54 protein-coding genes (2 of these 54 cut by a window edge) are annotated in these 57,086 nt (G+C 72.3%); 24 read left to right on the forward strand and 30 right to left on the reverse strand.

Translation table 11 applies throughout. The features are described from left to right. Together FHX45_RS04655 and FHX45_RS04660 are read left to right on the forward strand one after the other, a co-directional pair. Positions 1–98: the final stretch of a 3-hydroxybutyryl-CoA dehydrogenase gene (locus FHX45_RS04655; RefSeq protein WP_167096962.1), read on the forward strand. It extends 769 nt beyond the left edge of the window; 98 of the gene's 867 nt are visible here — the last part of the coding sequence; its start codon lies beyond the left edge, outside the window; its stop codon occupies positions 96–98. Then, the gene (locus FHX45_RS04660; protein WP_167096963.1) at positions 98–1,240 is read left to right on the forward strand and encodes an acyl-CoA dehydrogenase family protein; all 1,143 of its coding nucleotides are present in this window, start codon (positions 98–100) and stop codon (positions 1,238–1,240) included. The genes FHX45_RS04655 and FHX45_RS04660 overlap by 1 nt, the downstream gene beginning before the upstream one ends. 71 nt (positions 1,241–1,311) lie before the next feature. On the opposite strand, the gene FHX45_RS04665 is transcribed toward FHX45_RS04660, so the two are convergent. The 4 genes from FHX45_RS04665 to FHX45_RS04680 all read right to left on the reverse strand — a co-directional run bounded on the left by FHX45_RS04665 (position 1,312) and on the right by FHX45_RS04680 (position 3,999). Then, complete coding sequence (locus FHX45_RS04665) at positions 1,312–2,262, reverse strand: nucleoside hydrolase (RefSeq protein WP_167096964.1); 951 nt, start codon at positions 2,260–2,262, stop codon at positions 1,312–1,314. Between the two features lie 316 nt (positions 2,263–2,578). Next, positions 2,579–2,716, reverse strand: a complete 138-nt coding sequence (locus FHX45_RS27930) for an SRPBCC family protein (RefSeq protein WP_243868922.1) — start codon at positions 2,714–2,716, stop codon at positions 2,579–2,581. Between the two features lie 31 nt (positions 2,717–2,747). After that, positions 2,748–3,374 (reverse strand): TIGR03085 family metal-binding protein, encoded by a 627-nt coding sequence (locus tag FHX45_RS04675; protein ID WP_167096965.1) that lies wholly within the window; start codon positions 3,372–3,374, stop codon positions 2,748–2,750. Between the two features lie 28 nt (positions 3,375–3,402). Further along, a complete protein-coding gene (locus FHX45_RS04680; protein WP_167096966.1) occupies positions 3,403–3,999 on the reverse strand; it encodes a ClpP family protease in 597 nt (198 codons plus the stop codon). Positions 4,000–4,126: 127 nt separating this feature from the next. Here FHX45_RS04680 and FHX45_RS04685 point away from each other — a divergent pair, with 127 nt between their 5' ends. The 4 genes from FHX45_RS04685 (at position 4,127) to FHX45_RS27940 (ending at position 6,598) form a co-directional block, all read left to right on the forward strand. Continuing rightward, positions 4,127–4,636 carry a DinB family protein gene (locus FHX45_RS04685; protein WP_167096967.1) on the forward strand — a complete coding sequence of 170 codons (510 nt, stop codon included), beginning with the start codon at positions 4,127–4,129 and terminating at the stop codon, positions 4,634–4,636. A 38-nt stretch (positions 4,637–4,674) separates the two neighbouring features. Further along, positions 4,675–5,661, forward strand: coding sequence for a PHP domain-containing protein (locus FHX45_RS04690; protein ID WP_167096968.1), 987 nt, complete (start codon positions 4,675–4,677; stop codon positions 5,659–5,661). 68 nt (positions 5,662–5,729) lie between these two features. Continuing rightward, complete coding sequence (locus FHX45_RS27935) at positions 5,730–6,263, forward strand: DMT family transporter (RefSeq protein ID WP_243868923.1); 534 nt, start codon at positions 5,730–5,732, stop codon at positions 6,261–6,263. Then, complete coding sequence (locus FHX45_RS27940; RefSeq protein ID WP_243868924.1) at positions 6,239–6,598, forward strand: DMT family protein; 360 nt, start codon at positions 6,239–6,241, stop codon at positions 6,596–6,598. The genes FHX45_RS27935 and FHX45_RS27940 overlap by 25 nt, the downstream gene beginning before the upstream one ends. Position 6,599: 1 nt before the next feature. Here FHX45_RS27940 and FHX45_RS04700 read toward each other — a convergent pair whose 3' ends face one another. After that, entirely contained in the window at positions 6,600–7,046 is a 447-nt protein-coding gene (locus FHX45_RS04700; protein WP_167096970.1) for a DoxX family protein, read from the reverse strand. Between the two features lie 168 nt (positions 7,047–7,214). Between FHX45_RS04700 and FHX45_RS04705 the strand changes: the two genes are divergently transcribed. The 9 genes from FHX45_RS04705 to FHX45_RS04745 all read left to right on the forward strand — a co-directional run bounded on the left by FHX45_RS04705 (position 7,215) and on the right by FHX45_RS04745 (position 16,000). Then, positions 7,215–7,400 (forward strand): hypothetical protein, encoded by a 186-nt coding sequence (locus FHX45_RS04705; RefSeq protein ID WP_167096972.1) that lies wholly within the window; start codon positions 7,215–7,217, stop codon positions 7,398–7,400. Between the two features lie 460 nt (positions 7,401–7,860). After that, the gene (locus tag FHX45_RS04710) at positions 7,861–9,156 is read left to right on the forward strand and encodes a glycosyltransferase 87 family protein (RefSeq protein ID WP_167096974.1); all 1,296 of its coding nucleotides are present in this window, start codon (positions 7,861–7,863) and stop codon (positions 9,154–9,156) included. Between the two features lie 52 nt (positions 9,157–9,208). Continuing rightward, on the forward strand, positions 9,209–9,943 hold the full coding sequence (locus tag FHX45_RS04715) for a DUF899 family protein (RefSeq protein WP_167096976.1): 735 nt from the start codon (positions 9,209–9,211) through the stop codon (positions 9,941–9,943). Positions 9,944–10,174: 231 nt separating this feature from the next. Beyond that, the gene (fabG, locus tag FHX45_RS04720) at positions 10,175–10,936 is read left to right on the forward strand and encodes a 3-oxoacyl-ACP reductase FabG (RefSeq protein WP_167096978.1); all 762 of its coding nucleotides are present in this window, start codon (positions 10,175–10,177) and stop codon (positions 10,934–10,936) included. Positions 10,937–10,940: 4 nt separating this feature from the next. Further along, on the forward strand, positions 10,941–11,393 hold the full coding sequence (locus FHX45_RS04725; protein ID WP_167096980.1) for a MaoC family dehydratase: 453 nt from the start codon (positions 10,941–10,943) through the stop codon (positions 11,391–11,393). Between the two features lie 83 nt (positions 11,394–11,476). Continuing rightward, entirely contained in the window at positions 11,477–12,496 is a 1,020-nt protein-coding gene (locus FHX45_RS04730) for a phosphotransferase (RefSeq protein ID WP_167096982.1), read from the forward strand. A 2-nt stretch (positions 12,497–12,498) separates the two neighbouring features. Beyond that, positions 12,499–13,719 (forward strand): acyl-CoA dehydrogenase family protein, encoded by a 1,221-nt coding sequence (locus tag FHX45_RS04735; protein WP_167096984.1) that lies wholly within the window; start codon positions 12,499–12,501, stop codon positions 13,717–13,719. After that, on the forward strand, positions 13,716–14,903 hold the full coding sequence (locus FHX45_RS04740; RefSeq protein WP_167096986.1) for an acyl-CoA dehydrogenase family protein: 1,188 nt from the start codon (positions 13,716–13,718) through the stop codon (positions 14,901–14,903). The genes FHX45_RS04735 and FHX45_RS04740 overlap by 4 nt, the downstream gene beginning before the upstream one ends. Continuing rightward, the gene (locus tag FHX45_RS04745; RefSeq protein WP_167096988.1) at positions 14,900–16,000 is read left to right on the forward strand and encodes an acyl-CoA dehydrogenase family protein; all 1,101 of its coding nucleotides are present in this window, start codon (positions 14,900–14,902) and stop codon (positions 15,998–16,000) included. Before FHX45_RS04740 ends, FHX45_RS04745 begins: the two co-directional genes overlap by 4 nt. Positions 16,001–16,054: 54 nt before the next feature. On the opposite strand, the gene FHX45_RS04750 is transcribed toward FHX45_RS04745, so the two are convergent. The 3 genes from FHX45_RS04750 to FHX45_RS04760 all read right to left on the reverse strand — a co-directional run bounded on the left by FHX45_RS04750 (position 16,055) and on the right by FHX45_RS04760 (position 18,290). Continuing rightward, positions 16,055–16,630 (reverse strand): TetR/AcrR family transcriptional regulator, encoded by a 576-nt coding sequence (locus FHX45_RS04750; RefSeq protein ID WP_167096990.1) that lies wholly within the window; start codon positions 16,628–16,630, stop codon positions 16,055–16,057. A gap of 122 nt (positions 16,631–16,752) precedes the next feature. Continuing rightward, a complete protein-coding gene (locus FHX45_RS04755) occupies positions 16,753–17,538 on the reverse strand; it encodes an SDR family NAD(P)-dependent oxidoreductase (protein WP_167096992.1) in 786 nt (261 codons plus the stop codon). Next, the gene (locus FHX45_RS04760; RefSeq protein WP_167096993.1) at positions 17,535–18,290 is read right to left on the reverse strand and encodes an SDR family oxidoreductase; all 756 of its coding nucleotides are present in this window, start codon (positions 18,288–18,290) and stop codon (positions 17,535–17,537) included. The genes FHX45_RS04755 and FHX45_RS04760 overlap by 4 nt, the downstream gene beginning before the upstream one ends. 110 nt (positions 18,291–18,400) lie before the next feature. Here FHX45_RS04760 and FHX45_RS04765 point away from each other — a divergent pair, with 110 nt between their 5' ends. Both FHX45_RS04765 and FHX45_RS04770 read left to right on the forward strand, forming a co-directional pair. Then, complete coding sequence (locus tag FHX45_RS04765) at positions 18,401–19,012, forward strand: TetR/AcrR family transcriptional regulator (RefSeq protein ID WP_167096995.1); 612 nt, start codon at positions 18,401–18,403, stop codon at positions 19,010–19,012. A 135-nt stretch (positions 19,013–19,147) separates the two neighbouring features. Then, positions 19,148–19,606: a nucleoside deaminase gene (locus tag FHX45_RS04770; RefSeq protein ID WP_167096997.1), complete on the forward strand. Its 459-nt coding sequence runs from the start codon at positions 19,148–19,150 to the stop codon at positions 19,604–19,606. A 207-nt stretch (positions 19,607–19,813) separates the two neighbouring features. Here FHX45_RS04770 and FHX45_RS04775 read toward each other — a convergent pair whose 3' ends face one another. The 8 genes from FHX45_RS04775 to FHX45_RS04810 form a co-directional block, all read right to left on the reverse strand. Continuing rightward, the gene (locus tag FHX45_RS04775; protein ID WP_341771352.1) at positions 19,814–20,077 is read right to left on the reverse strand and encodes a hypothetical protein; all 264 of its coding nucleotides are present in this window, start codon (positions 20,075–20,077) and stop codon (positions 19,814–19,816) included. A gap of 91 nt (positions 20,078–20,168) precedes the next feature. Next, positions 20,169–20,795, reverse strand: a complete 627-nt coding sequence (locus FHX45_RS04780; protein ID WP_167096998.1) for a TetR family transcriptional regulator — start codon at positions 20,793–20,795, stop codon at positions 20,169–20,171. Positions 20,796–20,809: 14 nt separating this feature from the next. Beyond that, the gene (locus tag FHX45_RS04785) at positions 20,810–21,967 is read right to left on the reverse strand and encodes an acyl-CoA dehydrogenase family protein (protein WP_167097001.1); all 1,158 of its coding nucleotides are present in this window, start codon (positions 21,965–21,967) and stop codon (positions 20,810–20,812) included. Continuing rightward, positions 21,964–23,910, reverse strand: coding sequence for an ATP-binding protein (locus FHX45_RS04790; protein WP_167097003.1), 1,947 nt, complete (start codon positions 23,908–23,910; stop codon positions 21,964–21,966). Before FHX45_RS04790 ends, FHX45_RS04785 begins: the two co-directional genes overlap by 4 nt. Before the next feature lie 5 nt (positions 23,911–23,915). Continuing rightward, positions 23,916–25,514 carry an acyl-CoA carboxylase subunit beta gene (locus FHX45_RS04795; protein ID WP_208405805.1) on the reverse strand — a complete coding sequence of 533 codons (1,599 nt, stop codon included), beginning with the start codon at positions 25,512–25,514 and terminating at the stop codon, positions 23,916–23,918. Further along, positions 25,511–26,659 (reverse strand): acyl-CoA dehydrogenase family protein, encoded by a 1,149-nt coding sequence (locus FHX45_RS04800; protein ID WP_167097005.1) that lies wholly within the window; start codon positions 26,657–26,659, stop codon positions 25,511–25,513. The genes FHX45_RS04795 and FHX45_RS04800 overlap by 4 nt, the downstream gene beginning before the upstream one ends. Then, positions 26,656–28,350, reverse strand: coding sequence for an acyclic terpene utilization AtuA family protein (locus tag FHX45_RS04805; RefSeq protein ID WP_167097007.1), 1,695 nt, complete (start codon positions 28,348–28,350; stop codon positions 26,656–26,658). Before FHX45_RS04805 ends, FHX45_RS04800 begins: the two co-directional genes overlap by 4 nt. Beyond that, positions 28,347–29,129: a TIGR03084 family metal-binding protein gene (locus FHX45_RS04810; RefSeq protein ID WP_167097009.1), complete on the reverse strand. Its 783-nt coding sequence runs from the start codon at positions 29,127–29,129 to the stop codon at positions 28,347–28,349. Before FHX45_RS04810 ends, FHX45_RS04805 begins: the two co-directional genes overlap by 4 nt. A 278-nt stretch (positions 29,130–29,407) precedes the next feature. Here FHX45_RS04810 and FHX45_RS04815 point away from each other — a divergent pair, with 278 nt between their 5' ends. From FHX45_RS04815 to FHX45_RS04825, 3 genes are all read left to right on the forward strand, one after another. After that, entirely contained in the window at positions 29,408–32,206 is a 2,799-nt protein-coding gene (locus tag FHX45_RS04815; protein WP_167097011.1) for a ribonucleoside-diphosphate reductase subunit alpha, read from the forward strand. Beyond that, entirely contained in the window at positions 32,203–33,273 is a 1,071-nt protein-coding gene (locus FHX45_RS04820) for a ribonucleotide-diphosphate reductase subunit beta (protein WP_167097013.1), read from the forward strand. Before FHX45_RS04815 ends, FHX45_RS04820 begins: the two co-directional genes overlap by 4 nt. Before the next feature lie 83 nt (positions 33,274–33,356). After that, entirely contained in the window at positions 33,357–34,796 is a 1,440-nt protein-coding gene (locus tag FHX45_RS04825; RefSeq protein WP_424923789.1) for a cytochrome P450, read from the forward strand. On the opposite strand, the gene FHX45_RS04830 is transcribed toward FHX45_RS04825, so the two are convergent. From FHX45_RS04830 to FHX45_RS04840, 3 genes are all read right to left on the reverse strand, one after another. After that, positions 34,788–35,255, reverse strand: coding sequence for a peroxiredoxin (locus FHX45_RS04830; protein WP_167097015.1), 468 nt, complete (start codon positions 35,253–35,255; stop codon positions 34,788–34,790). The genes FHX45_RS04825 and FHX45_RS04830 overlap by 9 nt on opposite strands. Further along, entirely contained in the window at positions 35,252–37,078 is a 1,827-nt protein-coding gene (locus tag FHX45_RS04835; protein WP_167108412.1) for a diguanylate cyclase domain-containing protein, read from the reverse strand. The genes FHX45_RS04830 and FHX45_RS04835 overlap by 4 nt, the downstream gene beginning before the upstream one ends. Positions 37,079–37,390: 312 nt before the next feature. Further along, positions 37,391–38,287, reverse strand: coding sequence for a LysR family transcriptional regulator (locus FHX45_RS04840; RefSeq protein WP_243868925.1), 897 nt, complete (start codon positions 38,285–38,287; stop codon positions 37,391–37,393). Between the two features lie 71 nt (positions 38,288–38,358). On the opposite strand from FHX45_RS04840, the gene FHX45_RS04845 reads away from it, so the two are divergent. Beyond that, positions 38,359–40,146, forward strand: coding sequence for a gamma-glutamyltransferase (locus FHX45_RS04845; protein WP_167097019.1), 1,788 nt, complete (start codon positions 38,359–38,361; stop codon positions 40,144–40,146). Positions 40,147–40,172: 26 nt separating this feature from the next. On the opposite strand, the gene FHX45_RS04850 is transcribed toward FHX45_RS04845, so the two are convergent. From FHX45_RS04850 to FHX45_RS04865, 4 genes are all read right to left on the reverse strand, one after another. Further along, positions 40,173–41,348, reverse strand: a complete 1,176-nt coding sequence (locus FHX45_RS04850) for an ROK family protein (RefSeq protein WP_167097021.1) — start codon at positions 41,346–41,348, stop codon at positions 40,173–40,175. Between the two features lie 45 nt (positions 41,349–41,393). Continuing rightward, positions 41,394–42,824, reverse strand: coding sequence for a sugar ABC transporter permease (locus FHX45_RS04855; protein WP_167097023.1), 1,431 nt, complete (start codon positions 42,822–42,824; stop codon positions 41,394–41,396). 15 nt (positions 42,825–42,839) lie between these two features. After that, complete coding sequence (locus tag FHX45_RS04860; RefSeq protein WP_167097025.1) at positions 42,840–43,613, reverse strand: ATP-binding cassette domain-containing protein; 774 nt, start codon at positions 43,611–43,613, stop codon at positions 42,840–42,842. A gap of 94 nt (positions 43,614–43,707) precedes the next feature. Then, complete coding sequence (locus FHX45_RS04865) at positions 43,708–44,826, reverse strand: sugar ABC transporter substrate-binding protein (protein WP_167097027.1); 1,119 nt, start codon at positions 44,824–44,826, stop codon at positions 43,708–43,710. Positions 44,827–45,145: 319 nt separating this feature from the next. On the opposite strand from FHX45_RS04865, the gene FHX45_RS28325 reads away from it, so the two are divergent. Further along, a complete protein-coding gene (locus tag FHX45_RS28325) occupies positions 45,146–45,271 on the forward strand; it encodes a cupin domain-containing protein (protein WP_279588844.1) in 126 nt (41 codons plus the stop codon). A gap of 6 nt (positions 45,272–45,277) precedes the next feature. Here FHX45_RS28325 and FHX45_RS04875 read toward each other — a convergent pair whose 3' ends face one another. The 5 genes from FHX45_RS04875 to cmk form a co-directional block, all read right to left on the reverse strand. Next, positions 45,278–46,528: a M1 family aminopeptidase gene (locus tag FHX45_RS04875; RefSeq protein WP_167097029.1), complete on the reverse strand. Its 1,251-nt coding sequence runs from the start codon at positions 46,526–46,528 to the stop codon at positions 45,278–45,280. Then, positions 46,516–50,388 carry a Pls/PosA family non-ribosomal peptide synthetase gene (locus FHX45_RS04880; RefSeq protein WP_208406494.1) on the reverse strand — a complete coding sequence of 1,291 codons (3,873 nt, stop codon included), beginning with the start codon at positions 50,386–50,388 and terminating at the stop codon, positions 46,516–46,518. The genes FHX45_RS04875 and FHX45_RS04880 overlap by 13 nt, the downstream gene beginning before the upstream one ends. Positions 50,389–50,554: 166 nt before the next feature. Further along, positions 50,555–51,994 (reverse strand): ribosome biogenesis GTPase Der, encoded by a 1,440-nt coding sequence (gene der, locus FHX45_RS04885; protein ID WP_167097033.1) that lies wholly within the window; start codon positions 51,992–51,994, stop codon positions 50,555–50,557. After that, entirely contained in the window at positions 51,991–52,668 is a 678-nt protein-coding gene (locus tag FHX45_RS04890) for a 1-acyl-sn-glycerol-3-phosphate acyltransferase (RefSeq protein ID WP_167097035.1), read from the reverse strand. Before FHX45_RS04890 ends, der begins: the two co-directional genes overlap by 4 nt. Beyond that, entirely contained in the window at positions 52,665–53,366 is a 702-nt protein-coding gene (cmk, locus tag FHX45_RS04895; RefSeq protein ID WP_167108415.1) for a (d)CMP kinase, read from the reverse strand. The genes FHX45_RS04890 and cmk overlap by 4 nt, the downstream gene beginning before the upstream one ends. Before the next feature lie 113 nt (positions 53,367–53,479). Here cmk and FHX45_RS04900 point away from each other — a divergent pair, with 113 nt between their 5' ends. Next, positions 53,480–53,962 carry a cation:proton antiporter regulatory subunit gene (locus tag FHX45_RS04900; protein ID WP_167097037.1) on the forward strand — a complete coding sequence of 161 codons (483 nt, stop codon included), beginning with the start codon at positions 53,480–53,482 and terminating at the stop codon, positions 53,960–53,962. A 4-nt stretch (positions 53,963–53,966) separates the two neighbouring features. Next, positions 53,967–55,166, forward strand: a complete 1,200-nt coding sequence (locus FHX45_RS04905) for a cation:proton antiporter (protein WP_167097039.1) — start codon at positions 53,967–53,969, stop codon at positions 55,164–55,166. A gap of 159 nt (positions 55,167–55,325) precedes the next feature. Here the strand turns inward: FHX45_RS04905 and FHX45_RS04910 are convergent, their stop codons facing one another. Both FHX45_RS04910 and recQ read right to left on the reverse strand, forming a co-directional pair. Then, a complete protein-coding gene (locus tag FHX45_RS04910) occupies positions 55,326–55,682 on the reverse strand; it encodes an arsenate reductase family protein (protein ID WP_167108418.1) in 357 nt (118 codons plus the stop codon). Then, positions 55,682–57,086, reverse strand: the 3' portion of a protein-coding gene (gene recQ, locus FHX45_RS04915; protein WP_167097041.1) for a DNA helicase RecQ. 428 nt of this gene lie beyond the right edge of the window; 1,405 of the gene's 1,833 nt are visible here — the last part of the coding sequence; its start codon lies off the right edge, out of view; its stop codon occupies positions 55,682–55,684. The genes FHX45_RS04910 and recQ overlap by 1 nt, the downstream gene beginning before the upstream one ends.

Genomic DNA, 57,086 nt, shown 5'->3' on the forward strand with positions numbered 1-57,086 from the left:
TCTACGCTCCCCCGCCGCTGCTGCTGCGCATGGTCGACGCGGGTCTGCTGGGCCGCAAGTCCGGCCGCGGCTTCTACGACTACCGGAAGGACGCCTGATGTACCAGCTGCCCGAGGAGCACGAGGAGCTGCGGCTCGCCGTCCGTGCGCTGGCGGAGAAGGAGATCGCACCGTACGCCGCCGAGGTGGACGAGAAGGAGCGGTTCCCGTACGAAGCCTTGCAAGCGCTGAATGCGTCGGGGTTCAACGCGGTGCACATTCCGGAGGAGTACGAGGGTCAGGGTGCGGACGCGGTGGCGGCGTGCATCGTGATCGAGGAGGTGGCGCGGGTTGATGCGTCGGCGTCGTTGATTCCGGCGGTGAACAAGCTGGGGACGCAGCCGATCCTGTTGTCGGCGTCGGAGGAGTTGAAGAAGCTGGTTCTGCCGGAGATCGCGGCGGGGGCCACGGCGTCTTACGGGTTGTCGGAGCGGGAGGCGGGGTCGGACACGGCGTCGATGCGGACCCGGGCGCGGTTGGACGGGGACCAGTGGGTGCTCAACGGCACGAAGGCGTGGATCACCAATGCCGGGGAGTCGGCGTGGTACACGGTGATGGCGGTGACCGATCCGGAGGCGCCGAAGAAGTCGAACGGGATTTCGGCGTTCGTGGTGCACAAGGACGATCCGGGGTTCTCGGTGGGGCCGAAGGAGCGCAAGCTGGGGATCAAGGGCTCGCCGACGCGGGAGATCCATTTCGAGAATTGCACGATTCCGGCGGAGCGGATCATCGGTGAGCCGGGTACGGGGTTGAAGACGGCGCTGCGCACGCTGGATCACACCCGCCCGACGATCGGGGCGCAGGCGCTGGGTATCGCGCAGGGCGCGCTGGACGCGGCGGTGGCGTATGTGAAGGAGCGCAAGCAGTTCGGCACGGCGATCGGACAGTTCCAGGGTGTGCAGTTCATGCTCGCCGACATGGGCATGAAGATCGAGGCGGCCCGGCACCTGGTGTACGCCTCGGCCGCGGCCACCGAGCGGGGTGATGCGCGGGCGGGGTTCATGGCCTCGGCGGCGAAGGCCTACGCCAGCGACGTGGCGATGTCGGTGACCACCGACGCGGTGCAACTGTTCGGCGGCGCCGGCTACACCCGTGACTTCCCGGTGGAACGCATGATGCGTGACGCCAAGATCACCCAGATCTACGAGGGCACCAACCAGATCCAGCGCATGGTCATGGCCCGCGCCCTGCTCAAGAGCTGACCACCCCGGCCTTCGAAGGCGCGGCGCCCAGCCCGGGCGCCGCGCCTTTCTGTCGCGGGGCACCCGGGGGTTCAGGCGAACGTGCTCAGCAGCAGGTCGACCAGCACGTCCGCCCTGGCGTCGAACGCCACCCGCGCGTTCGGCTCGCCGGTCGCGTTCGGACGGAGGTCCATCACGGTCCGGCCGACGGTGCGGCTTCCGGTCGTCTCGACCTCGACGTGCACCGGGCGGGTGGTGATCACCTCCGGGCGCAGCAGGTAGGCGATGCACACCGCGTCGTGAACTGGCGCGGCATCGTCCGCGGCGACGCCGCGTCCGGCCGAGTAGGCGTCGATGCGGCGCGTGATCAGGTCTGCGGCCGCCCGGCCGGCGGGGGTGCCGAGCCCGCTCAGCTTCACGCAATCGTCGCGGGTGACCAGCGCGCGGTGCGTGGCGTCGAGCGTGACGAGTGTCAGGCGCGAAACGCCGGCCGACAGCACCATGGCCGCGGCCTCCGGGTCGGCCCAGATGTTGAACTCGGCGGACGGCGTCACGTTGCCGTGGTCGTGCGCGCCACCCATGATGACGAGCTCGGCGACCGCGTCGCGCACCGACGGATCGGCCGCGAGCACGGTGGCGATGGTGCTGAGCGGCCCGACCGGCACCAGCGTCACCGGTTCGGTGGTGGTGCGCAGGGTGTGCAGCAGGAACTCGACCGCCGACTCCGCGCGCGCGGCGGTGCGGGGTGCCGGCAACGGCAGGGACGTGCCGTGCATGTCGCGGGCCGAGCCGGCTTCGAAGTGCCGCGGCCCGGGGAACCCGCGCCGCGCGATCGGGTGGGCCAGCCCCGGGTGCACCGGGATGTCCGGGCGGCCGATCGCGTCCAGCACGCGCAGCGTGTTGTCGGTGGTGGCGGCCAGCGGCACGTTGCCGCTGACGGTGGTCACCGCGGCCAGGTCGAGGTCCGGGTGCAGGGCGGCCAGCATGATCGCGACCGCGTCGTCGGTACCGGTGTCGACGTCGAGGATCACCTTGCGTGTCACCCCCGCAGCCTCCCACACCGCGCCGCGATGATCACCTGCTTTCGGCAGTGCACCGGGGCCTGTCGGCCTCCATGGTGACGAACCGGCGGATCCGCGGTCCGAACAGGACGGCGGATCAGCGGGGCGAGCGGGCCGCGCTGCACGACGCTGCACGACACCGATCGTCGCGGTCACGGTGCCGGCGCCATCCGGTGCCAGCCGACCGTGGTGAGTCCGCGAGAGCCGGCCTGCCAGGTGACGCTCCGCCGGCCGGTGAGCTCGGTGACCCGCCACCGAGCGCGGGCGGGCCCGGTTGCTTCACCGTCGCCTCGCTCCCCTACCGCAACGGCCCCGGCTCACGCGACCGCACCGAGGTCGTCGACGCGGTCCAGGACGGCCAGTTCTCGACCTCGGTCAGCACGGCCCGCACGGTCTCCTGCCCGGAGCGGATCCGCCGGGCGACCTGGTACTTCAACCCGGACCGTAGCGAGTGGCCCGGGCGCGGGCTAGATCCCGCGTCCCGCGGACTTGAGGCGGCCGACCGCTGCCGGGCCGCCCTCGAAGGAAACGTGCACGGCGTCGCGCCCGAACACGAACAGCAGCAGTTCGACCGGGTCGCCGGTGACGGTGACCTGCGCGGCACCGCCACGCACCACGGCCACGTCGCCGCCCGGGGTACGCAGGGTGACCCCGACCGGGACCCGGCGCAGGTTCAGCTTCGCGGCGGTGCGGGCCGCGCGCCACGCGGCGGCGTCGCGGGCCGGATCCGCCGGACGCGGCTGCCAGCCCGGGCGGCCGCGCCGTACGTCCTCGTGGTGCACGAGGAACTCCGCGGTGTTGGCCAGCTCGTCGAGTTTCCCGATCGCGGTGGGCCAGTACCAGGCCGGGCCGCGACGCACCCGCTCGACCAGCCGGAGCCACGGCTGGGCGGCGATCGCGTCCTGCACGCGCCGGGTGTGCCCGGCCAGCGGTGGCAGGACGATGCCCAGCGCGGCGTCCGGCCGGCTTTCCCGCACCACCAGGTGCGCGGCGAGGTCCCGGGTGAGCCACCCCCGGCACAGGGTGGGCTCCTCCGGCCCGGCCTCGGTCAGCAGCTGGCTCAGCGCACGGCGTTCGTCGGCGGCGACACCCATGACCGCAGCCTACCCGCCGGTAGGCCCGCTACGCGGTCGCCGCCTGCTCGTCGACGCCGACGACGTGATCGACGAACCCGTAGGCGAGGGCCTCCTCGGCGTCGAACCAGCGGTCGCGGTCCGCGTCGGCCGTGATGCGGTCCACCGGCTGGCCCGTCTGCCGGGCGGTGATCTCCGCGATGCGGCGCTTCATGCGGCCGAAGACCTCCGCCTGGATGGCGATGTCGCTGGCCGCTCCGCTGATGCCGGCGGAGGGCTGGTGCATCAGGACGCGGGTGTTGGGCAGCAGGTAACGCTTGCCGGGGGTGCCGGAGGACAGCAGGAACTGACCCATGGACGCCACGAAACCGAGTCCCCAGGTGGACACGTCCGGCTGGATGAGGCGCATGGTGTCGTAGATCGCCATGCCCGCGGTCACCGATCCGCCGGGCGAGTTGATGTAGAAGGTGATGTCCTTGTGCGGATCCTCGGCCGCGAGCAGCAGCAGCTGTGCGGTGATCCGGTTGGCGACCGCGTCGGTCACCTCGGAACCGAGGAACACGATCCGGTCGCGCAGCAGTTGTTCGAACACCGAATCGTCCATCGAGGCCGAGGCGCTCGCGGACGGGAGAACTCGCAGGGTCATGACGGCCAACGTAGGCCTTGCAGGCCTGCGGCGGGGCCGTGTTCGCCCTGAGCGTGGCGATTACGCTACGAGCGATCATCCGCGCCCGGTGACGAGGTGCCCGGGCCGCCCGGTACGCTGCCGCACGATGCCGACCGAACGCCCCGTGGTTCCCACCGTCGCCGGTGAGCGCGAGATGCTGCGCGCCCACCTGGAGTTCCACCGCGCCACCCTCGCCTGGAAGTGCGACGGTCTGTCCGATGAGGACTTGCGCGCGCGGTCCATGCCACCCTCGGCGCTCTCGCTGCTCGGGCTGGTGCGGCACATGGCCGAGGTGGAACGGGCCTGGTTCCGGCGCACCATCGGCGGCGAGACCGACCTGCCCCTGGTGTGGTCCGCGGACAGGGACTTCCAGGTCGCCTACGACGCGCGGACCTCGACCCGGTCCGAGGCGTTCACCGCGTGGCAGGAAGAGGTCGCGCACGCGCGGCGCATCGAGCGGGCCGCCGAATCGCTCGACGTGACCGTCTTCGCACCGCGCTGGAACGCTCACACCGCACTGCGTGCGGTGATGCTGCACATGATCCACGAGTACGCCCGGCACAACGGGCACGCCGACCTCCTGCGGGAGGGCATCGACGGGGTCACCGGCGTCTGAACGTGCGTGCGCCGGCGCGGCGCGGTAGGTGTGGTGTCGTGGATCCGGCACAGGCACTGCGGCAGATCGCGTTCGAGCTGGAGCGCGCCGGCGCCCCCACCTACCGGGTGCGGGCGTTCCGGCGTGCCGCGGCCGTGGTGGCCGGGCTGCCCGCGGACGAGCTGGCCGACCGGGTGCGGCAGGGCACCCTGAAGGCGCTGCCGGGCATCGGACCGGCCACCGCACAGGTGGTCGAGCAGGCCTGTGCCGGGGAACAGCCCGCCTACCTGGCGAAACTGCTGGCGGAAGCGCCCGAGCCCGACCGGTCGGGGCTGCGCGGCGCGTTGAAGGGCGACTGCCACACGCACTCGGACTGGTCGGACGGCGGCAGCCCGCCGGAGGAGATGGCCGAGGCGGCACGAGCGCTGGGGCACGAGTGGATCGCGCTGACCGACCACTCGCCGCGGCTGACGGTGGCGCGCGGGCTGTCGTCCGAGCGTCTGCTGCGGCAGCTGGAACTGGTGGCGGAGCTGAACGAGAAGCTGGCGCCGTTCCGCATCCTGACCGGCATCGAGGTGGACATCCTCGAGGACGGCTCACTCGACCAGCGCGACGACCTGCTGGACCGGCTGGACGTGGTGGTGGCCAGCGTGCATTCCCAGCTGCGGATGCCGGCCGGCCCGATGACCGACCGGATGGTGGCCGCGGTGCGCAACCCGCTGGTCGACGTCCTCGGCCACTGCACCGGCCGGCTCATCACCGGGCGGGGACGGCCGCAGTCGGAGTTCGACGCGGAGACCGTGTTCACGGCGTGCCGGGAGAGCGGTACCGCGGTGGAGATCAACTGCCGCCCGGAACGCCGGGACCCGCCCGGCGAGCTGCTCGCGATGGCCGCGGAGATCGGCTGCGTGTTCGCCATCGACACCGACGCCCACGCCCCCGGGCAGCTGGACTGGCTCGGGAACGGGACCGTGCGCGCGGAGGCGTGCGGCATCGGCCCGGAGCGGGTGCTGAACACCCTGGGAGCCGCCGAGCTCGGCGGCTGACCGGCCGGTCCCGCTCCCGCCGTGGTCGCGCGCCTGCGCACGGCCGGCAGCCGTGTCACCGTGAAACCGTGCTGACCGTGCTCCTGGCGGTGCTCGCCGCCTTCGCGAACGCCGCGGGGTCCGTGCTGCAGCGCGCCGGGACGCGGAAACAGCCCCAGGGCGGCGACCTCGATGTCGCGGCGCTCAAGGGGCTCGTCACCACTCCGGTGTGGGTCGCGGGTGTACTCGTGATGCTGTCGGGTCTGGTGCTGCAAGCCGCGGCCCTCGCGACCGGGCCGATCGTCGGGGTGCAGCCGATCATGGTCGCGGAGCTGGCGTTCACGCTCGTGCTGTCCGCGCTGGTGTTCCACACCCGCCTGCGCACGCGCGACTGGGTCGCCGCGGTCGGGATGGCGGCGGCGGTGGGGCTGCTGCTGTTCGCGCTCGCCCCGGGCCGCGGTGATCCCGGGAAGGTCTCCGCGCTGGAGTGGCTGCTGGGCAGCGCGGTGACGGTCGCCTGCGTGGCGGTGCTCGTGACCGCGGGGCGGCGGAACGAGACGACGTACCACGCGGCCTTCCTGGGCGCCGGTGCCGGCATGTGGTTCGGTTCACCGCGGTCCTGATGGCCGGGATCACCGCGGCGCTGCGAGCCGGCGGGGTGAGCGGTCTGTTCCAGGCGTGGCAGACCTACGCGATGCTGGTCGCCGGGCCCATCGGGTTCTTCCTGCTGCAGACGGCGCTGCGGGCCGGGCGGCTCGTCGCCGCCCAGCCCGGGCTCGTGCTGACCAACCCGCTGGTCGCGCTGGGCTGGGACCTGCTGGTGTTCGGGGAGCACGTCCGCGGCAGGCCGTGGATCATCGCCGACCTGGCCGCCGCGGGAGCGCTGGCCTGCTGCACCGTGCTGCTGGCCGGGTCGCCGCTGCTGCGCGACGAGGACCTCGCCCGGCAGCCGGCCTGAGTCACGCTCCCACGGGGACGCGCTCCGCCCGCTCGGCCGCGCCCCGCCGCCGCAGGCCGGCGAGCGCGAACCGGCCCGGTCCGGTGACCGCGATCAGCAGGAACACCCAGCTGTACAGGGCCGCCGGCTCCCCCATGTTCTGCAGCGGCAACGCGGCCAGGGGCTGGTGGACGGTGAAGTAGGCATAGGCCATGACACCGGAGCAGAGCAGCGCCGCGGCCCGCGTGCCGAGGCCCACCAGCACGAGCACGCCACCCACCAGTTCGATCAGCCCGGCCCACCAGCCGGGCCACACCGCGAACGGCATGGCGCCGCCCTGACCGTCGATGCCGCCGAACGCGCCGAACCCCTGGAGCCCGTGGCAGGCGAACAACAGCCCCACCACGATGCGGACGACACCCAGGACGACCGGGGTGAGCGATGCCTGCGAGACCGGAATGCGTGTCATGATCGATCCTTCCGCCGAAGTTGCTGTCCTGATCACGTCGAAGCAGAACGAGCCGGATCGACACGGTGGGTGAACTTCTTCCGGCCCGCCGCCCCCCGTCGCCCGGGGTGGCCGCCGTTTGACCCGCGCGCCGTGGGGAATTCCCACCGCACCCGGGAAGGAGTCACCATGAACGACAAGGCGAACCACAAGCCGGAGTCGGCGCCGGGCATTCCGCAGTCCGACCCGCCGCAGGGCGGCCCGAACGCCGACGAGTCGTCCCCGAACCCGGCCGATCTGGCCCCGGGCTTCGGCGGCACCTCGGAGACCCGGCCGCCGAGCGCGGAGGAGGACGAGCCGGACAACGGCTCCTGACCGGCCCGTTCCCCCTCCGGACCTGATCGCACCCTCGCGACGTCGTCCCCCGGCCAACACGCCACCCCGCCAGGCAAACACGCCGCCCCGGCCGGCAAACACGCGCGGTTCGCCGCTCCGGTCCGCGTGTTCGCCGCTCCGGGGCACTGGGGCGCGGACGGGCCGGGGGCATCTGCTTCCGCGTCTCGCGGCGCGCTGGCCGGCCGTGCCACCATCCCGCCCCGTCACCGGAGGGCCGGCCGTCCCATACCGTGCCGAGCGATCGGGCGGGGGCCGCCGACCGTACCGCCGCATCGGGCGGCCGGCCCGCAGCCCGCCTGGCGCGTCGTCCGCACGCCCGTCGCTGATCAGGGGGCCTCCACGCCGGCACCGTGGGGGCCGCTGCCAGAATGGCGATCACTGGGGCACGCGGCCCGGGGCCGCGTCATGACTGGGGGTCGACGTGAGTGGTGCCGGTGGCATGGTCTGGACCAGCCGGATCGCGGCGTGGTGGGACGCCGTCCAGGAACAGCCGGAGACACTGCGCCGGATCCGGTTCCGTGCCGCCATGGTCCTGGTGCTGTCCGTGGCCACGTGGGTGCTGGCCGTGCCGGGGTTCATCGACCTGCACGTCTACCGCACGGGCGGCCTGGCGTGGCGGACCGGTGTCGGACTGTACTCACCGGAGTTCGCCCAGATGGTGCCGGGCGCCCGCCTGCCGTTCACGTATCCGCCGTTCGCGGCGATCCTGTTCGCCCCGGTGCAGCTGCTGCAGTGGCACCTGTCGAAGTTCGTGATCAGCTTCGTCTCGGCGGCCGCCCTCGCGGTGACCACCACGCTCGTGGCCCGGCGCCTCTTCGCGCGGCAGGCGGTGGCCGATGCCGTGGGCATGAGCGCGGCCGCGCTGTGGGTGCTGTCCGAGCCGGTCCGGCAGACCATCTGGTACGGGCAGATCAACCTGATCCTGATGGGCCTCGTCGCGGCGGACTGCCTGCTGCCGCGCACCCGATGGCCGCGTGGCCTCCTGGTCGGCGTGGCGGCGGCGATCAAACTGACCCCCGCCGTGTTCGTGCTGCTGTTCCTCGTCCGGGGCCGGTACCGGGCGGCGGCGACCGCGCTCGGCTCGTTCGCCGCGTGCGGGCTCGTCGCGTGGCTGCTCGCGCCGCACGACTCCGTCGAGTACTGGACGCAGACGCTGTTCCAGACCGACCGCATCGGCGGCGCGGTGTACGCGTACAACCAGAACATCCAGGCCGTGCTGGCGCGCCTGCTGCCCGGGAGCAATCTGCTGTGGGCCGTGCTCGCGGCCGCGGCGATGGCCCTGGCCGTCGTGGCGGCCCGCCGCGCCCGCGACGAGGTGACCGCACTGCTGGCGATCGCCGCGGGAGGGCTGCTCGCATCGCCGGTGAGCTGGTCGCACCACTGGGTGTGGGTGCTGCCCGCGGCCCTCGTGCTGGTCGTGCGCGCCCCGCGCTGGAGCCCGGTGCTGGTGGTGTTCGCCGTCGGGCCGCACGCGTTGCTGCCCCAGACCGACAACGTGGAGATGCGGTGGACGTGGTGGCAGCACGTGCTCGGCTCGTCGTATCTGCTGATCACGGTGTTCGTGCTGGTGTGGCTGGCCGTCCGGCCCGCGCCGGCTCGGCCGCCGTACGGGGGGAATTCGGGTTCGGCCCCGCTCGTTGGCAGTGGTGGCGGCCGGTATCGCCCGTCCCGATCTGGCGATACCGGCGGCCCTGAGCTCGCGCCGGAGGAGGACGTCACCGGCCCGGTACGCTGATGCGCCCACACCACTGCTTGCGCCCCGCACCTGGCGGGAGTAGGCAGGGCGGATGGCCGACACCTCGCACCACCCGCTCCCCCCGGTCACCGACCGGCGCGGCTGGCAGGCGAAGATCGATGAGCTCCGGGCCGGGGAGAAGGCCCACACACGCGCCGGCGACGCCCTCGCCGCGGCGCGCCGCCGGCTGCCGATGGTCGAGGTCGACCCGGCCACGACGCTGATCGGGTCCGACGGGCCGGTGCCGCTGATCGACGTGTTCGACGGCCGGTCCCAGCTGATCGCCTACTTCCACATGTGGCACACCGGCCGGCCCGCAGCCGGGCAGTGCGAGGGCTGCACCTTCTCCACCTCGCACATCACCGAGCTGTCCTACCTGCACTCGCGGGACGTCAGCTACGCCACCTTCTGCGAGGGCCCCTACCCGGAGAGCTCCCGCTACCGCGACTTCATGGGCTGGACGGTTCCCTGGTACGCGGTGCCGCCGGAGTCGGTGGCCGAGCTCGTCGCGGGCCGGCACTTCGGCATCCTGGCCTGCTACCTCCGCGACGGTGGCCGGGTGTTCGAGACGTACTGGACCACCGCCCGCGGCAACGAGGTGATGGCACCGTCGTACGGGCTGCTGGACCTGACGGTGCACGGCCGCCAGGAGTTCTGGGAGGACTCGCCGGACGGCTGGCCGCAGCGCTGGGGTTCCCGGGGCGGTCAGTTCAGCATCGACGGCCGCCCCATCGCCCAGTGGCCGCGGATCGCGGCCGGCCGCGACGACAGGCTCGGCGACGACTGAGCAGGTGTCCCGCCCTGGCGTCCCGGAGCGCGACCTGGCCGGTGCATTGTGGACAGTTCGCCCCGTCCGGTGGTGGCCGCCGAACAGCTCGCGCTCGCTGCACCGGCGGTCCCGTCACTACGATCGAACCACACTGGAAGTGACCTAGGTCACTTAGCCGCACCGCACCGGAGGCGAGTAGCTTTCTAAGCGCTCGCTTACCGACGCGCTCAACGACGAGGAGGAGTTCCCGTGACCGAGTCCCACTCCCGGGTCGCCATCGTGACCGGCGCCGGCCGAGGTATCGGCGCCGCGGTCGCACGCAAGCTGGCCGCGGACGGTTTCGCCGTCGCCCTGCTCGACCTCAACGAGGAGTCCGTGAAGCAGGGCGCGGAGGACATCACCTCCGCCGGTGGCAAGGCGATCGGGATCGCGCTCGACGTCAGCAACACCGAGCAGGTCGAGGCCGCGGTGGGCCGGGTCGCCGAAGAACTGGGTGCGCCGACCGTGCTGATCAACAACGCCGGCATCACCCGGGACAACCTGATCTTCAAGATGTCCGACGAGGATTGGGACGCGGTGCTGAACGTGCACCTGCGGGGCTCGTTCCTGATGACGCGCGCGACCCAGAAGTACATGACCGAGCAGCGCTGGGGCCGGATCGTGAACCTGTCCAGCACCTCCGCGCTGGGCAACCGCGGCCAGGTCAACTACTCGGCGGCCAAGGCCGGCATGCAGGGCTTCACCAAGACGCTGGCGATCGAGCTGGGCAAGTTCGGCATCACCGCGAACGCGATCGCACCGGGCTTCATCGCCACGGACATGACCGCGGCGACCGCCGAGCGGCTGGGCGTGTCGTTCGAGGACTTCAAGGCCGCCGCGGCCAAGGAGATCCCGGTGCAGCGCGTGGGCACGCCGGATGACATCGCGAACACCGTGTCGTTCCTGGTCAGCGAGGGCGCCGGGTTCGTCTCCGGCCAGGTCGTCTACGTGGCCGGCGGACCGAAGGACTGACATCATGCGCGTCTTCTCCGGACTGGACGAGCTCACCCGGGCGGTGGGCGAAACGCTCGGCACGAGCGAGTGGCACACCGTCACGCAGGAGCAGGTGAACACCTTCGCCGACGCCACCGGTGACCACCAGTGGATCCACGTGGACGTCGAGAAGGCGAAGCAGGGCCCGTTCGGCGCCCCGATCGCCCACGGCTTCCTGACGCTGTCGATGCTGTCGATGCTCGCGCAGTCCGCCTACCGGGTGGACAACCTGACGATGGGCATCAACTACGGCCTGAACAAGGTGCGCTTCCCGCAGCCGGTCAAGGTCGGGGCGAAGATCCGCGGCGTGGCCGAGCTGGTCGAGGTCACCGACGTGCCGGGCGGCAAGCAGGCCGTGACGCGGTGGACCATCGAGATCGACGGCGAGACCAAGCCGGCGTGCGTGGCCGAGTGGGTCACGCGGCACCTCGGCTGAGGGCGAGCCCGCCTCCGGGCGGGCTTCCGCTACGGTAGCCACATACCGACTGGTCGGTACAGCAATGAGGCAAGGAGGCCAGTGTGACCCAGGAAGACCTGCCCGGACTCGATCTCGCGCGGCTGCGCGGCTACCTGGACGAGCACTTCCCCGGGCTCGTGCGGGGCCCGCTGACCGGCGAGGTCGTGCAGGGCGGCCGCTCGAACCTGACCTACATCGTCGGCGACGGCACCAGCCGCTGGGTGGTGCGGCGGCCCCCGCTCGGGCACGTCCTGCCGACGGCGCACGACATGGTCCGCGAGCACCGGGTGATCAGCGCGCTCGGCGGGACCGCGGTGCCGGTGCCGCGCACGGTCGCGCTGTGCGAGGACAGCGAGGTCCTCGGCGCGTCGTTCTACGTCATGGAGTTCGTGCCGGGCACCCCCTACCGGGCGGCGAGCGAACTGGCGGCGCTCGGCCCGCAGCGCACCAGGGCGATCGCCGAATCCCTGATGGACACGCTCGTCGACCTGCACGCGGTGGATCCGGTCGCGGTCGGGCTCGCCGACTTCGGGCGGCCGGAGGGCTTCCTGGAGCGGCAGGTGCGCCGGTGGAAGAAGCAGCTGGACGCCTCGCGCAGCCGGGACCTGCCGGGCGTGGAGGACCTGCACGACCAGCTGGCACGGGCCATCCCGGTGTCCGGGCCGGCGGCGATCGTGCACGGCGACTACCGGCTGGACAACGTCCTGGTCGACTCGACCGACCGGATCACCGCGGTGCTGGACTGGGAGATGTCCACCCTCGGCGATCCGCTGACCGACCTGGCGCTGCTCATCGCCTACGCCGAGCGGGACAAGGTCGACCTGGAGATCGTGTCCAACGTCAGCACCGCACCCGGCTACCCGGGCAGCGACGAGATGATCGCGCGGTACGCGGACCGCTCCGGCCGGGACGTCTCGGCGCTGGACTGGTACGTCGCGTTCGCGTTCTTCAAGCTCGCGGTGATCCTGGAAGGCATTTACTACCGGTTCAGCCAGGGCAAGACCGTGGGCACCGGTTTCGACCAGATCGGCGCCGCGGTCGTCCCGCTCGTCAGCCTCGGACTCGACACCCTCAAGGACTGATCATGGATTTCGCCTTCGACGCACGCACCGAGGAGCTGCGGGACCGGCTCCTGGAGTTCATGGACTCGCACATCTACCCCGCCGAGCCGGTCTATGAGGAGCAGCTGGCGCAGCGGGAGAACGAGTGGACCTTCCCGCCGATCGTGGCGGACCTGCAGGCCGAGGCGCGCAAGCGCGGCCTGTGGAACTTCTTCCTGCCCGGCGAGCACGGGCCGGGGCTGACGAACCTGCAGTACGCGCCGCTGGCGGAGATCACCGGCCGCAGCCCGCACCTGGCGCCGATCGCGCTGAACTGCGCGGCACCGGACACCGGGAACATGGAAGTCCTCGCGATGTTCGGCACCGAGCAGCAGCGCAAGCAGTGGCTGCAACCGCTGCTGGACGGCGAGATCCGCTCGGCGTTCGCGATGACCGAGCCGGAGGTGGCCTCCTCCGACGCGCGCAACATCGCCACCAGCATCCGCCGCGACGGCGACTCCTACGTCGTCACCGGCCGCAAGTGGTACATCACCGGCGCGATGAACCCGAACTGCAAGATCTTCATCGTGATGGGCAAGACCGACCCGGACGCCGAGCCGCACCGCCAGCAGAGCCAGATCCTGGTGCCGCGGGACACCCCGGGCGTGCACGTCACGCGCGGCATGCACGTGTTCGGCTACACCGACGGCTCGCACGGCGGGCACGCCGAGGTGGTGTTCGACGAGGCACGGGTGCCGGCCGAGAACCTGATCGGCGAGGAGGGCGACGGGTTCGCCATCGCGCAGGCGCGGCTTGGCCCGGGCCGCATCCACCACTGCATGCGCTCGATCGGGATCGCCGAGCGCGCCATCGAGATGATGTGCCGCCGCACACTGAGCCGGTCCGCGTTCGGCAAGCCGATCGCCGAGCAGGGCGTGGTGCAGGACTGGATCGCCGAGGCCCGGGTGCAGGTCGAGCAGTTGCGGCTGCTGGTGCTCAAGACCGCGTGGCTGATGGACACCGTCGGCAACCGCGGTGCGCACACCGAGATCCAGGCGATCAAGATCGCCACCCCGAAGACCGTCGAGTGGATCCTGGACAAGGCGATCCAGGCCCACGGCGCGGGCGGGCTGTCCCAGGACTTCCCGCTGGCCCAGATGTGGGCCGGCATCCGCACGCTCCGCTTCGCCGACGGACCGGACGAGGTCCACAAGCGCTCGCTCGCCCACCGCGAGCTGAAGAAGTACCGATCGGAGGCCCGATGAGCACGCTGACCGCCGACGACCTGCGTACCCGGGTGGGCGAGCTGCTCGCCGCCCACCCACCGGCGAGCACGGACCGGCTGGACTTCCTGCGGGCGCGGTTCGACGCCGGCCTGGCCTGGGTGCACTACCCGGAGGGCCTGGGCGGGCTGGGCGCGCCGCGGGAGCTGCAGAACGTCGTCGAGGCCGAGCTGGCCAAGGCGGGCGCCCCGGACAACAACCCGCGCCGGATCGGCATCGGGCTGGGGATGGCCGCGCCCACGATCCTGCGGTTCGGCACCGACGAGCAGAAACGGCGCTACCTTCGTCCACTGTGGACCGGCGAGGAGGTGTGGTGCCAGCTGTTCAGCGAACCGGGCGCCGGCTCCGACCTTGCCGCACTGGGCACCCGCGCGGTGCGCGACGGGGACGAGTGGGTGGTCGACGGGCAGAAGGTGTGGACCTCGGTCGCACACATCGCCCGGTTCGGCATCCTGGTCACCCGCACCGACCCGGACGTGCCCAAGCACCAGGGCATGACCTACTTCATCTGCGACATGACCGATCCGGGCGTGGAGGTGCGGCCGCTGCGGCAGCTCACCGGCGAGGCCGAGTTCAACGAGGTGTTCCTGTCGGGGGTGCGGATCCCCGACGACAACCGGCTGGGCGCGGTCGGCGAGGGCTGGAAGGTCGCGCAGACGACGCTGATGAACGAACGGGTCGCGATCGGCGGCAACGCGATGCCGCGTGAGGGCGGTCTGATCGGGATGGTGGCGCGGACCTGGCGGGAACGCCCGGAACTGCGCACGCCCGAGCTGCACGACCGGTTGCTGAAGCTGTGGGTGGAGGCCGAGGCCGCGCGCCTGGCCGGGCAGCGGTTGCGCCAGCAGCTGGCGGTGGGCGCACCGGGACCGGAGGGTTCGGCGATGAAGCTGGCGTTCGCGAAGCTCCAGCAGGCGCTGACCGGTCTGGAGGTCGAACTGTCCGGGGAGGACGGTCTGCGCTACGACGACTGGACGTTGCGCCGGCCGGAGAAGGTCGACATGCTCGGCCGCGGCCCCGGGTACCGCTACCTTCGTGCCAAGGGCAACTCGATCGAGGGCGGCACCTCCGAGGTGCTGCGCAACATCATCTCCGAACGCGTGCTCGGCCTGCCGTCCGAGCCGCGGGTGGACAAGGACGTCGCGTGGAAGGACCTGCCGCGGTGAGCGATCTGCTGTACTCCGAGGTCGAGGAGGACCTGCGGGCCAGTGTCCGGGACCTGCTGACCGACCGGGCCGGGTTCACCTCCGTGCTGGCGCGGACCGAGAGCGCCGAGCCGTACGACCTGAAACTGTGGCGCACGCTGGCCGCTGATCTCGGCCTGGCCGGGCTGGCGGTGCCGGAGTCGCTGGGCGGGCAGGGTGCGTCCCACCGCGAGGTGGCGGTGGTGCTGGAGGAGCTGGGCCGGTCGGTGGCGCCGGTGCCGTTCCTCGGGAGCGCGGTGCTCGCGACGGCGGCGCTGCTGGCGGCCGGTGACCGGGAACTGGTGCCCCGCCTGGCCGGTGGCGAGCTGATCGGGGCGCTGGCGGTGCCGCTGACCTCGGCGCCGGAGTCCGGGTTCCCGGACGGGGTTTCGGCGAACACCGAGGGCGCCTTGAGCGGCGCGGTCCGCGCGGTGGCGGACGCGCCGGTGGCGGACGTGCTGATCGTGCCGGCCGCGGGACCGGACGGTCCGGGTCTGTACGCAGTGGAGAAAGCCGCGGCGACGGTGAGCGACGTGGTGTCGCTGGACCTGACGCGGCGGCTGGCCGATGTGTCGTTCGACAACGCGTCGTCCCGGTTGCTGGCGTCCGGAGCGGAGGCCCGGTCGGCGTTGCGGCAGGCGTTGCGCGCGGGCGCCGGGTTGCTGGCCTCGGAGCAGGTCGGGCTGGCGCAGCGGTGCCTGGAAGAGACGGTGGCGTACCTGAAGCAGCGTTACCAGTTCGGCCGTCCGGTGGGTTCGTTCCAGGCGCTCAAGCACCGCCTGGCGGACCTGTACCTGGAGCTCGTGTCGGCGCGCGCCACGGCCCGGCACGCCGCGGACACCCTGGCCACCGGCGATGACGATGTGCCGGTCGCGGTCGCCGTGGCGGCCGCGACGTGCTCCGCGGTGGCCCTGCACGCGGCCGAGGAGTCGGTGCAGCTGCACGGCGGCATCGGGATGACCTGGGAGCACCCCGCGCACCTGTACCTCAAGCGCGCCAAGAGCGACGAGCTCGCACTCGGCACGCCGGGACGGCATCGGGCCGCGCTGGCCGGGCTGGTGGACCTGCCGCCCGCCTGAGTGGTTCATACCCCCGGGCGGCCGGTGGTGCGCCGGCCGCGCCGGGGTGCGCGCTCAGGGCCGCAGCGAGTCGACCAGGAGATCGGCGTAGTGCTCGCCGACCTCGCGTGCGCTCAACCGGCCGTCGCTGCGGTACCAGAACGCCAGGTGGTGCACCGAACCGAAGAAGAAGTCCACGACGATGTCCGCCGGCTTGTCGGTGCGGAACACGCCGTCGCGCTGGCCTTCCTCGACCAGGGACCGGAACAGCACGTGGAAGTGGCGCCGATCGGCCCGCACGGCCTTGCGTTTGTCGGCGCCGAGCTGGTGCATGGACTGGAAGAAGATCGTGGTGTCGTCGAGGTTCTCGATGCTGCTCACCACGACGTCCACCGCCGCCGACCGCAGCCGGGCGCGCACCGGCTCACCATTGTGGACGACCTTCTCCAGCTGCTCGGTCTGCAGGCGCAGCACCCGGCCGTAGATCTCGTGCAGCAGATCGTCCTTGGAGCCGAAGTAGTGGTACATCGCGCCCTTGGTGACCCCGGCCGCGGTGACGATCTCCTGGACCGACGTGCGGTCGAACCCCCGCTCGGCGAACAACCGCGTCGCCACCGACAGCAGTCTCGCCGGCACCGGCTCCTCGGTCATCGCCCACGTCCCTCCTCGACCGGCACAGCATACCCGCGCCCGGGCGTCCACCCTGGTCACACGCGGTCCGGTGCGCCACCCGCTCCCGCCGGCGCGCCCCGAGGTGGCCGCGCCCGGGCCGCTCATCGCTCCTGCGCGGCCTCGACCTTGCGCTGCAGCTTGTTCATCCCGCCGAGCCACCGGTCCGTCTCGGTCGCGCGGGTGGCGTAGTACGCGGCCACCTCGGGGTGCGGCAGGATCAGGAACCGGTCGTCGGCGAAGGCCGCCATCACCGAATCGGCCACCTGGGACGGTTCGATCGCCGACGCACCCATGATCAGCTGACCCGCGGTGCCGGTCGCGGCGAGCATGTCCGTCTTCACGCCCTGCGGGCAGATCGCCTGGACCGTGATGCCGCGGTGGCGGTAGGTGGCGCTCAGCCACTCGGCGAACGCGAGCGCCCCGTGCTTGGTCACCGAGTACGGCGCCGAGCCGAGGCTGGTCAGCAACCCGGCCGCGGACACCGTGGCGAGGAACCGGCCGCGCCCGCGGGCCAGCCAGCCCGGCAACAGCTCGTTGGCGGCCCGGACGTGGGCCATCACGTTCACGTCCCACGCCCGTGCCCACACCTCCTCGGGAGCTTCCGGGCCGCCGTGCGGGGCGACGCCGGCGTTGGCGCAGTACAGGTCGATGCCACCCAGCTCGTCGCTCGCCCGCGAGACCAGGGCGGCGACGCCGTCCACGCTCGCCGCGTCACCGGTCACCGCGACCGCGCCGACCTCGGCGGCGACGGCCTGCACCGCCGGCGCGTCGAGGTCGGCGAGCACGATCCGGGCCCCCTCGGCGGCGAACCGCCGGGCCAGCGCCGCGCCGATGCCGCCACCGCCACCGGTGATCACCACACCGGCCCCGCGCAACGGGAAGCTCACAGACCGCCCCCCAGCGTCAGGCCGCCGTCCAGGACCACCGTCTGCCCGGTGATCCAGCCGGCCTCGTCGGAGAGCAGGAACGCGACCGCACCGGCGATGTCCTCGGGCACGCCCAGCCGCTTCATCGGGTAGGCCGCGGAGACCTCTTCCTCGCGGCCCTCGTAGAGCGCGGTGGCGAACTGCGTCTTCACCACCGCCGGGGCGACGGCGTTGACCCGGATCTTCGGGCCGAGCTCGACCGCGAGTTCCTGGGTCATCCGGACCACGGCCGCCTTGCTCACGCCGTACATGCCGATGCCCGGCGAAGCCCGCAGCCCGGCGACGGAGGCGACGTTGACGACGGCGCCGCCGTGTTCACCCAGCCACGCGTCGCGGGCCTTGCGCAGCCAGGCCAGCGGCGCGAGGACGTTGACGGTGAAGATCTTGGCCGCGACCTCGGGGTCGATGTCGAGCAACGGGCCGTAGACCGGGTTGATCCCGGTGTTGTTGACCAGGATGTCCAGCCGCCCGAAGCTCTCCAGCGTCTTCGCGATCGCCTCGTCCTGGTGGGCCGGGTCGTCGGCCTTGCCGGCCACCGCCATGGCGACGCCGGGGCCGCCCAGCTCGTTCACGGCGTCGGCCAGCGGCTCGGGCTTGCGGGCGGTGATGCACACCCGCGCGCCGCGCTGCACCAGCTCGCGGGCGATGCCGAAGCCGATACCCCGGCTCGCGCCGGTGACGATCGCGACGCGGTCCTTGAACGAGTTCACCATGAGGTCTCCTGTCTCCTGTCCACGTGACTAAGCGCTCGCTTACAATGGTGACACCCGGACCGCCGTGTCAAGTCTCCCGCCAAGCGGTTCCCGACTGGGAGGATGCCGCCATGACGATCTCGCTGTCCGCCGAACTGTGGCCGGACGTGCAGCCGGACGCGGCGCGACGGTTGATGCAGGCCGCGGTCGAGTCGTTCGCGCGCCGCGGCTACCACGCCACGACAACGCGTGACATCGCGAGCGCGGCGGGCATGAGTCCCGCCGCGCTGTACGTGCACTTCCCGTCGAAGGCGGCGCTGCTGTTCGCCATCAGCAAGAGCGGCCACCAGCAGACCCTCGACCTGGTCGAGGACGTCGCCCGGCGCGCCGACGAGCCGGCCGAGCGGATGCGCCGCATCGTCGCGGACTTCGTCGCCTGGCACGCCCGCCGGCACACGATCGCCCGGGTGGTGCAGTACGAGCTGCAGGCGCTGCCGGAGCAGGAGTACCAGGTGGTGGCCGACCTGCGGCGGCGCATCGAGCACATCGTGCGGGAGGTCATCGTCGAGGGGGTGGCCCGCGGGCAGTTCGAGGTGGCCGACGTCAAGACGGCCGCGCGGGCGGTGCTGTCGCTGGGCGTCGACGTGGCACGCTGGTACACCGAACGCACCGGCAAGACGCCGAAGGCGCTCGGCCGCGAGTACGGGGACCTGGCACTGCGCATGCTCGGCGCGCAGCCCTGACCGCGACGGTGCCACACCGCCACGGTAGTGGTCATACCAAGCGGTCGGTCAGCGGAGTCACGAGGACCGCCTCCGGGCGCCGGATCCGCCGCCCGGGCCGTCCTGGGCGTCGCCGGCTGCCTCTACAGTGGGCGCATGCTGAAACCGGATCCCGGCGAGCTGCTCGCCGTCGCCCGCGACGAGGCCCTGCTCGGCCGCTCCGAGGGCGGGGTGCCCATCGGGGCGGCGCTGTTCACCGTGGACGGCGAGCTGCTCGGCCGGGGTCACAACCGGCGGGTTCAGGACGACGATCCGGCGATGCACGCCGAGACCGCGGCCTTCCGCGCCGCGGGCCGGCGGCCGCACTACCGCGACACGGTCATGGTGACGACTCTCTCACCGTGCTGGTACTGCAGCGGTCTGGTGCGGCAGTTCGGCATCTCGCACGTGGTGATCGGCGAGACCCGCACGTTCTCCGGCGCCCACTGCTGGCTCGCCGGGCTGGGCGTGGGCATCACGATCGTGGACGACCCGGAGTGCGTGGCGCTGATGACCGGGTTCATCGAGCAGCACCCGGAGCTGTGGTTCGAAGACATCGGCGCCGGGACGTCCTGACCCGCACCACCGCTCCCGGTGCAGGACCGCTTCCGACGCAGGACCGCGCGCCGGCCGGTGCGTGGGGCCGTGCTCGCATTAGGTGCTGAGCGAGGAGCCGCGGATCGGCCGCGGCGTGATGGTCGGCATCGCCGACGATCACGGAGAACGCCGGGCACGTCCGGCGGGAACGGGACCCGCGGGAGGTGCCCGCGCGGCAGGTTCCGGTCAGGCCACGTGGCCCACGGCCGGCGCGAGCACGGCGCGGCCGGCGTCGGTCAGGACGGCGGGCACCCGGCGCTCACCGTCCTCGGTCGCCGGGCGGATGTAGCCGCCGTGAGCGAGGGCGTGCGCCGTCATCTGGTCACAGCAGGCGACCCCGTCGATGAAGAGGTCCGGCTCGCAGCTCGACGACATCACGGCGCGGCCCTGGGCCACCGCCCGCAACATCGCCCTCGCGCGATGGGACAGCTCGTCACCTGTACCGGACACCGGGATCAACCCCCTTGCGTCGTCACCTGCTGTTGTCCCAGTTATCGCACATTGGTCCATTAGTGTTAACGACCGAGGCGGCGACACGCCGTCAGCCACCCACCGAGGTGATTTCCGGGGTGACTTCCGGATCGGGCACGGCGGGTCCGAGGACCCGCACCCAGTGGCGGATGATGCGCCGGCGACGGGCGGTGTCGTCGGCGAGGAGGTTCGCCAGGCCGAGCCCGCGGGCGAGGTCGAGGGTCGTCTGGACGAGCTCGCGCACGCCCGGCCGGCTCTCGTCCACCCCCAGCAGCTCCACCGCGAGCCGGTGCGCCTCGCGCCCGACCTTGGCCTGCAGCGGGACGAGCACGGCCCGCAGCGACTCGTCGCTGGACGCGGCCACCCACAGGTGCAGGGCGGCGCGGAACATCGGCCCGGTGTAGAGGTTGAGCAGCATGTCGACCACCGGCTCGATGCGGGACCGCCCGGCGGGCAGCCCGTGGGCGTCCCGCCGCATCTCGTCGATCTGCACCTCGCCGACGTACTCGACGGCCGCGGTGACCAGGTCCTCCCGGGTCGGGAAGTGGTGCTGGGCGGCCCCGCGCGAAACGCCGGCGCGCTGCGCGATCAGCGCGACCGTGGTGCCGGCCCACCCGACCTCGCCGATGCAGTCCACGGCTGCCTCGATGAGTTTGCGGCGGGTGGTCCGGCTGCGCTCCTGGCGGGGCTCCGGCACGGGTCTTCCCTTCTTCAGTACGACTTCGGCAGGCCGAGGGAGTGCTGGGCGACGAAGTTGAGGACCATCTCGCGGCTGACCGGCGCGATCCGGCCCACCCGGACGGCCCCGAGCAGGGTGCCGAGCCCGTACTCCGACGCCATGCCGTTGCCGCCGTGGGTCTGGATGGCCTGGTCGACCGCCTTGATGGCGACCTCCGCGGCAGCGTACTTGGCCATGTTCGCGGCCTCGCCGGCACCGAGGTCGTCGCCCGAGTCGTAGCGGGCCGCGGCCTTCTGGGTCATCAGCCCGGCCAGCTCCAGTTCGATCTTGATCTGCGCCAGCGGATGGGCCAGCCCCTGGTGGGAACCGATCGGCGCACCCCACACGCTGCGCTGCTTCGCGTACGCCACACCCTTGTCCAGCGCATAGCGGGCGATGCCGAGGGAGAACGAGGCACCCATGATCCGCTCCGGGTTCAGGCCCGCGAACAGCTGCGCCAGCGCGGCGTCCTCACTGCCGACGAGCGCCTCCGCGGGCAGCCGGACGTCGTCGAGGAACAGGCCGAACTGCTTGTCCGCCGAGACCAGATCCATCTCGATCTGCCGGTACTCCAGCCCGGGCGTGTTCGTGGGCACGATGAACAGCGCGGGCTTGAGCTTGCCGGTCCTGGCGTCCGCGGTGCGGCCGACGACGAGCACCGCGTCGGCCTCGTCGACACCGGAGATGAACACCTTGCGCCCGTTGAGGATCCAGTCGGCACCGTCGCGCCGGGCCGTGGTCGTCAGCCGGTGGGCATTGGACCCGGCGTCGGGCTCGGTGATGGCGAACGACATCCGCACCTCGCCGGTGGCGAACCGGGGCAGCCACGAGCGCCGCTGCTCGTCGGTGCCGTAGCGGGCGATGACGGTGGCGCAGATCGCCGGGGACACCACCATCAGCAGCATCGGCGTGCCCGCCGCGCAGAACTCCTCGCACACCGCGGCCAGGTCACCGATGCCGCCTCCGCCGCCGCCGTACTCCGCCGGCACCGCGACCCCGAGGTAACCCAGGCGCCCGGCCTCGTTCCACAGGTCGCTGGTGTGGCCGCCGCTGCGGGCGACCTTGGTGTAGTACTCGTGACCGTAGCCGCGGGCCAGGTCGCCCACTGCCTGGCGCAGCGCGATCCGCTCGGGCGACTCGACGAAGTTCATGCTCGCTCCTTGGGGGTGACGACGGCGAGGACGGTGCCGGGTTCGACCTGACGGCCCACGGACACGGGGAGTTCGGTGACCTCGCCGTCGGCGGGTGCGGTGATCCGGTGTTCCATCTTCATGGCTTCCAGCCACAGCAGCGGGTCGCCGGCGGCGACGGTGTCCCCCACCGCGACGGCGATCCGCAGCACGGTGCCGGGCATCGGCGCGACCAGCGAGCCGGCGGCGAGCGCGGCGTCCGGGTCGGTGAACCGCGGCACCGGGACCAGGTCGACGGCACCGAGCGCGGAGTCGACGCAGACCAGCCCGGGGTACCGGCCGACGGTGAACACGCGCCGGATCCCGCCGGCGTCGAGCACCACGCGCCCCGGGCTCATCTCGACGACGTCGGCGTCGTCCACCCGCAGCCCGGCGTGGTAGGCCACTTCGACCTCGGTGTCCCCGGCGAGGTAGCGCTTGCGCGACGGCGCGGACGGCACGTTGCGCCACCCGGCAGGCAGCCGCGGCAGCGTGGTCGCCGCGGCGCGGTTCGCCGCGGCCTCGGCCAGGGCCGCCGCGGTCGCCGACAGCCGCACCGCGGTGGCGTCCGCGGCCGGCCGGGACAGCACGTCCAGCCCGTGCCGGCCGAGGAACGCGGTGTCCGTGTGCCCGGCCAGGAACTCCGGGTGCCGCAGCACGTTGACCAGCAGGTCGCGGTTGGTGCGCAGCCCGTGGATCCGCGCCCCGGACAGTGCCCGGGCGAGCCGCCGGGCCGCCTCGGCCCGGGTGGGCGCCCAGGCGATCACCTTGGCGAGCATCGGATCGTAGTGCACCCCGACCACGGAGCCGTCCGCCACGCCCGCGTCCAGCCGCAGCCCGGCCGCGCCGCCGAGGGCGAACTCGGTGTCCACGCCCGGGATGTGGAACCGGTGCAGCGTGCCGCTCTGCGGCTGCCACCCGGCGGCGGGGTCTTCGGCGTACAGCCGCACCTCGATCGCGTGCCCGCGGGCGGGCGGTGGCTCGGCGGGCAGCCGCTCCCCTTCGGCGATGCGGATCTGGAGCGCGACCAGGTCCAGGCCGGTGACGCACTCGGTGACCGGGTGCTCGACCTGCAGCCGGGTGTTCATCTCCAGGAAGTAGAACCGCCCGTCGTCCGTCGCCAGGAACTCCACGGTGCCCGCGCCGACGTAGTCGATCGCCTTCGCCGCCTTGCGCGCGGCGTCGAACAGCTCGGCCCGCATCGCGTCGCCGACCAGCGGCGAGGGTGCCTCCTCGACGACCTTCTGGTGCCGGCGCTGGATCGAGCACTCCCGCTCCCCCAGCGCCCAGACCGTGCCGTGGGTGTCGGCGAGCACCTGGACCTCGATGTGCCGCCCGGTCTCCAGGTAGCGCTCGCAGAACACCGTCGGGTCGCCGAACGCCGACGCCGCTTCCGCGCGGGCGCTGTCCACGGCCCCGGCCAGCTCGGCCAGCGACCGCACGACCCGCATCCCCCGGCCACCACCGCCGGCGGATGCCTTGACCAGCACCGGCAGGTCGGCCTCGGTGACCGCCGCGGGGTCCAGTTCGGACAGTACCGGCACCCCGGCGGCCGCCATCAGCCGTTTGGACTCCACCTTGGAGCCCATGGTCGCGATCGCGGACGGCGGCGGGCCGATCCAGGTGAGCCCGGCGTCGAGCACCGCCTGCGCGAACGCGGCGTTCTCCGACAGGAACCCGTAACCGGGGTGCACGGCGTCCGCGCCGGCCGCGCGCGCGGCCTCGACCAGCAGGTCCGCGCGCAGGTAGGTCTCGGACGGGGTGTTGCCGGGCAGCCGGACCGCCGCGTCGGCCTCGGCCACGTGCGGCGAGCCCGCGTCGGCGTCGGAGAACACGGCCGTGCGGGCGATGCCGAGCGCGGTGCAGGTGCGGAACACGCGGCGGGCGATCTCGCCGCGGTTGGCAACCAAGATGTTGTCGATCACGTCACTCACATCCGGAAGACGCCGAAGCCCTCGGCGCCCCTGATCGGTCCATTGTGGATGGCGGACAGGCACAGCCCGAGCACGGTGCGGGTGTCGCGCGGGTCGATGATGCCGTCGTCGTAGAGCATGCCGGACAGGAACATCGGCATCGACTCGGCCTCGATCCGCTGCTCGACCATGGCGCGCATCGCGGCGTCGGCGTCCTCGTCGTAGGGCTGGCCACGCCCGGCGGCCGCCTGCCGGGCGACGATCGAGAGCACGCCGGCCAGCTGCGCCGGGCCCATCACGGCGGACTTGGCGCTGGGCCAGGCGAACAGGAACCTCGGCCCGTAGGCGCGGCCGCACATGCCGTAGTGCCCGGCCCCGTAGGAGGCGCCCATCAGCACGGACAGGTGCGGCACCGTCGAGTTGGACACCGCGTTGATCATCATGGCGCCGTGCTTGATGATGCCGCCCTGCTCGTACTCCTTGCCGACCATGTACCCGGTGGTGTTGTGCAGGAACAGCAGCGGCGTGTCGGTCTGGTTGGCGAGCTGGATGAACTGGGTGGCCTTCTGCGACTCCTCGCTGAACAGCACCCCGCGGGCATTGGCGAGGATGCCGACGGGGTAGCCGTGCAGGTTCGCCCAGCCGGTGACCAGGCTGGTGCCGTAGAGCGGTTTGAACTCGTCGAAGTCGGAGCCGTCGACGATCCGGCCGATCACCTCGCGCGGGTCGAACGGGATCTTCAGGTCGGCCGGCACGATCCCGAGCAGGTCCTGTGCGTCCAGCAGCGGCTCGGGGTGGTCCGGTTTCGGCGGCGGACCCTGCTTGCGCCAGTTGAGCCGCTTGACGATACCGCGGCCGACGCGGATCGCGTCCTGCTCGTCGTGGGCGAGGTAGTCGGCCAGCCCGGAGGTGCGGGCGTGCATTTCCGCACCGCCCAGCGATTCGTCGTCGGACTCCTCCCCGGTGGCCATCTTGACCAGTGGCGGGCCGCCGAGGAACACCTTGGCGCGTTCCTTGACCATCACCACGTAGTCGGACATGCCGGGCAGGTAGGCGCCGCCGGCCGTGGAGTTGCCGAACACGAGCGCGATGGTCGGGATCCGGGCCGCCGAGGAGGTGGTCAGGTTGCGGAACGTGCGCCCGCCCGGGATGAAGATCTCCTTCTGGGTGGGCAGGTCCGCGCCACCGGACTCGACCAGGTTGATCGTCGGCAGCCGGTTCTCCGCCGCGATCTCGGCGGCCCGCAGGCCCTTCTTCAGGCTGGACGGGTTGCTCGCGCCGCCCTTCACGGTCGGGTCGTTGGCGATGATCATGCACTCGACGCCTTCCACGACCCCGATGCCGGTGACCAGGCTGCCACCGACGTGGTAGTCGGTGCCCCACGCGGCCAGCGGCGAGAGCTCCAGGAACGGCGAGTCCTCGTCGACGAGCAGCTCGATCCGCTCGCGGGCGAGGAGCTTCCCGCGTGTGCGGTGCCGCTCGACGTACTTCTCGCCGCCGCCCGCGATCGCCTTGGCGTGCTCGGCCACCAGCTCGGCGAGCTTGGCCTCCATCGCCTCCCGGTTGGCCGCGAACTCCGGGCTGTCGGTGTCCACTCCGGACCGGATCACGCTCAAGCCGTGTACCCCAATCTCTTCGCCGCGAGACCCGCCAGGATCTCGTTGGTGCCGCCACCGATGCCGAGAATGCGGACATCGCGGTAGTGCCGCTCCACTTCGGACTCCCGCAGGTACCCGAGGCCGCCGTGCAGCTGGACCGCCTCGCTCACGACCCACTCGGCCGTCTCGACCGCGGTGTTCTTCGCGAAGCACGCCTCCGCGATGACCTCCTCGCCCGCCACGAACCGCTGCGCGACGTGCCGCGTGTAGACGCGCGCCAGCTCGGTCCGCCGGGCCATCTCCACCAGCTTGTGCTGCACGAGTTGCCGTGAGATCAGCGGCCGGCCGAACGTCTCCCGCAGCCGGCACCACCGCACGGTCAGATCGAGCGCGCGCTGTGCCGTCGCGTAGCCCTGCACCGCGAGCGAGAGCCGTTCGGTGACGAAGTGGGTGGCGATCTGGAGGAAGCCGGTGTTCTCCTCGCCGACCAGGTTCGCCGCGGGCACGCGGGCGTCGGCGAAGGACAGTTCCGCGGTGTCCGAGCAGTGCCAGCCCATCTTCTCCAGCTTGCGGCTCACGGTGAACCCGGGCGTGCCGCGTTCGACGACCAGCAGCGACACCCCGTGCGCGCCCGGGCCGCCGGTGCGCACCGCGGTGGTGACGAAGTCGGCGCGGGTGCCGGAGGTGATGAAGGTCTTGGCACCGTTGACGACGTAGTGGTCGCCCTCGCGGCGGGCGGTGGTGCGGATACCGGCCACGTCCGAGCCGCCGTCCGGCTCGGTGATCGCCAGCGACCCGATGAGCCGGCCCTCGACCGTCGGCCGCACCCAGCGGTCGATCTGCCCCGGGTCACCGGCCGTGACCAGGTGCGGCAGCGCGATCCCGTTGGTGAACAGCGACGCGATAAGGCCGCCCGAGCCACCCGCGGACAGGATTTCCTCGGTCACGGTCATCGCGTCGAGGAAGTTCCCGCCACCACCGCCCACGGCCTCCGGGAAGGACACGCCGAGCAGACCGATCTCCCCGGCCTTGCGGTGCAGGTCCCGCGGCAGTTCCCCGGCGCGCTCCCACGCGTCCAGGTGCGGCAGCACCTCGGCCTGGACGAACCGGCGCACGGTCTCGCGCAGGGCGGTCCGCTCCGGTGTGGCGAACGGGTCGGTCACAGCAGCACCTCCGGGATGTCGGCGTGCCGGGAGCGCAGCCACTCGCCCAGCGCCTTGGCCTGCGGGTCGAACCGGGCCTGCGACGCGACGCCCTGCCCGAGCAGCCCCTCGACCACGAAGTTGAGCGCCCGCAGGTTCGGCAGGACGTACCGGCGGACGGGCAGGTTCGCGGTCTCCGGCAGCAACCGGCGGAACTGCGCGACGGTGAGGAAGTGCGCGAGCCACCGCCACGCCTCGTCCGACCGGACCCACACGCCGAGGTTGGCGTCGCCGCCCTTGTCCCCGCTGCGCGCGCCCGCGACCGTACCGAGCGGCACCCGGCGGACCGGCCCTGCCGGCAGCGGCTCCGGCGGCTCCGGTTCGTCCACTTCGGACAGCTCCAGGGTGCCGGCCGGCGCCGCGATGTCGACCTGGGACCCGTCGGGCAGGACGGCCACGTGCGGCACCTCGGCGGCGTCCACGTAGGCCGCCGTGTAGACGCCGTAGGGTGAGGCGTCCGAGGGCGGCGCGGTGACGTGGAAACCGGGGTAGCTCGCCAGTGCCAGCTCGATGGCCGCCCCGCTGAACGCCCGCCCGGCCACCTTCGGATCGGCGTCCTTGACCGCGCAGTGCAGCAGAGCGCTGGCCCGCTGCTCGGTGTCGGCGTCGGCGTGGTCGGTGCGGGCCAGGGTCCACCGGATCTCGGCCGGTGGCCGGTCCGCGAGCGCGCCTTCGAGCTGGGCGCGTACCAGGGCCGCCTTGGCGTCGATGTCCAGCCCCGTCAGCACGAACGTGGTCTCGTTGCGGAACCCGCCGAGGGTGTTCAGGCACACCTTGAGCGTGGGTGGTGGCGGCTCCCCGCGGGTGCCGGAGATCCGCACGCGGTCCGGGCCGTCCGCGGTGAGTGCCAGCGTGTCGAACCGGGCGGTGACATCCGGTCCGGCGTAGCGCGGGCCGGTGATCTCGTACAGCAGCTGGGCGGTGACGGTGCCGGTGGTCACCGCTCCCCCGGTGCCCGGGTGTTTGGTGATCACGCTGGAGCCGTCGGCGGCGATCTCCGCGATCGGGAACCCGGGCGTGCCGAGGTCGTGCTCGGTGAAGAACGCGTAGTTGCCGCCGGTCGCCTGGGCGCCGCACTCGATGACGTGCCCGGCGGCGACCGCGCCGGCGAGCGCGTCGTAGTCGTCGCGGGCCCACCCGAAGTGCGCCGCGGCCGGGCCGACCACCAGCGATGCGTCGGTGACCCGCCCGGTGACCACCACGTCCGCGCCGCGCTCCAGGCAGGCGGCGATGCCCCAGGCACCGAGGTAGGCGTTGGCGGTCAACGGTTTTCCCAGCCCCAGTTCGTCCGCCCGGGGCAGCAGGTCGTCGCCCGCCACGTGCGCCACGGCGACGTGCAGCCCGAGCTCGTCCGCCAGCTCACGGATCGCCTCCGCCAGCCCGGCCGGGTTCAGCCCGCCCGCGTTGGTGACGATCTTGACGTCATTCTCCTTGGCCAGGGCCAGGTTCTCGGCCATCTGACGCAGGAAGGTCCTGGCGTAGCCGCGGGAGGCGTCCTTGAGCCGGTCGCGGCCGAGGATCAGCATGGTCAGCTCGGCGAGGTAGTCGCCGGTCAGCACGTCCAGCGGACCGCCGGTGAGCATCTCGCGCACCGCGGAGAACCGGTCGCCGTAGAAGCCGGAGGCGTTGCCGATGCGCAGGACGCCGCTCATGCGAACTGTCCCGCCCTGCGGCCGGAACCGGGCGGGCCGGCGAAGGCCTGCGCGATCTCCAGCCACTTGCGGGCGTCCGCGCCGACGGCCACCACGTCGGTGTCGGCCGGGTGCCGCCGCTGGGTGACGATCAGGCAGAAGCCGAGTGCGGAACCGGTGACCCGCTGGGCGGCGTCCGGTGGTCCGAACGTCCACTTCGCACCGTCCGTTCCGGACAGTTCGACGCGGAACTCCGCGGCGGGCGCGGCGAGTCCGTGCACCGAGAACGCGAAGTCGCGGGTGCGGACACCGAACCGCGCGATGTGCCACAGCCGGCGGGTCGGCTCGTGCCGCAGCCCGAGCGCGTCGTGGACGTCCTGCGCGTGAGCCCAGGTCTCCATCAGCCGGGCGGTCGCCATCGACGCCGCGCTCATCGGCGGCCCGTACCACGGAAGCTTCTGCCCCTCCGGTACCTGCGCCAGCTCCTCGGCCAGCTGCGCACGCCCTGCGCGCCACAGTGCCAGCAGCTCCTCGCGCGGCTTTTCGGCCAGCTCCCGCGCACCCTGGTCGACGAAGTCCGCACCCGCCGTCAGCGCCCGCTGCACCTCGGCCGGGAAGTCCCCGGGGCTGCGCACCGCGATCAGCGCCTTGGCGTCGGTCCACGCCAGGTGCGCGATCTGGTGCGCGATCGTCCAGCCCTCCGCCGGGGTGGGGGTCGACCACTCGGCCCCGGTCACCAGCTCGTCCAGCTCCCGGCTCTCGCCGGCCAGGTCCTCCAGGATCGGTCCGGGGTCCGCCACGCCATCCGCCTCCTTGCGCACGCTTCGCAGCGAAGCGTGACACCCCGGTACGGAAAAATCAAGCACGCTTGATTGTTTTTCCTAGCACGGTGTGTCGACACGCCCGCATCTTGGGGTGCCCGGGCAGCGGTACCCCAAGATGTAGTCTTCGATCACCGGCGGGGCCGCACGCCTGAAGAGGCGCGGGCGGGGCCCTCCGGGACGAGTCGTGCCCACCCCCAGCACGCCGGCACCCAGGCCGGTGTGCCGATGAAACGCGCCCGAAAACGGAGTGATGCATGTCTGTGGAAACCTCCCCGGCGCCGGCAGCCACGCTGCGGGTCATCCGCCGGGACGGTGCCGCGTCGCCCTTCGACGCGAACCGGATCTCCGTCGCGCTGACCAAGGCGTTCCTCGCCGTCGAAGGTGACGAGGCCGCCGGGTCGTCGCGGCTGCACCACGTGGTCGCCGAGCTGACCGAGCAGGTCGAGGCCGCGCTGCGGCGGCACGCCACCGGTGACGCCGTGCACCTCGAGCAGATCCAGGACCTGGTGGAGCTGGCGCTGATGCGCGGCGGCCACCACAAGGTCGCCCGCGCCTACGTGCTCTACCGCGAGGAACACTCCAGGGCCCGCGAGACCGCGTCCCCACCCGCGGCCATCCGCGTCCAGCACCCCGACGGTGAGCTGCGCCCGCTGGACCGCGAACGCCTCGCCCGCGTCGTGGGTGAGGCCGTCGCCGGGATCGCGGACGTCGCCGCCGGGCCGGTCCTGGCCGAGGCCGAACGCACCCTCTACGACGGCATCAGCACCGACGAGCTGGCACTGGCCCTGATCATGGCCGCCCGCACGCTGGTGGAGCGCGAGCCCAGCTATTCGGCCGTCACCGCCCGCCTGCTGCTCGACAAGTTGCGCGGCGAGGCGCTGAGCCACCTCGCCGGCGAGCCGCGCCAGGCGTCGCACGCCGAGCTGGACTACCCCGGCTACTTCCGCGACTACCTGCGCCGCGCCATCGAGCTGGAGCTGGTGGACCCCGAGCTGGCGGCCTTCGACCTGGACCGGGTGACCGCCGCGATCCGGCCCGAGCGGGACCTCGACTTCGGCTTCCTCGGCCTGCAGACCCTCTACGACCGGTACTTCCTGCACGAGCGCGGCACCCGCTTCGAGCTGCCGCAGGCGTTCTTCCTGCGGGTCGCGATGGGGCTGGCCCTGCGCGAGGACGACCGGGAATCTCGTGCTGTGGAGTTCTACGACCTGCTGTCCAGCTTCGACTTCATGGCCTCGACACCGACGCTGTTCAACTCCGGCACCACCCGGGCGCAGCTGTCGTCGTGCTTCCTGACCACGGTCGACGACAGCCTGGATGCGATCTTCCAGTCCTTCAAGAACAACGCGCTGCTGGCGAAGTACTCCGGCGGGCTGGGCAACGACTGGACCCCGGTGCGCGGGCTGGGCGCCCATATCAAGGGCACCAACGGCACGTCCCAGGGCGTGGTGCCGTTCCTGAAGATCGCCAACGACACCGCGGTCGCGGTCAACCAGGGCGGCAAGCGCAAGGGCGCGGCCTGCGCCTACCTCGAGACCTGGCACATCGACGTCGAGGAGTTCCTCGACCTGCGCAAGAACACCGGCGACGACCGCCGCCGCACGCACGACATGAACACCGCCAACTGGGTGCCCGACGAGTTCCTGCGCCGCGTCGAGGCCGACGGCCGGTGGACCCTGTTCTCCCCCGACGAGACGCCGGACCTGCACGACCTCTACGGCAATGCCTTCGCGCAGCGCTACCGCGAGTACGAGGCCGCGGCCGACCGTGGCGAGATCCGGGTGTTCCGCCGGGTCCGCGCGGTCGAACTGTGGCGGCGGATGCTGACCATGCTGTTCGAGACCGGCCACCCGTGGATCACCTTCAAGGACCCGTGCAACCTGCGCTCGCCCCAGCAGCACGCCGGCGTGGTGCACTCGTCCAACCTCTGCACCGAGATCACGCTGAACACCAGCGCCGACGAGGTCGCCGTGTGCAACCTCGGGTCGGTCAACCTGGCCCGCCACGTCACCGCCGCGGGCCTGGACACCGCCAAGCTGGAGCGCACCGTGCGCACCGCGGTGCGGATGCTGGACAACGTGGTGGACATCAACTTCTACACGATTCCCGAGGCGCGCCGGTCCAACCTGCGGCACCGCCCGGTCGGCCTGGGCCTGATGGGCTACCAGGACGCGCTGTTCACGCTCGGCCTGCCGGTGGACAGCCCGGCGGCGGTCGAGTTCGCCGACCGCAGCATGGAACACCTGAGCTACCACGCGATCGCGGCGTCGGCGGAGCTGGCGCGGGAGCGGGGCGCCTTCGAGACGTTCGACGGGTCGCTGTGGAGCCAGGGCGTGCTGCCGATCGACTCGCTGCGGCTGCTCGAGCAGGCCCGCGAGGGCGACACGCTCGACGTCGACCACTCGTCCACGCTGGACTGGGACGCGCTGCGGGACCGGGTGCGCGGCGGGATGCGCAACTCCAACGTCATGGCGATCGCGCCGACCGCGACGATCTCCAACATCTGCGGCGTGGGCCAGTCGATCGAGCCGCTGTTCCAGAACCTCTACGTGAAGTCGAACATGTCCGGTGACTTCACCGTGATCAACCCGCACCTGGTGGCCGCGCTCAAGGAACGCGGGCTGTGGGACGAGGCCATGGTGGCCGACCTGAAGTACTTCGACGGGAGCCTGGCCCACATCGACCGGGTGCCGGCCGAGCTCAAGCGGTTGTACGCGACCGCCTTCGAGATCGACAGCCGCTGGCTGGTGGACGCGGCCTCGCGCCGGCAGAAGTGGATCGACCAGGCGCAGTCGCTCAACCTGTACCTGGCCGCGCCCAGCGGCCGCAAGCTCGACGAGCTGTACCGCTACGCCTGGCACAAGGGCCTGAAGACGACCTACTACCTGCGTGCCCAGGCCGCCACGAGCGTGGAGAAGAGCACGCTGCGCGGCACCGACGGCAAGCTCAACGCCGTCCCCGCGGCGGTCCCCGCGGCCGTGCCCGCGGCGGTCCCGGAACCCGAATTCGCCGCCTGCCGGATCGACGACCCCGACTGCGAGGCCTGCCAGTGAGCACCATCGACACCGACACGACCGGTCTGGGCGCGATCAACCGCGGCGCCGACCGGGTGAGCGTGGACGACAAGGCGATGATCAACGCCCGCGCCGACGTCAACCAGCTGCTGCCGCTGAAGTACCACTGGGCGTGGGAGAAGTACCTGGCCGGCTGCACCAACCACTGGATGCCGACCGAGGTGGCGATGCAGGCCGACATCGCGCTGTGGAAGTCGCCGGACGGGCTGACCGAGGACGAGCGCCGCATGATCAAGCGCAACCTCGGCTTCTTCGCCACCGCGGAGTCGCTGGTGGCGAACAACCTGGTGCTCGCGGTGTACCGGCAGATCACCAACCCGGAGTGCCGCCAGTACCTGCTGCGCCAGGCGTTCGAGGAGGCCGTGCACACCCACACCTTCCAGTACATCTGCGAGAGCCTGGGCCTGGACGAGGGCGAGCTGTTCAACGCCTACCGCGAGGTGCCCGCCATCACCGACAAGGACGCGTGGGCCCTGCGCTACACCCGCAACCTGGAGAACCCGGACTTCGCGACCGGCACGGCCGGGGCCGACCAGGACTTCCTGCGCGACCTGGTGGCGTTCTACGTGGTCTTCGAGGGGATGTGGTTCTACACCGGGTTCGCGCAGATCCTGTCGCTGGGGCGGCGGAACAAGATGGTCGGGATCGCCGAGCAGTTCCAGTACATCCTGCGCGACGAGTCGATCCACCTGAACTTCGGCATCGACTGCATCAACCAGATCAAGATCGAGAACCCGCACCTGTGGTCGCCGGAGTTCCAGGCGGAGGTGCGCTCGATGCTCGCGCAGGCGTGCGAGCTGGAGGTCGCCTACGCCCGGGACACCATGCCGCGCGGCATGCTCGGGCTCTCGGCCGAGCTGTGCGCGCAGTACCTGCACTTCATCACCGACCGGCGCGCCCAGCAGATCGGGCTGGCCCCGATCTTCGGGGAGAACGAGAACCCGTTCCCGTGGATGTCGGAGGCGATGGACCTGCGCAAGGAGAAGAACTTCTTCGAGACCAGGGTGACCGAGTACCAGACCGGCGGGTCGCTGGCCTGGGACTGACCGCCGGGCGAAGGTGCCCCTTGCCGGGGGCGGGGGTGGTGCGGGACGGTGGTGATCACAGCTCGTCGCAAGGAGGCGTGATCGTGACCGTCGCCAGGGCAATCCGGGAACGGGTTCCACCCCTGACCGCCATCCCCCTCCCCCGGGCCGTCGACCGGCGGCTGCTGGACCAGCGGTGGCCGGTGCGGGAGCTCGCGGCACCACCGCCCGGCAGCGGGCTCGCACCGGTGCTGGGTGACGCGGGCGCACCGGTCGTCGGGCACGCGATCGACTCGATGCGGTTCGGGCTGGACTTCGCGCTGCACCGGTACGCCAAGTACGGGCCGGTGTCGTGGATGGGGGCGTTCGGGCAGCGGATCGTGGTGCTGGCCGGCCCGGACGCCACCCAGGCGGTGCTGGTGAACCGCGACAAGGCGTTCTCGCAGGAGGGCTGGCGGGTCTTCATCGAGCGGTTCTTCCACCGCGGGCTGATGCTGCTGGACTTCGAGGAGCACCACCTGCACCGGCGGATCATGCAGGAGGCGTTCACCCGGGACAAGCTCGCCGTCTACCTGCGGCAGGCCGCGCCGGTGCTGCGTACCGGCGTGTCGGCGTGGGGCGGGGACAGCCGGCTGCGGCTGTACTGGCTGCTCAAACGGCTCACGCTGGACGTCGCGAGCCGGGTGTTCATGGACATGCCACCGGGCGCGGACGCCGAGACGCTCAACCGGGCGTTCGTCGGGACGGTGCGGGCCGCGACGGCGCTGGTGCGGGTGCCGGTGCCGGGCGGCCGGTGGGCGGCAGGCCTGCACGGGCGGCGGGTGCTGGAACGCTACTTCACCGAGAAGCTGCCGTCGAAGCGGCGCAGCGGGGGCGCCGACCTGTTCTCCGCGCTGTGCCACGCGCGCGGCGACGACGGGGCCGAGTTCACCGACGACGACGTGGTCAACCACATGATCTTCCTGATGATGGCCGCCCACGACACGGCGACGATCACCAGCTCGGCGGTCGCCTACCACCTGGCCAAGCACCCCGGGTGGCAGGAGCGGGCGCGCGCCGAGTCGCTGGCGCTGGGCGGCGATCTGCCGGACCTCGCAGCGCTGGAGTCGTTGCGGACCCTGGACCTGGTGATCAAGGAGGCGCTGCGGATGACGGCACCGGTGCCGTCGCTGCCGCGCATGACGGTGCGGGACACCGAGGTGCTCGGCCACTACCTGCCGGCCGGCACGTTGTGCAACGTCTCGCCGAACACCAACCACTACTCGCCGGACCACTGGACGAATCCGCACCAGTTCGACCCGGAGCGGTTCGCGGAGGGCCGCCGGGAGGACAAGTCGCACCGGTTCGCGTGGATGCCGTTCGGCGGCGGGGCGCACAAGTGCATCGGTATGCACTTCGGGACCAATGAGGTGAAGCTGCTGATGCACGAGATGCTGCGCACCTACACCTGGTCGGTGCCCGAGGACTACCGGCTGAAGTGGGACTACGTGTCACTACCCGTCCCGGTCGACGGGCTGACCGTCCAGCTGAAGCGGCTACGGTGACGGCGGCCGGCGGTGCGCCCGCAGCGTGGCCAGCGCCCGGTCCGCGTGCACGGCCATCCGCAGTTCGCTCTTGATCACGTCCAGCAGGCGTCCGTCGGTGCCGATCACGAAGGTCTGCCGCCTGGTCAGCACCGGGCCGAACGAGCGGCGCACGCCGAACTGCCGGGCCACCGTCCCGTCGGCATCGGACAGCAGCGGGTAGTCGAACCCGTGCCGGGCGGAGAACTCCTGCTGCCGCCCCACCGGGTCCGGGCTGATCCCCACCCGCTGGGCACCGACCTCGGCGAACTCCCCGGCCAGGTCCCGGAAGTGGCAGCTTTCCGCCGTGCAACCGCGAGTCAGCGCGGCCGGGTAGAAGAACAGCACAGCAGGTCCCGCGGTCAGGAGCTCGGACAGGGTGCGCGGCTGCCCCCGCTCGTCGGGCAGGGTGAAGTCCGGGGCCAGCTCGCCCGGCCTCATCCCGTCACCGTGGCATCGGTGTGCTGCTCGATGAGCTGGTCCACCTCGTCCCCGGTCGCGGTTTCGGCCGCGAACGCACCGCGCGCGGCGATCACGCCGTGCCGCCGCAGCCGCTCGGCCTGCTCGCGGCTGCGCACCCCCTCCGCGCCGATCCGCAGCTTCAGCTCGCGCGCCCGGGCGACCAGCTGATCCAGGTGCCGGGCCGCGGTCTCCGGCTCGCCGTCGGCGAGGGCGTCGACCACCGGCCCGGACAGGATCACGTGCTGCACCGACAGCCGGTGCTGCGGGATCAGCTCGAGATCGGCCGACCCCTGCACGGTCAGCACGAGCTTGGCGCCGAGGTCGGCCAGCACCGTGAGCGAGTCGAGCACCTCGCCGCGCGGGTCGAGGATCGCCGCGCTGTCGGTGCACAACCGCAGTGCCTTCGCCGGCAGCTCGTTGCGGTCCAGCTCGTCCTTGACCATCGCCACCAGGTCGGGTTCGATCGCGAGCCGGTTGGGCAGCCGGATGCACACGTCGGGTGCCGCGTCCCCGTAGCGCGCCCGCCACCGCGCGGTCGCCCGCAGCGACTCGGTGAGCAGCCACTTGCCGAGCGGGATCGTCATGCCCGTGGTGTCGGCCAGCGGGAAGAACTCCTCCGCGGGCAGCTCGCCCAGCTCCGGATGGTGCCAGCGCAGGCCCGCGTTGACCGCGGCGATCTCGTCCGGGTTGGCGAGCTTCACCGTCGGCTGGTAGATCAGCTCGAACTGCCCGTTCTCCAGGGCACCCGCGATCTCCGCGCCGAGCCGGTAGCGGGCCCGGTCCCGGGCGTCCAGCTCGGGGTCGAACAGCATCCACTGCGCCTTGCCGGCTTCCTTGGCGCGGTGCAACGCGATCTCCGCCGCGCGCTGGATGTCCTCGACCCCGCCGTCACGCACGTCGCGCACCACGATCCCGGCGCTGGCGCTGACCCCGACGCCGTGGTCGCCGATGTAGATCGGCTCGGCCAGGTCCTCCAGCGCGGTCTCGACGAGCGTGATCACCTTCGCCGGGGTCAGCTCGCCGCGGAGCAGGACGGCGAACCCGTCCCCGGACAGCCGGGCCACGAGGGCCTCGTGGTCGGTGAAGGTCTGCTTGAGCTTCTTGGCGACGCCGCACAGCACCGCGTCGCCGACGCCCGCGCCGAGCCCGTCGTTGATCACCTTGAACCCGTCGAGGTCCAGGTAGATCAGGGCGACCTGACCGGGTGCGGACGGGCCGAGCGCGCTCTCCAGCATGGTGCGGAATCGGGAGGCATTGGACAGGCCGGTGAGCGGGTCGTGGATGAGCTGGTGCCGCAGGGTCTCCTGCAGCTCGTGCACCTCGTTCGCGTCGGCCGCCATCAGCACCGGGAACCGGGTGCCGGGCCGGTCCCCGGGCAGGCGGGTGAGGACGACGTCGGCCCAGACGCCGGCGTCGTCGGCGTGTGCGAGCCGGACCCGGTCGGTGATGTCCTCGATGTCGGTCTCGGCGAGCTCGGACAACCCGGCGGTGAGCCGCTCGCGGCCCCGGGTGTCGAAGGCCAGGTCGGTGAGGCGGCGGCCGCGCAGCCGGTCCGGGCGGTGCCCGAGGAACTTGCCGAGCTCCTTGTTGACCTCGACGATCGTGCCGTCCGGGTCCGCCATCGCGATGCCGACGGGCGCGGTGCGGTAGAGGGTGGTGAACCGGCGGACCGCCGCGTCCCGGGCCGACTCGGCCTCGGCCAGTGCCGTGCGGGTGAAGTCGCGGAGGAGTCGCTCCAACTCGTCCGGGGGAAGCGCTACTCCCTCCGTGTCAGCCAGACGCGCGGCCCACTGCCGGGTCAGCTCCGCCAACCCTGGTGCGGGACCAGGTTCCGACACGCTCCACCTCTTCTGTAGAACGACGATGGGCAGGTCAGGCCCGGGGTGGGCACCGACGAACCCGCTCCGGGCCGGTACCGCCCCGGAGTCATGTCACGCCATCACGCCCGAACACCCTTGTCTACCGGCCGAACGTGTGATGATCAGTGTAAATGCAGTCACCAATGGTGATCATTTCGGCTACCGCGGTGCGCCGCGGTCAACACAATGATCGTCGCCGATTCCGGCGACGAGGCCGGTCCGGCGGGACCTGAGACCGCCGCGATCGCGACTGTCTCAGGTCCGCCCGTCGAGCGTGGTGTCGATGAACGCTCGGGTCGCCGCGGTGACCGGACCCTGCCGGTGCACGAGCCACTGCGGTAGCCGCTCGGGCGGGTCGAACCGGTAGACGTCCGCGCCGGCACGGACGGCGAGGTCCGTCCAGCCGTCCGGCATCAGCCCGGCTCCGATGCCCTTGAGCACCATCGGCAGCACCACGCTCCGGTCCCCGGCCTCGGCCGCGACCGTGAGGTCGCCGACGGTCGCGGCCAGCCGGTCGAACAGCGCCCGCACCGCGGTGGCCGGCTTGGTCACGACGAACCGCATGCCGCGCAGCACGTCCGGGCTCACCGACGGCCCGGGCACGTCGAGCGTGCCGGGCGGTACGACCAGCAGGAACTCCTCGTCCCGCAGGTGGTGCGTGACCAGCCCGCGGCCGGACGGGCGCTCGGCGCTGCCGCACACCCCCACCTCGCACCGGCCCTGAGACACCATGGCGACCACCTCCGCCGCGGAGATCGCGGAGGAGGTGCTGACCATGACCCCGGGATGGCGCTCGGCCAGTTCGGCGATGACGCTGGTGACCGGTTCCAGCCCGGACGACGAGGTCGCGGCCACGTCCACGCGGCCCGCGGCGCCGTCACCGATCGCGCCCGCGGCCGCGCGCAGCGCGTCGAGGTCGCGCAGCACCAGCCGCGCCCGTCCGGCCAGCGCCTCGCCCGCGGTGCTCAGCACGGCGTGCCGCCCGACGCGGTGGAAGAGCGTGACCCCCAGTTCGTGCTCGAGCTTGCCGATGGCGCGGGACAGCGAGGGCTGCGCGACGTGCAGCGCCTTCGCCGCCGCGGTGAACCCGCCGAACTCCACGATCGCGACGAAGTACTCCAGCTGGCGGCGTTCCATCCCCTCCCCGTCCATAGCGAAGCGCTATCGGAATGGTGTCACAGATGTCTTGGACGTCCGCCGGGTCGAGGGTGTCTACTCGATCCGTGTTCACCACCCGGCCCACCCTGCAGGGCACCCACGGCATGGTGTCGTCGACGCACTGGCTGGCCTCGGCGACCGCGATGGCAGTCCTGGAGGACGACGGGAACGCGTTCGACGCGGCGGTGGCCGCGGGGTTCGTGCTGCACGTCGTCGAACCGCACCTCAACGGCCCGGCCGGGGAGGTCCCGATCATCCTCGCGCCCGCCGGCCGGCCGCCGCGCGTGCTGTGCGGGCAGGGCCCGGCGCCGGCCGGGGCGACGGTGGCGCACTACACCTCGCTCGGCCTCGACCTGGTGCCCGGCACCGGCCCGCTGGCCGCCGCCGTGCCCGGCGCGTTCGACGCCTGGATGCTGCTGCTGCGCGACCACGGCACGAAGACGCTCGCCCAGGTGCTCCGGTACGCGATCGGGTACGCCGAGCACGGGCACCCTGCCGTCGAGCGCATCGGCGCGGCGATCGCGGCGGTCCGGGAGCTGTTCGAACGGGAGTGGACGAGCTCGGCCGAGGTCTACCTGCGTGGCGGGCGCCCGCCGCGGCCCGGCGAGCTGCTGCGCAACCCGGCGCTGGCGGCGACGTGGCGCCGCGTGATCGCCGAGGCCGAGGCCGCCGGGCCGGGCCGGGAGGCCCAGATCGACGCGGCACGGCGGATCTGGCGCGAGGGTTTCATCGCCGAGGCGATCGCCGCCGCGGCGGCACGCCCCACGATGGATACCTCCGGGGAACGGCACGCGGGCACCCTCACCGCCGGCGACCTCGCCGCGTTCGAGGCGCAGTACGAAGACCCGGTCACCTACGACTGGCGCGGGTGGACGGTCGCCAAGTGCGGCCTGTGGAGCCAGGGCCCGGCGTTCCTGCAGCAGCTCGCCCTGCTGCCCGAGGATCTGTCCTACGGCACACCGGACTACCTGCACACCCTCGTCGAGGGCACCAAGCTGGCGATGGCCGACCGCGAGGCGTGGTACGGCGACAGCACCGACATCGCCCCGGAAACCCTGCTCTCCCGCGAGTACAACGACGCCCGCCGCGCCCTGATCGGCGCGGACGCGTCCACCGAGCTGCGGCCCGGTGCGCCCGGCGGGCGGCAGCCGCGGCTGAGCAAGCAGGCCGAACTGTCTCTCGGTGGCGCCGTGCCCCCGCCACCCGCCGCCGGGACGGGCGAGCCGACCGTCGCCAAGGACGGCGCGACCCGCGGCGACACCTGCCACCTCGACGTCGCCGACCGCTGGGGCAACCTCGTCGCCGCCACCCCGAGCGGCGGCTGGTTGCAGTCCAACCCGGTCATCCCGGCGCTGGGCTTCCCGCTGGGCACCCGGCTGCAGATGGCGTGGCTCGACGAGGGCCTGCCGAACTCGCTGGTGCCGGGCCGCCGGCCCCGCACCACGCTGTCGCCGTCGATGGCGTTGCGCGACGGGGTGCCGGTGATGGCGTTCGGCACCCCCGGCGGGGACCAGCAGGACCAGTGGAGCGTGCAGTTCTTCCTCGCCGTCGCGTTGCGCGAGAACGTGCGCGGCGGCCTCGACCTGCAGGGCGCGATCGACGCCCCGAACTGGCACACCGACAGCTTCCCCAGCTCGTTCTACCCGCGTGTGATGCAACCGGGCAGCGTGACCGTCGAATCCCGCATCGGCGATGCCGCGATCGCCGGGTTGCGCCGCCGTGGGCACGACGTCACGGTCGCCGGACCGTGGTCGGAGGGCCGGCTGTGCGCGGTCGCCCGCGACCCGGAAACCGGAGTGCTGTCGGCGGCTGCCAACCCCCGGGGCATGCAGGGCTACGCCGCCGGACGGTAATCCCCGCGGCTACCGGAACGGAACGGTCACCAGTCGGCGAGCACCGTCTCGAACGCGAGTTCCGCGGCACCCAGCAGCTTCGCGTCGGAGCCCAGCGCGGAGGTCGCCACGCGCGTGCCGGCCAGCGCGCGGCTCACCATGCTGCGCTCGCGCACCAGCTCCTCCAGGTGCTCGACCAGCGACGACGGCAGTGCCGTGAACAGGTCACCCAGCACGACCAGCTGCGGGCACAACAGGTTGACCACGTTGCCGAGCCCGAGCGCCAGCCACTCGGTGAACTCGGCGAGCTCCTCCAGCGCGCCGCCGTTCGCCGCCAGCAGCCGCAGCTCGTGCACGATCGCGCCGACCGGGCTGTTCTCGTCCAGCCCCAGCGCGCGGGCCAGGGCCCGCTCCCCCACCTCGGTCTCCCAGCAGCCGTGCGAACCGCAGTAGCACCGCCGACCCCGCGGTCGCACCACCATGTGCCCGACCTCGCCGACGTGGTGCCCGCCCGCGCCGCGCATCGACACGCCGTTGGAGATGACCCCGCCGCCGACCCCGACGTCCGCGCTGATGTAGACCACGTCGTCGAAGCCGCGCGCCACACCCCGCAGGTGTTCGGCGACCGCGCCCAGCTCGGCGTCGTTGCCCATGTGCACCGGCAGGTGCAGCGCGCGCGACAGCCACGCCCCGAGCGGGATGTCGGTCCAGTGCAGGTTCGGTGCCTCGTGCACGAACCCGTCGGCGTGCCGCACCACACCCGGCACCGACACCCCGGCCGCCACCGGTTGCACACCCAGTTCGTCGACCAGCGGTCCCGCCGTGTCCACGATCTTGGTGAACACCTCGCGGGGATCGATGGTGGTGGAGCGCATGTTCCACCCGCCGCGCCCGAGGATCTCGCCACCGATGCCGACCAGCGCCATCCCGGCGCGCTCCACCCGGATGTCGATCGCCAGCACCACCGCCGCCTGCGGCTGCGGCAGCACCAGCAGCGACGGACGGCCGGCCCCGCTGCGCCGGGCCGGCAGCCGCTCCTCGACGAGCCCGTCCTCGGCGAGCCCGTCCACCAGTGCCTTGATCGTGCTGCGGTTCAGCCCGAGGTCGGTGGCGAGACTGGCCCGTGTGGACGGACCATGGACGTGCAGCCGGCGCAACAGGGCGGCCCTGTTGTGCCGGCGCACGTCGTCCGGGCGGGTGCCCGCGGTTGGTGTGGTCGTCACCTGCGCTTCCCTGCTGGCCGGTGGTGGGCGTTGTGCACCCGCGCCTCAGCGCGCCACCGCGGCGCGCCTGCGCGAGAGCGCGTCGACGGCAGCGGCCACCAAGAGAACCAGGCAGGTGACGATGTTCACTGTAGCTGCCTGGAATCCGAGCAGTCCGAGGCCGTTCTGGACGGTCGCCAGCACCAGGCCACCGATCACGGCGTCCCGCAACCGCCCGCGGCCGCCGAACAGCGAGGTGCCACCGATCACCGCGGCGCCGACGGCGAACAGCAAGGTGTTGCCGCCACCGGAATTGCCGTCCACCGCACCGACCTTGGAGCTGTAGACGATCGCGCCGATCGCGGCCACCGACGAGCAGATCACGAACACGCTCATCCGGATCTTGTCGACCTTGACGCCCGCGCGCCGCGCGGCCTCCTTGTTGCCGCCGACCGCGTACACGTGCCGCCCGTAACGGGTGCGATCCAGCACGAACGTGCCCGCCACCAGCAGCGCCAGCACGATCGGCACCACGTAGGGCACGCCGGTGATCGTGGTCAGATCCGGGTTGGGCGAGCGGTTGACGTTGAACAGGTGGGTGGCGACCGCACCGAGCACCAGCACCGCGGCGGCCTTGGCGAGCACGATCGCCGTCGGCTGCGCGACCAGCCCGCGCCGCAACCGTCCGAAGTGGCGGGTTACCACCACCACCGCGTAACCGCCCGCGGCCAGCACGAACAGGAGCCAGCCCGCGGGCACGGACAGGTTGCCGTTCGCGACCTGGTAGAGCACGTTGCTCTGCCGGATCGAGATCGTGCCGCCCTCGCCGACCAGCTGCAGCACCAGGCCGTACCAGCCGATGAACAACGCCAGTGTCACCACGAACGACGGGATGCCCACCTTGGCGACGATCGTGCCGGTCAGCGAGCCGATCACGGTGCCGGCGCAGACCGCCAGCACGATCTCCACCCACGGGTTCGCGGTGAACCCGGCCAGCATGATCACCGGCACAACCAGTGACAGCACCGCGGCGATCCAGACGCGCATCCACACGGCCAGCGCGACGGCCACGATGGACCCGGCGATGAACCCGTAGAACACCGCGGAGCCGAAGTTGCCGAGCAGGTTGCCGTTCTGCGTGAAGTGCAGCGCCATCACCGACGCCGCGACGCCGGAGGCGGTACCCGCGGACAGGTCGATCTCGCCGAGCAGCAGCACCGGCACGATGCCCATCGCGATGATCGTCTGCCCGGCGCCCTGCGAGAACAGGTTGGCGATGTTGTTGAGGGTGAAGAAGCTGTCGGACAGCCCGGCGAACACCACGCCCAGCACGAGCAGGCCGAGCAGGGCGGGCAGGGCGCCGAGCTCGCCGCCGCGCAGGCGCCCGAAGTAGTCGCCGATCGCCTCCCGGGTGGACCGGGAGGTGGTGTCGATGCCGAAGTCCGAGATCGCCGCGGCGGGCTGGCCCGAGCCGGGTTTCGTGGAGGTCTCAGTCATGGTCACTTCTTTCGCTCACACGGCCGCGATCTCGGGGCGGGCCAGGCCCAGGTCCCCGGACCGGCCCGCGGTGATCAGTTCGACGACCTGGCTGTTGGTGACGTCCTTGGTGGCGACGTCGGCGGCGAGCCGGCCGAGGTAGAGGGTGGCGATCCGGTCGGCCACCTCGAACACGTCGTTCATGTTGTGGCTGATCAGGACCACGCCCAGGCCCTGTTCGGCCAGGCGGCGGACCAGGTCGAGCACCTGCCGGGTCTGCGCCACACCGAGCGCGGCGGTCGGCTCGTCGAGCAGCACGACCTTGCTGTTCCACAGCACCGCCTTGGCGATGGCGACGGTCTGCCGCTGCCCTCCGGACAGCGACGCGACGGGCGTGCGGACGGACTTGACCGTGCGCACCGACAGCGACGCCAGCGTCTTGCGCGCGGCCAGCTCCATCGACGCCTCGTCGAGCAGGCCCTTCCGGTCGCGTTCGCGGCCGAGGAACATGTTCTGGACGATGTCGAGGTTGTCGCACAGGGCGAGGTCCTGGTAGACGACCTCGATGCCCAGGGCGGCAGCGTCGCGCGGGTTGTGGACGTGCACCGGCCGGCCCTCGAACAGCAGCTCGCCGCTGTCGATCGGGTGGATGCCGGCGATGCACTTGACCAGCGTCGACTTCCCGGCGCCGTTGTCGCCGACGAGCGCGGTCACCTCCCCCGCGCGCACCTGCAGGTCCACGTCGTGCAGGACGTGCACCGGCCCGAAGCTCTTGTTGACGCCTCGCAGCGCGAGGACGGGCTCGTTCATGGCTGAACCTCCGTTCTCAATGGAGTCACGTGCGCCGGGGGACGTGCGGGCGGCGGGAGCACCGGCGGGCACGTCCCCGGCGCGTTGCGGGTCGTCAGGAGATGCCCAGCTGCTGGCAGGTCACGGCCGTGTCGCCGCCGCAGATCTCCGCGGCCTTGACGAAACCCTGGTCAACCACCGTCTTGACGTTGTCCTTCGTGATCGACTGCGGCGTGAGCAGCACCGACTTGACCGTCCGGTGGCCCGTCGGGTCGTTGGAGGCCTGCTTCGCGATCGAGTCGGCCGTGGCGGTGTCGCCCTTGACCAGCGCGACGGCCAGCTGTGCGGTGGCGTCGACCAGCTGCGGGATCGGCTTGAACACGGTGGCGTACTGGGTGCCCTCGAGAATGGACTTCAGGCCCGCGACCGTGGCGTCCTGCCCGGTGACCGGAACCTTGCCGGCGAGGCCGTTCTTCTGCAGCACGGTGATCACCGCGCCGGCCATGCCGTCGTTGGCCGCGAGCACGCCGTCGACCTTGCCGCCGTTGGCGGACAGGAACTGCTCGAAGGTCGCGCCGCCCACCGCGTTGTCCCACTTGTCGATGCGCTGACCGGCAACCTTCTTCAGCGTGCCCGAGTTGTAGAGCGGGCCCACGACCTCCTGCTGTCCCTGGTAGAACAGGGTCGCGTTGTTGTCGGTCGGGGAACCTTCGATCTCGATGACCTGCGCACCCGGCTTGGTCTTCAGCGCGTCCGCCAGCGCCTGCCCCTGCAGGCGCCCGACCTGGACGTTGTCGAAGCTGACGTAGTAGTCGGCGCTGCCGCCGAGGTTGAGGCGCTCGTAGTCGATGACCGGCACGCCCTGCTGTTTGGCCTTCTGCTCGACGGTGGCGCCGACGTCACCGCTGGGTGCGGCGATGATCAGGACCCGCACCCCCTGGCTCAGCATGCTGTCGGCCTGCTGCGCGAAGCGCTGGTTGTCGCCCTGGGCGTTCTCGATGATCGGGTCGAGGCCCGCCTTCGTGAGCGCCGAGGTGAGCATCGGCTGGTCGAATGCGACCCAGCGGGCCGAGGTCGCGGTCTCGGGAAGGATCACGCCGACCTTCGGGCCGCCGTGGCCGGACCCGCCGCTCCCGCTGTCCGTGTGGCCGGCACTGTTCGCTCCGCACGCGCTCAGCGCCAGGGCGAGCCCGGTGCCCGCGGCGGCGAGTGCGAGGGTTCTTCTCCGCTTCATTGCGTCCCCTTGCAAGAATGTTGTGAGCCACAACAATCGAATGTTGTGGGCGACAACATACGCGGTAACTCCGTCTCAGGGAAGAGCGCGCCGGTACCAACTGGCCACGGAGTGGCCGGAATTCCCGGGATCCCGGGCGCCCGAGCAGGTCTTCCGGCTCTACCGGACCGACCGGCGTGGCCCGTGCTGAGCGGCGGGGGCCCACGGGCACCCTCCGCAGGGGACGGCGAGGAGGGCTCCGGACAGCTGGAGCTGGTCAACGTCGAGGGCGGCGCCATCGGCCGGGCCACGTTCCAGCCCGGCCGGCAGTCGTCCAAGCATGCGTTACGTGCTGTCCGGGCGGATGCGGATCCGCATGGCCGACAGCCACGATGGCTGGGTGGTCGGCGACGAGCCGTGCGTCGTGATCGACTGGTCGGGCTACGCCGACTTCGCCAAGAGCTGAGGCGGGCTACCCCAGCCAGGCCGCGAAGTCCGCGCGCAGCGGCACCCCCGCGGCGCGCTCGGCGTGGGCGATGAACTCGTCGGTGGTGACCGTGCCGTGCGCGTGCTCGCGCGCCCACGAGTGCAGCAGCCCGAAGAACACCTCGTCGCCCACGCGTCGGCGCAGCGCGTGCAGGGTGAGCGCCCCGCGCTGGTAGACCTGCTCGTCGAACAGGCGGGCCACACCGGGATCGCCGATCGCGACGTCGCTGCCGGCGCGGGATTGCCACTCCCGCGCGTGCTCGGCGGCCGGGGCGCCGCCGGAAGCCTCCGACCACAGCCACTCCGCGTAGGTCGCGAACCCCTCGTTGAGCCAGATGTGCCGCCAGTCCGCCACGGTGAGGCTGTTGCCGAACCACTGGTGCGCCAGCTCGTGCACCACCAGCCGCTCGAAGGTGCGGCGGCCGTCGACGTGGTTCGCGCCGAAGACCGCCATGCCCTGCGCCTCGATCGGGTCGTCCAGGTCGTCGTCGGTGACCACCACGACGTACTCGCCGAACGGGTACGGCCCGAACCACTCCTGCAGCGCACGCATCATCCCCGGCTGCCGGCCGAAGTCGTGCGCCGCCGCGTCACGCAGGCGCCGCGGCACCGCGAGCCGTTGCGCCGACGCGAGTTCCACCTCGTCGTAACGTCCGATCTGGACACTCATCAGGTACGGCGCGGTCGGCTCACGCCGCTCGAACACCCACGTCGTCGCGCTGCCCCCGGCGCGGCGCCCGACGAGCTCGCCGGTCACCAGCACGGTGTACGCCGACGCGGTGGTGAGCGACACCCGGTAGGCCGCCTTGTCGCCGGGCCGGTCGTTGCACGGGAACCAGGACGGCGCGCCGGTCGGCTGGCTCGCCACGAGCGCACCGTCGGTGAGCTCGTCCCACCCGATCTCACCCCACCGGCTGGCCACCGGGCGCGGGTTGCCGGAGTAACGCACCTCGACGGTGAACTCCCCGCGCACCGCCCGGTCCGGGCGGACCACCAGCTTGCCGCCGCGGTGGGTGAACCTCGCGGCGCGCCCGTCGACGCGTACCCCCTTCACGGCGAAGCCGGCCAGGTCCAGCGGGATCCGCCCCAGCTCCGCGTCCGCGACCGCGGACAGGATCGCTCGCGCGCTCAGCCGGTTCGGCCCGATCCGGTAGTCCAGCTCCAGGTCGTAGTGCCGGACCCGGTAGTCGCCGCTGCCGTGGCCGAGCGTGTAGTCGGCGCGGCTCACGCCCGCCACGCCGCGATCGGGTTGCCCAGCCAGCGGCTGTCGGCCGGGACGGCGTCCCCGCGGGTCACCAGCGACCCCGGGCCGACCACGGTGCGGGCACCGACGCTGGCGCCGGGCAGCACGATCCCGTGCGGGCCGACGGTCGCACCCTCGGCCACGGTCACCTCGCTCATGCGCATGATCCGATCATGGAACAGGTGGGTCTGCACGACACAGCCGCGGTTCACCGTCGCACCGTCGCCGAGCCGCACCAGGTCCGTCTCCGGCAGCCAGTACGTCTCCAGCCACACGCCGCGGCCGATCCGCGCCCCCATCGTGCGCAGCCACCACGGCAGCAGCGGCGTGCCCACGCTCCAGCTCACCAGCCACGGCACCGCCAGCGTCTCCACGAAGGTGTCGGCCAGCTCGGTGCGCCATACGAACGAGCTCCACAGCGGGTGGTCCACCGCGCGGAACCGCCCGGTCAGCACCCACTTCACCGCGGTGGTCACCGCACCGGCCGCGAGCCCGGCGACCACCAGCACGACCGGCGCGGCGAGCGCGGCCACCACCGGACCCGCGGCCTGCCACACGGCCGCGAGCGCCGCCAGCACCAGCACCGCCAGCGCGGCGGCGCACATCACCGGCACGACCCGGCACGCCTCCACCGCGGCCCGGGCGAGTTTGAGCCGTGCCGGCGGCGCGAACGTGCGGCCCGCGTCGGCGGTTTCGACCGCCCGGCGCAGCGGCATCGGCGGCATGCCCAGGTAGGACGAGCCCTTCTTGGCCTTGCGTGGCGCCGAGGACAGCACCCCGACCAGGCCGCGCTTGGGCACCGCCCGTCCGGCGGCGGCCATCCCGGAGTTGCCGAGGAACGCCTGCTTGCCGATGCGGGTCGGCGCGACGTGCAGCCAGCCGTGGCCGAGTTCGTAGGTGGCGACCATGGTGTCGTCGGCGAGGAACGCGCCGTCGTCGACCTGGGTCATCCGCGGGACCGCCAGCACCGTGGAGATCTCCGCACCGCGCCCCACCCGTGCGCCCAGCAGGCGCAGCCACACCGGCGTGCCCAGGCTGGCGTAGAGCGGGAACAGCACCTGGCGCGCCAGATCCATCAGCCGTTCGGTCGCCCACACCTGCCACGCGACCCGGCCGTGCACCGGGTGGTAGCCCTCGTGCAACCCCAGCCCGAGCAGCCGCACCGAGACGAGCACCAGCAGCGCGTAGGAACCGAACGCGGCGAGGGTCGCCGGCGGGACGGCGGGCAGCGCGTCCCCCAGCGCGGCGCCAAGAGTCGCCGTCCCGGCGACCGCCGAACCCAGCACCAGCAGCCCGGGCACCGCGGCCAGCACCGGGAACAGGCCCAGCACGAACGAGGCGGCGCCGTAGGCGAGCGCCCACCGGCGCGAACGCGGCGGGCGGGTCGACGGCCGGCGCGACGCGCCCTTGCCGTCCCGCCGCGCGGGCGAACCGGCCCAGCGCTGCCCGGCCGGGACCGCGCCGAGCACGGTCGACCCGGCGGCGATCTCCGCGCCCTTGCCGATCCGCGCACCCGGCAGCAGCACACTGCGCGCACCCACCCGGGCACCGGCGCCGATCCGGATCTTGCCGATGTGCACGACGTCGCCGTCCACCCAGTGGCCGGACAGGTCGACCTCGGGCTCCACCGCCGCGGCCCGGCCCAGCTTGAGCAGGCCGGTCACCGGCGGCGGGGTGTGCAGGTCGACGTCCTTGCCGACCTTCGCGCCCAGCGCCCTGGCGTAGAGCGTCATCCAGCTCGCGCCGGAGATCCCGGCCGCACCGGCGGCCCCGGCGAGCCGTTCCGCCGCCCACAGTCGCAGGTGGACCCGCCCGCCGCGCGGGTGGGTGCCGGGCCGGACGCCGCGCAGCAGCAGCCGGGCACCGGCGGCGGCGATCACGATGCGTCCCGGCGGGCTGAACAGCACCAGCCAGGACAGGACGAGCGACCACCACGGCACGGCGGGCGCCCAGACGGCGCCGGTCGCCGAGAGCACAGTGGACAGCGCGGCGAGCGCGGTCAGCCAGCGCAGACCGGTGAGGGCGAGTACCGGCGCTCCCAGCGCGGCCTGCACGGCACCCGCTCGCCGTGGCACCGGCCGCACGTCCCGCCGCCGGGTGGTCTCCCCGGCCAGGCCGTCCAGCAGCGCCGCGAGCTGGCCCAGCCGCGGGTGCCGGTACAGGTCGGCGACCGAGACCTGCGGGTGCCGGGCGCGGATGCGCGCGACCAGCTGGGCGGCGGTGAGGCTGCCACCGCCGTGGGTGAAGAAGTCCGCGCGCGGACCGGTGACCGGCACACCGAGAATCTCGGCCCAGCACCCGGCGAGCCACGCCTCGGTGGGGGTCAGCGCCGCGCCCGTGTCCGCGCCGTCCACACAGTCCACAGTGGCTGCTGTGGCCACAGTGGCCAGTGGCCACGGCAGGGCGGCGCGGTCGACTTTCCCCGAGGTGCGGGTGGGCAGGTCCGCGACCACCGCGAGCAGCGGAACCAGTGCGGCCGGCAGCTTTTCACGCAACAGCGCCGAGGAAGAATCATGGTCGAACTCGCCACGCGGCACCACGTACCCGACGAGGATCTGGTTGCCCGCCTTGGTGGTGCGGACCGCCGCGGCCGCCCCGGCCACCCCGGGCAACGCCTGCAGCGCCGCGTCCACCTCGCCCAGCTCGATGCGGCGCCCGCCGAGCTTGATCTGCTCGTCCGCGCGGCCCAGGAACACCAGCCCCGCGGGCTCCGCCCGCACCAGGTCACCGCTGCGGTAGGCGCGGTCCCAGCCGAGCGCGGGCAGCGGCGCGAACTTCTCCACGTCCTTGACCGGATCGAGGTAGCGGGCCAGGCCCGCGCCGCCGATCACCAGCTCGCCGGACTCGCCCACGGCGACCGGCTCCCCGGCGGCATCGACCACCGCGAGGTCCCAGCCCGCCAGCGGCAGCCCGATCCGCACCGGGCCCTCGCCGGTCAGCGGCGCGGCGCAGGCGACGACGGTGGCCTCGGTGGGGCCGTAGGTGTTCCACACCTCGCGTCCCTCCACGGCCACCCGCTCGGCCAGTTCCGGTGGGCACGCCTCCCCGCCGAAGATGAGCAGCCGCACCTCCTCCAATGCCTCCGCCGGCCACAGCGCGGCCAGCGTCGGCACGGTGGACACGATCGTGATGCGCTGCGCGACCAGCCACGGCCCGAGGTCGACGCCGGTGCGCACGAGGGCGCGCGGCGCCGGCACCAGGCACGCGCCGTGCCGCCAGGCCAGCCACATCTCCTCGCACGAGGCGTCGAACGCGACCGACAACCCGGCCAGCACCCGGTCGGCGGTGCCGATCGGTTCCTCGGTGAGGAACAGCCGCGCCTCGGCGTCCACGAACGCCGCCGCCGACCCGTGAGTCACCGCGACACCCTTGGGTTTGCCGGTGGAACCGGAGGTGAAGATGATCCAGGCGTCGTCGTCCGGAGTGGGCGGACCGGTGCGGCGGCCGGGCTCGGCGAGCATCGTCAGCCCGTCGTCCGTCAGCACCGCGCACACGCCGGCCTCGGCGAACACCAGCTCGGCGCGCTCGTCCGGGTCGTCCGCGTCGACCGGCACGTACGCCGCACCCGCGGCGAGCACACCGAGGATCGCGACGTACAGGTCGGCGGTCCCGGAGGACATGCGCACCCCGACGCGGTCGCCGCGGCCGACGCCCTTAGCCGCGAGCCGCCCGCCGAGCGCGTGCACCTCGTCGATCAGCTTGCGGTAGGTCAGCACGCGCGCACCGTCGTCGAGCGCGGCCGCGCCCGGGTGCCGCACCACGGTGGCGGCCAGCAGGTCGAGCAGTGTGCGCCGCGCGGCGGCGGCACCGCCCGGGAACAGGGCTCGCTCCGGGTCGCGGATCCCGGACAGCATCGGATCGAGAACGGGCGCGCCCACTCGAGTTCACCTTCCACCAGCGGGCGGGCCGGAACTCGCGAAAAAATCCGAGGCGCCCGCGCGGGACGATCACTCTACCCGAGGTGACGGCCCGCCGGCCGGTCGGTCTCGGCGGCGTGTTGCCGCCGTCACACCCGGTGCGTCACTTGCTGTTCTTACCGGTGCTGTTCTTACCGGGCCGCGGTTTCTTTTCCCGCACCCGCACGTTGATCCGCACCGGGCTGCCCGCGAAACCGAAGCGCTCACGGAACTTCCGCTCGATGAACCGGCGGTAGCCGGCCTCCAGGAACCCGGTGGTGAACAGCACCAGCGTCGGCGGGCGGATCCCGGCCTGCGTGGCGAACAGCACCTTCGGCTGCTTGCCACCACGAACCGGCGGCGGAGTCGCGGCGATCAGCTCGGACAGCCACGAATTCAGCTGCCCGGTGGGCACCCGCTGGTCCCACGAGGCCAGCGCGGTCCGCAGCGCGGGCGCGAGCTTGCGCACCGCACGCCCGGTGAGGGCGGAGATGTTGACCCGCTCGGCCCAGGTGACCCGCACCAGACCGCGGTCGAGTTCCTTCTCCAGCTGGTGGCGGCGGTCCTCGTCGACCAGGTCCCACTTGTTCAGCGCGAGCACGCACGCCCGGCCGGACTCCACGACGGACGTGAGCACCCGCAGGTCCTGTTCGGACAGTGGCTCGCTGGCGTCCAGCAGGACGATGACGACCTCGGAGGAGTCGATCGCCGCCTTCGTGCGCAGCGACGCGTAGTACTCGGTGCCGCTGGCCGTGTGCACCCGCTTGCGCAGGCCGGCGGTGTCGACGAACCGCCACGGCTCACCGTCCAGCTCGACGAGCGAGTCGACCGGGTCGACGGTGGTGCCCGCGACGGAATCCACCACGGACCGCTGCTCGCCGGTGAGCTTGTTGAGCAGGCTGGACTTGCCCACGTTCGGCTTGCCGACCAGCGCCACCCGGCGCGGCCCGGCCGCCACCTCACGCTCGCGCGGCGCCTCCGGCAGCGCCGTGATGATCGCGTCGAGCAGGTCGCCCGAGCTGCGCCCGTGCAGTGCGCTCACCGGATGCGGCTCGCCCAGGCCGAGCGACCACAGCGACGCCACGTCGGACAGCAGCCGGTCGTCGTCGACCTTGTTGGCCGCGAGCAGCACCGGCCGCTTCGACCGGCGCAGCACCTTCGCCACGGCCTCGTCGGTCGCCGTCGCGCCGACCGAGGCGTCGACCACGACCAGCACCGCGTCCGCGGTGTTCATCGCCAGCTCGGCCTGCGCCGCCACCGCGGCCTGCAGCCCCGTCGCGCTCGGCTCCCAGCCGCCCGTGTCGACCACGGTGAACCGGCGCCCGGCCCACTGCGCGTCGTAGGCCACCCGGTCCCGGGTCACGCCCGGCGTGTCCTGTACGACCGCCTCCCGGCGGCCCAGGATGCGGTTGACCAGGGTGGATTTGCCCACGTTCGGGCGCCCGACGACGGCCAGCACGGGCTGGCTCAGCTCGGCCTCCTCCTCGGACGCCGCGTCGTCGGCCTGGTTGTCGAGCGCGGTGAACTCCGCCTCGTCGGACCAGGTCCCGTCAAGCTCCGTCATGACTCCGCTTTCTTCCCGCGCAGGGTCTCGCCCTGCGCCGCACGCCATTCGTCGAGGGTGGCGACCAGGCCGGCGAGCTGGTCCCGCAGCTTCTCGGTCGCACTGTCCAGCCCGGCGCGGCCACGGCCGACGTCGAGCGGGAACGGTTCACCCACCAGGATGTCGACCCGGGGCCGGAACCGCCGCCCGCGGCCGGCGGGACGCCGGGTCCCGCGCACCGCGATCGGCAGGACCACCGCACCGGTCGCCCGGACCAGCCACGCCGCGCCACGCTCGGCGCTCGCCACGTCGCCCTCGCCGCGGGTGCCCTCCGGGAACACCGCCACGACGCCACCGGCCTTGAGCACGTCCGCCGTCGCCAGCAGCGGCGCCCGGCCGGGTTCGCCCCGGCGCACCGGCACCTGGCCGATGCGCCGGAGGAACGACCCCAGCACCCCGGTGAACATCTCCTCCTTGACGAGGAACACCGAACGGCGCGGCAACATTCCGAAGATGATCTGCGGCTCGACCATCGAGCTGTGGTTGGCGACCACCAGCACCGGCCCGGTCCGCGGCACGCGCTCCAGCCCGCGGATGCGCAGCCGGTACGCCGGGCGGAAGCAGAACCTGCCGACGACCCGGGCGGCGTCGTGCAGCCGGGGCGAGGAACCCGGCGGCAGACCGCTGCTGCTCACCGCGTGACCTGCGCCCGCGTGCCCAGCAGGCCGCGCCGCCCGGCCAGCTCCGCCAGCGCGACGAGCACCTGGTCGATGGACAGCTCGGTGGTGTCCAGGTGCACCGCGTCGTCGGCGGCCTTCAGGGGTGCCACCGCCCGGGTCGAGTCGAGGCGGTCCCGCCGGTCGACCGAGGCCAGCGCCTCGGCCTGGCTGCTGCGGCGCCCGGCCGCGGTGTCCTGCGCGCTGCGGCGCGCGGCGCGCACCGCCGGGTCGGCGGTCAGGTAGACCTTGAGCGGCGCGTCCGGCACCACGACCGTGCCGATGTCGCGACCCTCCACGACGATACCGCCGATCTCGCCGAGCACCTCGGCGATGATCCGCCGCTGCCGCGCCACCAGCAGTTCGCGCACCTCCGGCACCGCCGAGACCGGCGAGACGGCGTGGTTGACCTCGGCGCCGCGGATCTCGGCCGCCACGTCCTCGCCCGCGAGGTGGACGGCGGCGGCGGACGGATCGGTGCCCAGGGTGAACTCGGTGGTGCGCGCCACCTCGGTGACGGCCGGGCCGTCCGCCGGGTCGGCACCCGCGCGCAGCACGGCCAGCGTCACCAGCCGGTACATCGCACCGGTGTCGAGGTATCCCGCCGACAGCTTGCCGGCGAGCTTGCGCGCGACCGTGGTCTTCCCGGTTCCCGAGGGTCCGTCCAGAGCGACCACGCCGCGTAGGGCTCCCGCCACCGATGCTCTCCTCGCCGTGCTGGGGTGCTTACCTGCGGTTCTCCATTGTGCCTGGCCCGCCCGCATCGCGGCGCACCGGTACCGTGGCGGACGTGAATGTGGAAGTAACGCCCTTACCGGGCATCGGCGTGCGGAAGGACTTCGCGACCCGGAACGGGCGCCGCATCGGCGTGGTCACCCACCGGGACGGGCAGATCGAACTGATCGTGTCCAAGTCCGACGACCCCGACGCGTGCCTGGCGTCCCTGCCCCTGACCGCCGACGAGGCCGGCGCGCTGGCCAACCTGCTCGGCGCGCCGCAACTGGTCGCGCAGCTCACCGAGGAGCACCGCGAGGTGCCCGGGATCATCACCAAGCAGCTGCCGATCAAGCCCAACTCGCCGTTCGACGGCCGCACCCTCGGCGACACCGCGATGCGCACCCGGACCGGCGTGTCCGTGGTCGCCGTGATGCGCGCCGGCCAGGTGCACCCCTCCCCCGCCCCGGATTTCACGTTCACCGCCGGGGACGTCCTGGTCGCGGTCGGCACGTCGGAAGGGCTGGAGGGCGCCCTCAAGATCCTGAAGAACGGCTGAGCCCTTGGACCACACCGCACTGTCCCTGATCGAACTCGGTGCCGTCTTCTTCGCGCTCGGCGTCCTCGGACGCCTGGCCGGCAAGATCGGCATGTCTCCCATCCCGCTCTACCTGCTGGGCGGCCTCGCCTTCGGGCAGGGCGGCCTCGTCCCGCTGCCGGACATCGGCGGCTTCACGCACCTGGCCAGCGAGATCGGCGTCGTGCTGCTGCTGTTGCTGCTGGGGCTGGAGTACTCCGCGGCGGAACTGTTCACCGGGCTGAAACGCTCGTGGATGGCCGGCCTGCTGGACATCGTGCTCAACGCCGCGCCCGGCGCCGCGGTGGCCCTGCTGCTCGGGTGGGGCCCGATCGGCGCGATCGTGATGGCCGGCGTCACCTACATCTCCTCGTCGGGGATCATCGCGAAGGTGCTCGGCGACCTGGGCCGGCTCGGTAACCGGGAAACGCCGGTGGTGCTGTCGATCCTGGTGTTCGAGGACCTGGCGATGGCGCTGTACCTGCCGATCCTCACCGCGCTGCTGGGCGGGGTGAGCTTCTTCGGCGGCCTGGAGGCCGTCGGCATCTCACTGCTGGTGATCACCGTGGTCCTGGTGATCGCCCTGCGCTACGGCCGGTACGTGTCGGCGATCGTCGACTCCGACGATCGGGAGGTGTTCCTGCTCAAGGTGCTCGGCGCGGCGCTGCTGGTCGCCGGGCTGGCCTCGGCCATGCAGGTGTCCGCGGCGGTGGGCGCGTTCCTGCTCGGCATCGCGGTGTCGGGCTCGACGGCGCACAACGCGACGCGGTTGCTGGAGCCGCTGCGCGACCTGTTCGCGGCGGTGTTCTTCGTGGTGTTCGGGCTCAACACCAGCCCGGCGTCGATCCCGCCGGTGCTCGGCTGGGCGGTGCTGCTGGCCGTGGTGACGACGCTGACGAAGGTCGCGACCGGCTGGTGGGCCGCGCGCCGGCAGGGTGTGGGCAAGCTGGGCCGCGCCCGGGCCGGTGCGGCGCTGGTGGCGCGCGGCGAGTTCTCGATCGTCATCGCGGGACTGGCCGTCTCGGCCGGGGCGGTGGTGGGCGAGCTGGCCGCGCTGGCCACCGCGTACGTGTTGCTCATGGCGGTCTTCGGGCCGATCACCGCCCGGGTGGTCGAGCCCCTGGCGCGGGGCCTCCAGCGGCGCCGCGGGCACGGTCACGAACCAGCCACGTCGAGCGTGAGCTGACCTGCCCCGGCCGGCGACAGAGTGGTCGCCGGTCCTTCCTGCCCGCCACTCGCGCGATGCGGCACCGGCCACGGCCGGCCGGCAAGGCAAGCCGATCTGGTATCGCGACCCCTGACGCTCACCGGCCGACACGGCGCCCGGAGTGGCGAACACGCCGGGTCAGGGCAGGACCGAGCGCACCGCGTCCTCCGAGCGGCCGACGACGGTGGTGCCGTCGTCCGCGGTGATGATGGGGCGCTGGATCAGTGCGGGGTGCTCCGCCAGCGCCGTGAGCCAGCGGTCCCGGTTCGCCGCGTCGCGGGGCCAGTCCCTGATCCCGAGCTCGGCCGCCTCCGGCTCCTGCAGGCGCGCGATGTCCCACGGGTCCAGGCCCAGACGCTGGAGCACCGCGTCCAGTTCGGTCACCGTCGGCGGCTCGTCCAGGTAGCGCCGCACCTGGTAGGACACCCCCGCCTCGTCCAGGATGGACAGCGCCGAGCGGCACTTCGAGCACCGCGGGTTGACCCAGATCTCCATCATGCACCTTCCGCCAACGTCGCCAGTACCTGCTCGCCGTACCGCGCGAGCTTGTTCTCCCCCACGCCGCTCACCCCGGCCAGCTCGTCCAAAGTAGACGGCTGTTCGGTGGCGATCTGCCGCAGGGTGGAGTCGCTGAACACGATGTACGCGGGCACGCCCTGGTTCTTGGCCTCCTCGGACCGCCAGGCCCGCAGCCGCTCGAACACCGGGCGCGCGTCCGCCGGCAGCTCGGCCGCCGGTTTGCGTTTCGCCGCCGCCGCGGCCCGGGCGGCACGCTGGGGTTCGCGGCGCATCCGCACCTCCCGGCGCCGCCCCAGCACCTCCCCGCTGGCCTCGGTCAGCAGCAGTGTCCCGTAGTCGCCCTCGACCGCGAGCAAACCCTGGGCGAGCAGCTGCCGCACCACGCCGCGCCACTCGCTTTCGGACAGTTCCGTGCCGACCCCGAACACGGTCAGCTGGTCGTGCCGGTGCTGCGCCACCTTCGGCGTCTGCTTGCCGAGCAGGATGTCGATGATCTGCCCGGCGCCGAACTTCTGGCCACGCTCGTGCTGCAGGCGGTAGACGGTGGACAGCAGCTTCTGCGCCGCGATCGTGCCGTCCCACGACTCCGGCGGCGTCAGGCAGGTGTCGCAGTTGCCGCACGGCTTCCCGGGCTGGCCGAAGTAGTTGAGCAGCTGCGCCCGGCGGCACTCGACCGTCTCGCACAGGGCCAGCATCGCGTCCAGGTGCTGGGACAGCCGCCGGCGGTGCGCGTCGTCGCCCTCGGAGGTCTGGATCATCCGGCGCTGCTGCACGACGTCGGCCAGCCCGTAGGCCAGCCACGCCGTGGAGGGCAGCCCGTCACGGCCCGCACGACCGGTCTCCTGGTAGTAACCCTCGACGGACTTGGGCAGGTCCAGGTGCGCGACGAAGCGCACGTCCGGCTTGTCGATACCCATCCCGAACGCGATCGTCGCGACCACGATCAGCCCGTCCTCACGCAGGAACCGCGCCTGGTTGCGCGCCCTGGTGCGGCCGTCCAGGCCCGCGTGGTACGGCACGGCGCTGATCCCGTTGGCCACCAGGAACTCCGCCGTCTTTTCCACGGAGTTGCGGGACAGGCAGTACACGATGCCCGCGTCGCCGGGGTGCTCGCTGCGGATCAGGTCGAGCAGCTGCTTCTTCGGCTCGGCCTTGGGCACGATGCGGTACTGGATGTTGGGCCGGTCGAAGCTCGCCACGAACTGGCGCGCCTGGGCGAGGTTCAGCCGGGAGACGATCTCGGCGTGCGTGGCCTTGGTGGCGGTGGCGGTCAGCGCGATGCGCGGCACGTCCGGCCAGCGCTCGTGCAGCTCCGACAGGCCCAGGTAGTCGGGCCGGAAGTCGTGGCCCCACTGGGACACGCAGTGCGCCTCGTCGATG

Origin of the sequence: Amycolatopsis granulosa, from assembly GCF_011758745.1 — a bacterium.
In the GTDB taxonomy this organism is placed as follows: Bacteria; Actinomycetota; Actinomycetes; order Mycobacteriales; family Pseudonocardiaceae; genus Amycolatopsis_E; species Amycolatopsis_E granulosa.

Excerpts from the sequence above, each read along its gene's own strand:
- FHX45_RS04660 (WP_167096963.1), top strand. The coding sequence starts at position 98 with ATGTACCAGCTGCCCGAGGAGCACGAGGAGCTGCGGCTCGCCGTCCGT.
- FHX45_RS04675 (WP_167096965.1), bottom strand. The coding sequence starts at position 3,374 with ATGGGTGTCGCCGCCGACGAACGCCGTGCGCTGAGCCAGCTGCTGACC.
- FHX45_RS04680 (WP_167096966.1), bottom strand. The coding sequence starts at position 3,999 with ATGACCCTGCGAGTTCTCCCGTCCGCGAGCGCCTCGGCCTCGATGGAC.
- FHX45_RS04685 (WP_167096967.1), top strand. The coding sequence starts at position 4,127 with ATGCCGACCGAACGCCCCGTGGTTCCCACCGTCGCCGGTGAGCGCGAG.
- FHX45_RS04700 (WP_167096970.1), bottom strand. The coding sequence starts at position 7,046 with ATGACACGCATTCCGGTCTCGCAGGCATCGCTCACCCCGGTCGTCCTG.
- FHX45_RS04705 (WP_167096972.1), top strand. The coding sequence starts at position 7,215 with ATGAACGACAAGGCGAACCACAAGCCGGAGTCGGCGCCGGGCATTCCG.
- FHX45_RS04710 (WP_167096974.1), top strand. The coding sequence starts at position 7,861 with ATGGTCTGGACCAGCCGGATCGCGGCGTGGTGGGACGCCGTCCAGGAA.
- FHX45_RS04715 (WP_167096976.1), top strand. The coding sequence starts at position 9,209 with ATGGCCGACACCTCGCACCACCCGCTCCCCCCGGTCACCGACCGGCGC.
- FHX45_RS04725 (WP_167096980.1), top strand. The coding sequence starts at position 10,941 with ATGCGCGTCTTCTCCGGACTGGACGAGCTCACCCGGGCGGTGGGCGAA.
- FHX45_RS04735 (WP_167096984.1), top strand. The coding sequence starts at position 12,499 with ATGGATTTCGCCTTCGACGCACGCACCGAGGAGCTGCGGGACCGGCTC.
- FHX45_RS04740 (WP_167096986.1), top strand. The coding sequence starts at position 13,716 with ATGAGCACGCTGACCGCCGACGACCTGCGTACCCGGGTGGGCGAGCTG.
- FHX45_RS04750 (WP_167096990.1), bottom strand. The coding sequence starts at position 16,630 with ATGACCGAGGAGCCGGTGCCGGCGAGACTGCTGTCGGTGGCGACGCGG.
- FHX45_RS04760 (WP_167096993.1), bottom strand. The coding sequence starts at position 18,290 with ATGGTGAACTCGTTCAAGGACCGCGTCGCGATCGTCACCGGCGCGAGC.
- FHX45_RS04765 (WP_167096995.1), top strand. The coding sequence starts at position 18,401 with ATGACGATCTCGCTGTCCGCCGAACTGTGGCCGGACGTGCAGCCGGAC.
- FHX45_RS04770 (WP_167096997.1), top strand. The coding sequence starts at position 19,148 with ATGCTGAAACCGGATCCCGGCGAGCTGCTCGCCGTCGCCCGCGACGAG.
- FHX45_RS04785 (WP_167097001.1), bottom strand. The coding sequence starts at position 21,967 with ATGAACTTCGTCGAGTCGCCCGAGCGGATCGCGCTGCGCCAGGCAGTG.
- FHX45_RS04805 (WP_167097007.1), bottom strand. The coding sequence starts at position 28,350 with ATGAGCGGCGTCCTGCGCATCGGCAACGCCTCCGGCTTCTACGGCGAC.
- FHX45_RS04815 (WP_167097011.1), top strand. The coding sequence starts at position 29,408 with ATGTCTGTGGAAACCTCCCCGGCGCCGGCAGCCACGCTGCGGGTCATC.
- FHX45_RS04830 (WP_167097015.1), bottom strand. The coding sequence starts at position 35,255 with ATGAGGCCGGGCGAGCTGGCCCCGGACTTCACCCTGCCCGACGAGCGG.
- FHX45_RS04840 (WP_243868925.1), bottom strand. The coding sequence starts at position 38,287 with ATGGACGGGGAGGGGATGGAACGCCGCCAGCTGGAGTACTTCGTCGCG.
- FHX45_RS04855 (WP_167097023.1), bottom strand. The coding sequence starts at position 42,824 with ATGACTGAGACCTCCACGAAACCCGGCTCGGGCCAGCCCGCCGCGGCG.
- FHX45_RS04860 (WP_167097025.1), bottom strand. The coding sequence starts at position 43,613 with ATGAACGAGCCCGTCCTCGCGCTGCGAGGCGTCAACAAGAGCTTCGGG.
- FHX45_RS04865 (WP_167097027.1), bottom strand. The coding sequence starts at position 44,826 with ATGAAGCGGAGAAGAACCCTCGCACTCGCCGCCGCGGGCACCGGGCTC.
- FHX45_RS28325 (WP_279588844.1), top strand. The coding sequence starts at position 45,146 with ATGCGTTACGTGCTGTCCGGGCGGATGCGGATCCGCATGGCCGACAGC.
- FHX45_RS04880 (WP_208406494.1), bottom strand. The coding sequence starts at position 50,388 with ATGCTGTCCGGGATCCGCGACCCGGAGCGAGCCCTGTTCCCGGGCGGT.
- der (WP_167097033.1), bottom strand. The coding sequence starts at position 51,994 with ATGACGGAGCTTGACGGGACCTGGTCCGACGAGGCGGAGTTCACCGCG.
- FHX45_RS04910 (WP_167108418.1), bottom strand. The coding sequence starts at position 55,682 with ATGGAGATCTGGGTCAACCCGCGGTGCTCGAAGTGCCGCTCGGCGCTG.